Source organism: Gordoniibacillus kamchatkensis (assembly GCF_000829455.1).
Lineage (GTDB): Bacteria > Bacillota > Bacilli > Paenibacillales > NBRC-103111 > Gordoniibacillus > Gordoniibacillus kamchatkensis.
Genome location: NZ_JXAK01000053.1, coordinates 1 through 49,689 on the forward strand (window position 1 = coordinate 1; position 49,689 = coordinate 49,689).

Genomic DNA, 49,689 nt, shown 5'->3' on the forward strand with positions numbered 1-49,689 from the left:
CAGCCTGCGCGCCGGCACCGCCTACGCTCAGCCGGCGCGCGCTCCGCCAGCCTGCGCCCCGCGCCGCCAGCCCGCGCTCCGCCGCCGGCACCTGCGCCGCGCGCACCGCCGCTACGCGCGGCGGCACGCTCCGCTTCGAGCTCGGCCAGCTCCGTTTTCTTCTCCACGTAATCGTCGTAGTTGCCGAGATAAATGTCCAGCCCGTCAGACTTTAGCTCCAGCATCATTTCCGCCATTTTGTTCAAAAAATACCGGTCGTGCGAAATGAACAGCAGCGTACCTTCATAGTCGAGCAGAGCCGATTCCAGCACCTCTTTGCTGTACAGATCGAGATGGTTTGTCGGCTCGTCGAGCACGAGCACGTTTGCCTTTTGCAGCATGAGCTTGGCCAACGCCACGCGCGCCTTTTCCCCGCCGCTTAACGCCGACACTTTCTTGAATACGTCTTCGCCGCTGAACAGGAAGTTGCCGAGCACAGTCCGCACCCGCGCCTCTTCCAGATGCGGAAACGTGCCCCACACCTCTTCCAGCACCGTATTGGCCGGATTTAGACCCGACTGCTCCTGATCGTAATACCCGATGCGCACGCCCGCGCCCCATTCGACAGAGCCGCGCTCCGGCTTCTGTTGGCCGATGAGCGTTTTGAGCAGCGTCGATTTGCCGATTCCGTTCGGTCCGATGAGAGCGGCCGCCACGCCGCGCCGGAGCTCGAACGTGACGTTTTGCAGCAGCGGGTCCCCGGGCTTGTACGCCACCGCCAACCCCGCGGCTTTCAGCACTTCTTTGCCGGTCTGGTTCTCGATTTCGAACGAGAAGCTGGCCCTTTTCAGCTCGCCTGCCGGCTTGTCGAGACGTTCCATGCGCTCGAGCGCTTTGCGCCGGCTCTGGGCCCGCTTGGTCGTCGTCGCCCGGGCGATGTTGCGCTGCACAAAATCTTCCATGCGCGCGATTTCCTGCTGCTGCTGCTCGTAATGTTTCAGCTGGATGTCGTACTCGGCGGCTTTCAGCTCGATAAAGCGCGAATAATTGCCTGTGTAGCGTTTCGCCGTAGTTCTTTCCACTTCATAAATGGAAGTGACGAGCGCATCAAGGAAATAGCGATCGTGCGACACGACCAAAATCGCGCCGGGATAGCCGCGCAAATACCCTTCCAGCCAAGTCAGCGTCGGGATGTCGAGATGGTTGGTCGGCTCGTCCAGCAGCAGCAAATCCGGCGCTTCCAGCAGCAGCTTGACGAGCGCCAGGCGCGTCTTCTGCCCGCCGCTGAGCGAAGCGGTCGGCGTCTCGAGCGGCATGCCGCCGAAGCCCATGCCGTGCAGCACGCTGCGCATCGTCGATTCCATGGCGTAGCCGCCGCTTTTTTGAAACCATTCCTGCTTGGCCGCATACCGTTCGAGCGTATCTTCGTACCGCTTCTCGTCCGCATGCAGCGCCGGATCGGCCATCGCCTCCTCCAGGCGGCGCAGCTCGCGCTCCGCTTCCAGCAGCTCGGCAAAAACGGCGCGCACTTCCTCGCCGATCGTGCGATCGAGCCGCAGCCCGCTGTGCTGGCGCAAGTAGCCGATTTTCGTCTCCTTCGCCTTGAAAATGTCCCCGCCGTCCGCGGTTATTTCCCCCGCAATAATTTGCAGCAGCGTCGATTTGCCAGCGCCGTTCACGCCGACAAGCCCAATCCGTTCCTTATCCTCAATCTGCAAATGAATATTCGAAAGCACCGGAGCGGCGCCGTAATATTTCGATATACCGGAAACCTGAAGCAGCATGGTGAACCCCCGCTTTTGTCATACCGTCAACTTATAAGTATACACGATTCGGGAGAAGCCGGCATCGGGGACATGCAAAGCATCCGTTATATCGAACTCGATCTGTTTTTCGTTCTATAAGATTTAGTTAAATTTCGCCAAATTGTGCAACCGGATCCGCATATTTAACGTAGAACTACGTTAGCTTGTACAAAATAGTGTCGAATTATGGCATATTGTTGCCAAAAAAGGACGAGGGAAAACGGGGAAGCCGGATTCCCATCAAGGTGCAAGAAATGAAATTATCCATGTCGCACAAATACATAAGAATCGTAGAACGCCCCTTCGTTTTGCGAATGTTGTTTTTGTTTGTTTTCTGGCCACGGTTTATGTCGACAAGTTCGTTTTTCCGCAAAACAAAAGCATGCCGGGCTTGTACTTTTTATGCCTGGTCGTGGCGGGCATGGCCTTTTGGAGCAGCCGTGCCGTTTGCGCCGCCTTGGCGCTGCTTTTGACCGGCGTCTATTACTGGATCAATCCGCCGCTTTATGTCAACATTTATGAAATGAATGTCATCCTGTTGCAGCTTGTGGCGTTTCTGGCCCCTGTCGTCGTCATTCCGATGATGATTAAACAAATCGCGCTGCAAAAACAACAGACGCTCGAAACGATTTCCGCTTTGGTCAAAGCGCTCGATTCCCGCGACAGCTATACGGCCGCCCATTCCGAAAACGTGGCCGCCTATGCGCTGCTTCTTTCGCAAAAATTAAAGCTGACGAAAAAAGAATGCGAGACCATCTACATAGGCGGTTTGCTGCACGATATCGGAAAAATAGGCATCCCGGAAGCTGTGCTCAACAAGCGATCGCGCCTGACGCAGGAGGAATTCGAGAAAATTAAAGAGCATCCGGTCATCGGGCATAACACCTTGAAGCATATCGGCGCTTTTCAAAATACCGGCATTCTGGAAATGATTTTGCACCATCACGAGCGTTACGACGGCAACGGCTATCCGCACCGGCTGGCGGGCAAGGACATCCCGCTCTACGCCAGAATTATATGCGTGGCGGATTGCCTGGACGCCATGACTTCCCGCCGGGTATACCGGGAGCGGCTGGATTGCGATGACGTGCTCCGCGAATTTGAGCAGCATAAAGGAACGCAATTTGATCCCGACATTGTCGATGCGCTGCTGGACGAACCGAAAATTATGGCAATGCTGCGGGACCGCCACCGGCCCCAATCGATTCGCCGCGCAGGTCCGCCCCGCCCCGAGCCCATCGCCCCCAGGGCACCTCTTGCATAGGCTCGTTTCCTGTTCCCGCTTGCATTATGGTAAAATGGTCGTAATCGTAGTAGCGCGAATGAACGAACCGTACTTACCATACCACGCACGAAGCGAGGACGACCATGAACGTACGCGAACAAAAAATCGAGCTGAGGAGAGTGCTGGAAACGCAGCGCGGAGCTATTTCGGGAGCCGAGCGCGAAGGCAAAGAGCGGCGGATTGTCAGTGCGGTGATCGACGTCTGCCGGCAAAAATTAATGAGGCCCGAAACCGGCGCAGCGGGACGATCGCTTGCGGTCCAAGGCAGCAGCCATCCCGGCAAAACGCCTCCCATCCCCGGTACCGGGCTGAAGCCGACAGGCAAAGCGCTCTTTACCTATATGCCGATCCGCACCGAAGTCGACGTGACGCCCGTCATGCACTGGTGCTGGGAGCATGGCGTTCCGGTCGTCTTATCGCGCACGGACCGCGAAAGCAAAACGATGAGCTTGCATTTTGTCGACTCGCTCGCCGATCTGGCTGCCGATACCGGCCCATGGGGCATCCGTGAGCCGAAACCGTCGCAGCCTGAGCTGAAAGATCTCAGCGCCATCGGGCTCATCCTCGTGCCGGGGCTCGGCTTTGACCGCGATTTCGGCCGGCTCGGCTACGGCGGCGGGTTTTACGACCGCTTCATGCAGCGCTTCGAGCCGCTCGGGCTGAAGCCCCCGCATTGTCTGGCCGCCGCCTTCAACGCTCAGATCGTCGAGCAGGTGCCGCTCGGGTGGCATGATTTTCGCGTGGACGAGATTGTAACGGAATCGCAGCACGTGCGGCGAAAAGGTTGAATGGACGGCGGAGCCGAATACGCCGCCGCAAAGGGGGAGCTGGCTTGAGCGACAAGCAGGAGGCGGAGAGCGGCGCATTGCCGCTGACGCATTTTAACGAGCAGGGCCGGGCGCGCATGGTGGACGTTTCGGATAAGACAGATACGAAACGTTCCGCAACGGCTCGCACGACCGTCACAATGGAGCGTTCCACGCTCGAACTCATTAAGCAGGGCAAGCTGGCCAAAGGCGACGTGCTCGCCGTAGCGCAGGTAGCCGGCATTATGGCCGCGAAAAAAACGCCGGACTGGATTCCGATGTGCCATCCGATTCCGATTACCGGCGTGGACATCAGCTTCGCCGACGACGGAGAGCGTAGGCTTTATATCGAAGCGACCGTGAAAACGACCGGGCAGACGGGCGTCGAAATGGAGGCGCTCACGGCTGTGTCGGCCGCCGCCTTGACCGTATACGACATGTGCAAAGCCGTCGATAAGGCGATGGAGCTCGGCCCGACGGTGCTGGTGGCGAAAACCGGCGGCAAGAGCGGCGATTTTCACAGAAATGATACACTTTCATAAGCGAAATCTGGTACATTGAGGGTAGGAGAGGTGAGCCGATGTGCGATGGAAGGTTGCGATCCTGACTGCCAGCGACCGAGGCTCGCGGGGGAACGCGAGGATACGAGCGCCCAGGTCATCCGCGAGCTGGTGGAAGAAGAGATGGGCGGGGAAATTATCGAATACCGCGTCGTTCCCGATGAGAAGGACGAAATTATGGCTGCACTGATCGAAATGACCGATTACTACAATGCCGACCTGATTTTGACGACGGGAGGCACGGGGCTGGCTCCGCGTGACGTAACGCCGGAGGCGACTTTGTCTATAGTCGACCGCCTCGCTCCCGGCTTTGCCGAAGCGATGCGCCAAGGCGCTATGGCCAAAACGCCGCGCGCCATGCTGTCCCGCGCCGTATCCGGCATTCGCGGCCGCACGCTGATCATCAACCTGCCCGGCAGCCCGAAAGGCGTGCACGAAAATCTTGCCGTCATCATCGATCAGCTCCCTCATGCCCTAGCTATTCTGACCGGGCGGGAGGGCGATCACGGATGACGCGCGATGGGGACGAAGCTCTTCGCTACAAGGCCGACCCGGCCGCGGCCCAAATGCTGCGCGAGGTAGCGGTGGAAGACGCCGTCGGCCTCGTGCTGGCGCACGATTTGACGCAAATATTGCCCGGCGAGTTCAAGGGCCGGCTTTTCAAGAAAGGCCATGTTGTACGGGCTGAAGATATTCCGGCGCTGCTCAGCATCGGCAAGGAACATATTTATACGCTGGAGCTCGGCGCCGGGTACATGCACGAGGACGATGCCGCGAAGGCGATGGCAACTGCCGTCGCCGGCTCCGGCGTGGAGCTGACCGAGCCGCACGAAGGCAAAGTGACGCTGAAGGCGGCCATCCACGGTCTGGCCCAAATCGACCGCAGCTTCGTAGACGAAGTGAACGCAATCGAACAGATTGCGCTGTCCACCATTCGTTCCAACACAGTCGTGCAGCCGCGTAAATCGCTCGTCGGCACGCGCGTCATTCCGCTCGTTATCGCGCAGTCGCGCATCGCCGAGGTGCAGCGCCTGGCCGCCGCCTACCGGGACGGGCACGGCGGAGCCGCACCGGTCGAAGTGAAACCGTTCCGGAAGCTTCGCGTTGGCGTCGTCACGACCGGGAGCGAAGTGTTCAAAGGCCGCATCCAGGACAAATTCGGCCCGGCGGTGCGGGCTAAAGTGGAAGCGCTTGGCAGCGAAGTGGTCGAACAGCGGTTTACTCCGGACGAGAGCGAGACGATCGTGGCGGAAATCCGCGCCTTCCTGCAGCGCGGCGTCGATCTGATTCTTGTTACCGGCGGCATGTCCGTCGATCCGGACGACCGCACGCCCGGAGCCATTCGCATGTCCGGCGCGGACATCGTCAGCTACGGCACGCCGATGCTGCCCGGCTCGATGCTCATGATGGCTTATCACGGCGATACGCCGATCATGGGCTTGCCGGGCTGCGTCATGCACGACCCGTACACGTCGTTCGACGAGCTGCTGCCGCGCATATGCGCCGGCGAGCGCATCTCGCGCCGCGACATCGTGGAGCTCGGCTATGGCGGGCTGCTCGGCTGAAGCTTGAGTTGATAACGGAGGAGGGGGCAAGCAGCCATGCTGCAAAATATCGGCTTATCCGAATTTGTGCTGATCGCTTTGGCGGCGCTTGTGCTCTTCGGTCCAGACAAGCTGCCGGGCATCGGCCGCAAGGTGGGGCAAGCGGTGCGGCAGTTCCGCTCGACTGCGGCGGCGTTTATGGAGGAGCTGACTCGCCCTCCCGAGCAGCGTCCGTCTGTTTTACCGGGGCAGACAGAGGCAGGCCGCTCCGGGCAGCCACAGTCCGCCTTGCCGGCGCAGATCGCAGCCCGTACCGGCGCGACCGCGGGGGAGACTGAGGCTCAACGCTCCGGCGATGGCGCCGAGGCGGCACTGCCAGAGGAGGCTCGGCGCTTCAGCGAGAACGGCGGTATGGCGCAAGAGCAGGAGCAGGTGACTTCCTACGCCGTGAATTCTGACGCTTCCGGACTGCCGCGGGAGGCTTCCCGCGCCGGAAATGCAGGCGATTTCGTACTGCCGCGGGAGGCTGGCCACGCCGCCGGTGCCGGTGTGGCATCTGCGCTAGCCCATGCCGCTAATGCCGGCGGCTACGGGAACGCAGCCGGGTCCGCCGATCTTGCGGCTACCGCCGGCGGCGGCGAGCACCTTGCCGCGGGCGCAACCGGCGAACGCCCTACGGGCACCGGCCAGGCAGCCGCTCAGGCCGGCGTGAGGCCCCGCCGCGCGCCGGATCCGCGCCGGCTGCCGGAATAGAGAGGATCGATCTAATCATGAACCAAGATGAAATGACGCTTGTCGAGCACCTGCGGGAGCTTCGCAAGCGTTTGCTATGGGTGCTCGTCGCTTTGGTCGCCGGGATGGCGATCGGGCTTTTGTTTGCCAAGAAAACGATCTTGTTTTTGACGCAGCAGCCTCCGGCCCGGGGAATGGAGCTGAATGCGTTTTCGCCGTGGGAACCGATCCGCATCTATATGAACTTCGGCCTGCTCATCGGCCTGCTGCTGGTGCTGCCCGTGGCGCTCTACCATATATGGGCGTTCGTGAAGCCCGGCCTTCGCCCCGTCGAGCAGCGCGCCACCCTCGCTTACATCCCGTTTGCGACGCTGCTGTTTCTCGTCGGGCTGGGGTTCGGCTACTTCGTCGTTTTCCCGATGGCGTTCATGTTCGGCTCGAACATTTCGCACAGCATCGGCATCAAGGAAACTTACGGCATGGCGCAATATTTCGGCTTTATGTTCAACATTTTGCTGCCGGTAGCGCTCGTGTTCGAGCTGCCGATCATCGTCATGTTCCTGACCAGGCTGCGTCTGCTCAATCCGCAGCGGCTCAGCAAACTGCGCCGCTATGCGTATATGGCGCTCGTCATTATCGCCGCCGTCATAACGCCGCCCGACGCCTTGTCGGCCATTATCGTGTTCATTCCGATGGTGCTGCTGTACGAGTTCTCGGTGCTGCTCTCGCGCCTTGTGTACCGCAAGCAAGTCGCGCAGGATCTCGCATGGGAAGCGGAGTACGGCGCGAAGTAAACACCGCTGCAACCGTAAAAACAAACGCCGCTCACTTCTCGCCAGGCGAGGAGGAGCGGCGTTTTTGACGTTTGCGTTGTTCGTGTTTGTGGCTTTCTTTTGACAATCTCGCTCATGCTGTGAAGGAGAGCGCCTTGCCGTTCATCATCGCCTAACTCGAATTCCGCCTCGCTCATTCCGCGCTTGCGCGGGCGGTTATATGCGCAGCAGACGCGGGCCGCTGGTCACGCTTAGGAGAACGGGGCAGGGTGCGGAAGCGAAATTGAAGCAGCAAGTTCCTGTATTGGAATAATTGACCTGCGCTTGGGTACACTGATGAAGGTGTGTTGCCGGACGGGAAGCGTTCCGTATTCCATAAAAGAAGCTGCTTAGGGGCTAATTTCGATCTCGGTGCAGCAAAACTCGCTTCGTAAACAGGGAAGCTTTTATGCCGTTCAGGATGATTTTCGTTATGCTTTAACGCTTTAATGAACTTAAACAAACTGCATCGGTAAAAAATAAGTAAACCCTCTTGCATTCCCGCGCAAATCTGAGTATCATAAAAGTGTTGTTGTTAGCACTAACCGTGTTCGAGTGCTAACAAATCACCTTTACATTCCACCAATCTAAAGGAGGCTAATTTTCTCATGATCAAACCTTTGGGTGATCGCGTAGTCATTGAAGCCATTGCAAAAGAGGAGACCACAGCAAGCGGCATCGTGCTGCCGGACACGGCGAAAGAAAAGCCGCAAGAAGGCAAGGTCGTTGCTGTCGGCGCAGGCGCGCTGAAAGACGGCGTTCGCGTTCCGCTGGAAGTGAAGGAAGGCGACCGCATCATCTTCTCCAAATATGCAGGCACCGAAGTGAAGTACGAAGGACGCGAACTGCTCATCCTGCGTGAGAGCGACATCCTGGCGGTATTAGCCTAATTTAGCCGACCACATACACGGCTTCGCCGTACTTGCTGCAACAGCAACTACCCAATTACTTAAACGATTATTTCCGGGAGGTATAAACGAACATGGCTAAAGAGATCAAATTTAGCGAAGACGCTCGCCGCGCGATGCTGCGCGGTGTCGATGCCCTTGCCAATGCTGTAAAAGTAACCCTCGGCCCGAAAGGCCGCAACGTCGTGCTGGAGAAAAAATTCGGCTCCCCGCTCATCACGAACGACGGAGTAACGATCGCCAAAGAAATCGAACTGGAAGACGCATTCGAGAACATGGGCGCTCAGCTCGTTAAAGAAGTAGCAACGAAAACGAACGACGTCGCAGGCGACGGTACGACGACTGCTACCGTTTTGGCGCAAGCGATGATCCGCGAAGGCCTGAAAAACGTTACGGCAGGCGCTAATCCGATGGTCGTGCGCAAAGGTATCGACAAAGCCGTAAAAGCAGCCGTAGACGAGCTGAAAAACATCGCCAAGCCGATCGCTGGCAAGCAAAGCATTGCGCAAGTCGCTGCGATCTCCGCTGCTGACGACGAAGTCGGCCAACTCATCGCAGAAGCGATGGAGAAAGTCGGCAACGACGGCGTCATCACGGTAGAAGAGTCCAAAGGCTTCACTACCGAGCTGGAAGTTGTAGAAGGTATGCAGTTCGACCGCGGCTACATTTCGCCGTACATGATCACTGACACGGACAAAATGGAGCTGTGCTCGACAATCCGTACATCCTGATCACCGACAAGAAAATCTCCAACATCCAAGAGATTCTGCCGGTGCTGGAGAAAGTCGTTCAATCCGGCAAGCAGCTGCTGATCATCGCGGAAGACGTAGAAGGCGAAGCTCTGGCTACGCTCGTTGTGAACCGCCTGCGCGGTACGTTCACTTGCGTTGCCGTTAAAGCTCCTGGCTTCGGCGACCGCCGCAAAGCTATGCTGGGCGACATCGCTGCCTTGACTGGCGGCCAAGTGATTACGGAAGAGCTCGGCCTTGAGCTGAAGTCCACTCGTCCGGACCAACTCGGTTCCGCTCGCCAAGTTCGCGTGTCCAAAGAAAACACGATCATCGTGGACGGCGCCGGCGACAAGAAAGACATCGGCGTTCGCATTTCGCAAATTCGCGCGCAACTGGAAGAAACGACTTCCGATTTCGATAAAGAGAAGCTGCAAGAGCGTCTCGCCAAGCTGGCCGGCGGCGTTGCCGTCATCAAAGTCGGCGCTGCTACCGAGACCGAGCTGAAAGAGCGCAAGCTGCGCATAGAAGACGCCCTGAACGCTACCCGCGCTGCGGTAGAAGAAGGCATCGTCTCCGGCGGCGGCACGGCACTCGTGAACGTATACAACGCTGTAGCTGCAGTCTCCGCTGAAGGCGACGAGAAAACAGGAGTGAACATTGTGCTGCGCGCACTGGAAGAGCCGGTTCGCATCATCGCGGCTAACGCCGGCCAAGAAGGCTCCGTCGTCGTCGAGCGCCTGAAGAAAGAAGCTGTAGGCATCGGCTACAATGCTGCTACCGGCGAATGGGTCAACATGATCGACGCCGGTATCGTCGACCCCGCGAAAGTGACTCGCTCCGCACTGCAAAACGCTGCATCCGTAGCGGCTATGTTCCTGACGACTGAAGCAGTCGTCGCCGACAAGCCGGAGAAGGAAAAGGCTGCACCTGGCGGCATGGGCGGCATGGGCGGCATGGGTATGGACGGCATGATGTAATTCAAGCAGTTAAAGTAAAGAAGCCCTCCGATTCACTTCATGTGAATCGGAGGTTTTTTTGTGTACGTCCAGCATGGGCGCCATCTCTAGGGCGGAAGTTCCGAACAGGGGCAGGCGAGTGCCTACCGTAGCCAAGGATAAGGGTGTCCATTGACAAATGATGGATTTTTAGCTTCAATAGAGCTATAGCTAATTTAGCTAATTTGGATATATCGATTCGGGGAGGGTTGCCCATGATCGTGAACTCCACGGAATTGCAGAACAATTTTTGGGAAATATTTGATATAGCTTCACAAGAGGACATCATCATTACTCGCAACGGGAACGCCATCGCCAAATTGTCGGCGATCAAGGAGGCGGGTTCGGTTTCGGCACAACGACGGATGTTCAAAATGTCGTCAAGGAACAAGCAGAATCGTACGGTTACGGCATCAGGAAAGCATCTTATGAGGAGTTCTTGGAGCTGACCCGGGACAGCGAGGAGAGGTACGAATACATCGACGGCGAGATCTATTTGCTGGCATCGCCCAAAACAGCCCATCAGATTGCTCTAACCGAATTATTCGGCTTATTTTATATCTGGTTTCAGGGAAGCAAATGCACTCCAATTGTGGCTCCCTATGACATTACACTCTACCGGTCGGCGGAGAAAATCAATGTTGTGCAGCCGGATATTATGGTCATATGCGACCTCGAGGAACATTTGGGTGAAGATGACTACTATAAAGGAGTCCCGGCATTGGTGGTGGAGATCATATCCGAGGGAACGCGCAGCAAGGATATGATCAAGAAGCTTGACCTATATATGTCGTGCGGTGTAAAGGAATACTGGATCGTCAATCCGCTCAGCCGTGAAATTGCCGTTTATTACTTTGAAGACTGTGAATTCAGCAAGACCGCCACCTACAAAAAGAACGAATCCGCACAATCATTTCTCTTTGTTGGGCTAACTGCAGAGCTTGATCGTATATTCAAATAGCTTGGCCTGCGAAGTCGGTCGCGGTAGAGCAGTGCCCCGAATGACCGCCTAATATGGAATGTAATGGGAACCATCAGCGAATGGCCTCGCTCTGGAAACAGTTTTAAGAAGCAATACGCAAGGGGCTATACAAGGTGCTAGTGATGGATAGACGGCGGTTTCGAAGCATGCGCCGATTTAAGCAGCCCTTCGGTTCACACGCGCATATGTTGACCGAAGGGCGTTGTTTTTCCGAAGCGCCATTCATGTCCGAACGCTGTATGTCCGTTTTTTAAAAGGGCAACTCCGCATCCGAGATATCAACCGGGCTTCCGTTTTCCGACAATGGCACCTCCTTTTCATCGACTCGTTCCGATGGACCTTGTCCAGCACCGTTAAGGACGTTATTTCGGTCCTTATTTCGGCTTTCCAGGAAGCGTACATTATCGGAGACGACCTCCGTCATGAATACTTTTTTTCCTTCGTTATTATCATACGTACGAACTTGAACTCGACCTTCAACAGCGCATAGGCGTCCTTTCTTCAAATAATTGGCGCACGATTCGGCTAGCTGGCGCCACGTCACAATGTGGATAAAATCCGCTTCCTTCTGACCATTCGTCGCAAAAGGCCGATCAACCGCTAAAGTGAACTGCGTTACTGCAATCCCCGAGCTTGTATAGCGAAGCTCCGGATCCCGAGTGAGTCTTCCTATTAAAATTACATGATTCAACATGCTCTTCACACCTTTCAGCTATATGTAATAAATTAGTCCAACTGCCTTTTTGCCCGCTGCAAAATGTCCTTGATATTTACTTCTAACGCATAAATCGATTCCTTCAGATCGTTCCTTTGGCGTGAAATCGATACAGCTTCGGTTAAAGCGTTCATCGCGGCAGAAGCATCGGCCTTTTTCACGGCGGGAGAAAAGCCTTTCCAGGCTTCGGAAAAACGGCCGTTGAGCGAGGTGACCGATTTCTTCTTCGCTTTGATCTGATCTTGCAGCGGCTTTGTTTCGGCGAGGGTTTGTCTCACCCGTTTGACAGTGTCGGCTGTAGATTGTTTGGCCGCATTCCAGGCGTCCAATTTCGCTTTAATGTCTTCCCGGGCCAACTGTACCGGGATTTTCATAGCTTCTGCTTGTGCACGCAATGCGGCATTTACTTCTTTGCTTTTGAAAAACTTGGCGACCACAATCTGCTTATTTAGTGCCGAATACGAATTGAATAGCGGCTCGTATTTCTCCCTCGTTTGCTTGTACTCGAGCTCCAGCTTTTGGCGCTTTTCGGCGTCCAATTGTTTCATTTCCTTGCTAAACTGGGACAGCCGTTCCGAATTGTCTGCATGTATCGCCCCGTTGTTTCTATCCCATTCTTCATTTTGGGTCTGGAGGGTAGCCAGATCCTGATACGTGAGAGTCATTCTGGAAGCGAGTGAGGAGTCGGCGGATGCAACCATTTTATCGAACGCTGCCTTCACCGTCGGAGCCATTTCTACTGATGCCGCTCCAACGGGTGGTGCGGCTACCAGCAATCCTAATACGACAATCAACCATACCTTGTTCAACTTGCGCATATACATCCTCCTCGTTGATAACGTCCCCATCCGATTGAACACAACGCAAAAAGCACCCGCGAAAAGACTGCGAACAGCCTTTTCTTACGGGTGCTTCCTCGTAAGTGAATTGTATGGGAACCTTTGTTCCTATATTACCATCCGTTGCTTGTGTTGTCAAGCTAAATATTGGAAGGGCGTTTTATTTTGCTGCTGCCCGGTTTGTCTACACTTTCGCACAGGCAATCTCTGTTAGTCGGCCATAAACTGAATAACTAGAGATGCTATTTAGGGAAAGGAAGTTACACTAATGGGCAAAATGACTCAGCACCGGCGGCAGCCGCGGCAGACCGCGCACCTTCCTGCTGCCGTCACCCCGGAAGATTGCCGGCGTCTGCTTGGCGTACCGATCTGTGCGGTTTTAAAGGACGGAAGCGTCTACTGCGGCACTATCGCCGGCATTGAGAACGAAGAGATTGTGATGCATGGCGTTCGCAGCGGCATGCGAGTATCCCGCAATGCCAATCAAGCAAAGGCGCAAATTGCCGCGTTAGGCGGCTTAGGATCGTTATTCGGTGGCGCAGCGCCCGGAGCCGCTGCCGCCGCAGGTGCGTCAGGTGCGGGCGGCGGCCTACTCGGCGGCATGGGCAACGCTCTTGGCGGCCTTTTTGGAGGCGGGGGCGGCGGCTTTGGCGGCATCGGCAACTGGCTCCGCATCGGCATGGGCGTCGTACAGTTTATTTTTCCGCTGCTTAAGGGATTCGGGTTCTAGCCTTCCTGGTAAAAGGACACTCGATCATGAGCGATCGAGTGTCCTTTTCCTACATATAACTATGCTGCTCCAAATAAGCGACTAACTGCTCCACGCATTCCGCGATCGTATCGTTCTCCGTGTCGATGATCAGCTCCGCATGAAGCGGCTCTTCGTAAGGCGCTGAGATGCCCGTGAATTCGCGGATTTCATTATTGCGGGCTTTCTTGTAAAGACCTTTAGGGTCTCTGCGTTCGCATTCCGCTACCGTGCATTTCACATACACCTCTATAAACTGCCCTTCCGGAAGAAGTGCCCTAACGCTGTCCCGGTCCTCCCGATAAGGGGAGATGAAGGCCGTGATCGTAAACAAGCCGGCGTCAACCAGCAGCTTGGCCACCTCGCCGATACGGCGAATATTTTCTTTCCGATCGTCGGGGCTGAAACCAAGATCCTTGTTCAGTCCGTGTCGGATATTATCCCCGTCTAGCACATACGAGCGAATGCTGCGCTCAAACAATACTTTGTCCAGCTCGTTCGCCAAGGTGGACTTGCCTGATGCCGATAAGCCTGTCAGCCATATGACGCAGCTTTTGTGGCCGTTTAAGCGGTGCCGGTCTTCCGCCTGAATTTTCGCGGTATGCCAGAATACTTCGGTAGGCTTTGAGTTCATGTAGTCTCCTTCGTTCGCGAGTAATCAACTCTATTATAACCGCGAAGGGATACGAACGCCATTGAAACAAAAAAAGAGCCCGACACCATATCCCGGTATCGGACTCCTTAACCGTTTTAATTGATGAAACCGACCTTGCTCAAGAATCGCTTCAGCATCGTTGCGGATTGTGCGCGAGTCGCTTCCTGCAGCGAGCCTAGCGTCGTGTCCGTCATGCCGTCTACGATGCCTGCTTTTATTGCCGTAGCCAGTTCTTTTTGCCCCCAAACAATTTGGTCGGCGTCGTTGAACTTGGCCAGGTAGCTGGCTTGTTCGGAATCCGACATGCTCGTATCTTGACCGGCATATTTCATAGCTCTTACAACCATGGCAGCCAGCTCTTCCCGGGTGATCTGCCGATCCGGGCGGAACGTGCCGTCTTCGTAGCCGTCAATGATGCCCGCTTGCGAAGCGGCGGCGACTACGCCGGCATACCAATCGGATGGCTTCACATCGGAGAAGTAGGTAGTCGCGCTTGCATCGGTCTTCAAGCCGAGCGAACGAACGACAAGAGCAGCAAATTCGGCGCGGGTAATGCTGCGGTCCGGCTCGAACGTCGTATTGGTTACGCCGTCTACAACGAGCTTATTCGCCAGCAGTTCCACATACGACTGCGCCCAGTGGCCTTGAATGTCCGTGAATGTTTTGTTGAACTTAGCAACTGTGTAAATACTGCTGCTGTTGCGCCACAGTGTCGCTACCGTCGAGCCGTCGGTTTTGTCGAATGTGCTGGGGACGAAGCTGAGCTTCTTGGTCGACTCGTTCCATGTCAGCCCGGTAGCCGCTGCGGAATCCACATCGCTGCTCAATTTAAGCTGTCGAGCTACGTACGTTTTTCCGAAGTCAACCTCGATTGCTTTACCGTCTTGGCTTACAGCTGCTACCGAGAAATCGACCGGATCCGCGAGCGCCGTGCCGCCTAACGTTTGAAGCTCGCTGCTAACCGCAACTGCAGCATCTCCGGTTACTTTGGCAATCGACACTTTGATTTTCAGATCTTTGACGTCGATCCCGAGTGTTTTCGCCAGATCATCCAGCTTGAAAACAGAAAGCGGCAGCAAGTAAGCACCGTTGTCACCCACCACCTTCAGCATCGCACCGTCGATTTTAACGGCATCCAGCAAACCAGCGGCCGGGATAAGCGCGAAGTCGCCATTCAACTTCAGCACGACGGACTTCGAAGATTGAAAAGCTTTGGCGAGCTCATCTGCATCAACAGTACCGTCGGCCGGAACGGTAATCGTGCCGTCATTCGGAGAAGGCCATCCGAAGCCGCCGCCCCCAGTTGTGCAGCAGGAACCGGGGCTGCCGTAATCATGCGAATCGGGTACGTACACATCGCTCGAAACAGTGCCCTGATAGGAGCCGTTCATATACACGGCAGCGTAAACGCCCGACGGAACCGTGTAGGAAAAGTTGAAGTAGGTTGCGTGCGTAACGCTGTCAGTCCAGGAGTAGGTGGCATACGTCGCGCTGCCGACCGTTTTCCACGGAGAATGGTCGTCGCCGTACACGTTAAGGAACACCTCGTCAGGACCTGTTGTATTGTAGGTATCGGTATATACAGTTGCTGTGACTTTGCCAGTAACCTTATCATATGTAGCGCCGGTAATGCCTGTAGCTGCATACGACAGGGCTGGAACTAATACGGATAAAAGCATAATGAGTGCCAGCATTTGGGACGTTTTGTACCACAGTCTGTGCCTCAAGACATATTCTCCTCTCCGATGAGCTAGTAGGATTAGCATGGTGCCATTACGTTATGTCATCGAAAATCACCACCTTAAATTAATAATAATTAGCATATATAGAAAAATATGGACCAAATGGGTGAGGAAAAGGCGCCACAGCACTGTGGCACCTTTTCTACGATCGAATCTATGCTGCTTTCACCACTAGCTACTTCGTCTGAAAGTTCGTTGCGAGGATCGAGGCAATATTCGTTTGCTCATTGGCATCCTTCGCTATTAACTTGTCATAGAGAGCTTGATCGTTCTGGCCTTGCTTTTGCAGCGACGCGAGGTACCAGCGTACGAGCGTCCGATTCAGCTGATCGTTCATATTGTCTGTAACGTGCGGCTTCATAAGGGCGGATGCAGTCACGTAATCGCCACGCATATAATATATTTCCCCGATGTTCACCGCGATGCTCGGAGTGACATCGAACGGACGGCCCTGCTCTTGCCCCTTAGGCAAGTTTTTGAGTGAATCGATACGTTGAAGAATCGTATTATACGTTTCGAGCGCTTGGGTAAAATATGAGTCCGTAGCTTGAACATTTTTTTCCGTACGCGCCCGATTGCCAAGCTCGACGCTCAGAGAGATTTTGCTCTCATACATGTCGATGTACCAAGGATAATTCGGCAGCTGCTTATTCGCCCAATCGAGTGCCTCTTGGAGCTTGCCGCTCGATTGCAGGAAATTGAGCTGCTGGAGCGCAACGATACGATTGTGAGGCTCAGCCTTCTCAAGAGTGTTCAGTTCGTTTTGCGCATCATCGAAAAACTGCTTGTATTTGTTTGGATCTTGTCTGTAAATTTGCACCTGCATACCTATTTTGCTTAGCGGACCGGTAAGCAAATAGTCCGGATGGTTCGGATGGAGCTTGAGCGCTTGATCGATCGGAGCGACAATTTCGTTATAATTTTGGCTGGTCTTCGACAAGTCGAGAGCGTGCAAATAGGAGTTATTGGCGCTAAGCAACCTGGTGGAGATGATAAACATAACAACGGACAGCACCAACAGCGCTCCAGGGAACGCTTTGTGCAGAACAAGCGAGTCCGATTTTACGCGAATCGGCACCGAGTCCGAGCTGCTCAGCATGGCACCGAGACACAAGAACAAAACAGCGCCCAGATATACGTAGCTGAGGTCAAAGTCAATCATACTATGAACCAGAAGCGCGACCGTAAGAATGAAGAACAAAAAGTACCGGTCCCGACTCTCGGGAGAGCTTTTCGTATAGCTGCGTATATAAAAATACAAAATCGCCAGTACAAAAGCGACAAAAACAAGAAACCCGAGCGCACCGGCTTCGACCAAATACTGCAGCGCAAAGTTATGCGCCTGCCGGCTCGTATAAGGGTTGTTTTGATACTTCTCGTACAGCGATGCCCATGCACCGCCGCCTGCCCCGATAATCGGGTAATCTTTCCAGAGCTTAATCGCATCCATGTAGAATGTTCCCCGCTCGAGGACGGAATGTTGCTGGAAGTTGATGTTCTCCAAACGAATCTTCACGTTGGCGGGAAGAATATTTTTCAACCCCGTATCCCCAAACAGCAAAATGGCACCGATCACACCTACGATGATCGCCACCACCGGCAATACGAAGGTTGCAAATCTGCGCCCATTAAACCGCTCCGTTGCTCGGTCCAACAGCGGCGAAACGAAGATCTGAATGGCAATGGCCAGCACAGCGAAAATTACAGAAGCAAGAAGCAGCGTCGACCAGCCTTGCCATGATATAGCGGCACTGGTTTGCTTTTGCAATTGCGTGCCGACAGTTGTGATTTTATTCAAGATAATAAGCGAAGCTGCAAATGCCAAAGCGAGCTGAATGATGGATACGATTTGGCGCCGAATCGAGAGGAAGAACAGCATAATAAGGAACACGACCGGCACAATCACGATCGCGCCGCGGGACAACGTCAGCCAGAACGAGACGATAATCGGAACGAGCATGAGTGCGTGCGGCAGCGCCTGATACCATTTGTTCGATTTTACAATGAAAAACACCGCAGCAAGCATGAGGGCAATCAGGTAAGCTGCGTAGGAGTTGGCATATTGGAACACGGAAGTCAGGCGCAGCCCGTTCGAGTCCGTCATGACGGCATTAAGGTAAGTATTTTTGACCGAATCCATCGTGGCGAACCAACCGACGAGCGCATCGCCAAGCTTGCCGTTGCCAAGCCAATACAGCAATCCGAACAATACGACTACATAACCGGAAATCATCAATGTTCCGGCAGCAATCGACGTTCCCAGCTTGTTTTTTGTCAGAAAAACGCCTAAGATGAAAAAGGCGGCATATATCAGTTGGATATATATCATATTGGTCGCCAGATAGTGCGACGCGGCCGTCACTAGCGAAATCGTATAGGTAAACGGCATCAGAAATACGGCGGCTGTAAGAATGTCTTTTTGATCCCTCAGTCTATAAACGTAGAAGGAGAAAATAGCTGTCAGGAACAAAATAATTGCCGACCATACGAATCCGCTGTAAATCGGGCGTTCAAAGTCAACGTTCCCGCCGTTGAACAATCCCCGCTGGAACGGCGCCCAAAACAAGAAGGCAACTACGAAGATGTTTAGTATCCAGAAAATGATCGAGCTTTTCTCGACTGCAGCAGGGCTCTGCGCCTTGCGTCCAGCCGCATACGCATTGGCTTTTGCACTCATTTCAGCATAGTCTCCCTCTCATCTAAAATACGACATAATTCTATCATATGGCAGAGGGGAAGGCTAATCATGTTTGTTCCATTTGTGGTGAAATGCATAAGTAGCGTATATTGACTATACTCTGATAAAATTGAGTAGTAATTTGAGAAAATTCGTTATTCAATATAGGTTTAACTGTGGTAAGGAGTTTTAGAATGAAGCTTATTTGGAATCCTTTCATTAATTTATGGAACCATAGATCTTTAATAAAGCAATTTACTGTTCGTGACGTGTCGTTAAGATATAAAGGGTCATTATTAGGTATTGTATGGTCTTTTATTACTCCTTTGTTGATGTTAATTATATACACATATGTATATAGCGAGATTTTTAAAGCTAAATGGAATGTTGGGAATGAATCGAAACTAGATTTTGCTCTTATTATTTTTTGTGGTATAGCCACTTACAACTTATTCGGAGAGACAATAAGCAGAGCGCCACATCTTATCATTGGACACTCTAATTATGTAAAAAAAGTTGTCTTTCCTTTGGAAATATTGCCAATTAGCATTCTATTCTCTTCTTTTATCAATTTTCTAATCAGTTTTTGCATATTATTTCTTGGGATAATTCTTTTCTCTCACTTGCATCTTGCTTCTTTTTTATTTCTTATAATTTTATTTCCTTATCTCCTGATGATCTCAGGATTAAGTTTGTTTTTATCCGCTTTGGGTGTGTATTTAAGAGATATTGGGCAACTGATAGGGGTTATTGTACAAGCGCTTATGCTTTTAAGTCCAATTTTTTATCCCAAATCGGTAATTCCGCAATCGTTTCAATTTTTATACAATTTAAATCCTATAAGTTATGTAATAGAAGAAATGCGAAACATAACCATTTTTGGTTTCAGCCCAAATTGGGGCGAATTATTGATGCAATCTTTGTTTGGTCTAATCATTTTTATATTGGGGCATTATTTTTTTGAACGATCGAGAAAAGGTTTTGCAGATGTTCTTTAAACTGAAAGGAGTGGGACTATGTCCCAATCAGCGGCAATTAGTATTAAAAACGTTAGTAAAACCTTTAAAATATACGACAAACCGCAGGACCGGTTAAAGCAGGTATTAACAAATAAGTCAAACTATCATAGAGAGTTTCAAGCACTCAAAAATATTAATTTAGAAATTCTAAAAGGTGAAACCTTTGGAATTATTGGGCAAAATGGGTCGGGAAAGAGTACATTGCTGCAAATTATTGCCGGAACTTTAAATCCAACAGTGGGAGAAGTTCACGTTAATGGTAAAGTGGCTGCTCTTCTTGAACTTGGCAGCGGATTTAATCCGGAATTTACCGGAAAAGAAAATGTTTTTATGAATGGAACGATACTTGGTTTATCAAAAAAAGAGATAGAACAATTATATGATCAAATAGTAGACTTTGCCGATATCGGCGATTTTATTAATCAACCTGTTAAGACATATTCTAGTGGTATGTCAGTACGATTAGCATTTGCTGTCCAAGCATTAGTACCAAAAGAAATTCTCATTGTTGATGAAGCGCTTGCGGTCGGAGATGAATTATTTCAAAGAAAATGTTTTGCAAAAATAGAAGAATTTAAAGCAAACGGTGGAACCATACTATTCGTATCCCATTCGGGCTCAACAATCATTGAGCTTTGTGATCGGGCTGCTCTTTTAGATGCCGGAGAACTCCTACTAGTTGAAGGCAGTAGTAAAGTGGTTAATTTATATCAAAAACTTATTTATGCTCCGTATGATAAAAAATTTCAAATAAGAGAGGATATAAAGAATTTAAAGTGCCTTAATCAAGCTGTTGAAGAGAACGAAGAATTACCAACGAAATTCGTGCAGAGCGGAACGAAATCAAAAATTGATATTGAAGCTGACTTCGACCCAAATCTTATACCTCTGGAAACGATGAAATATGAAAAGCGAGGCGCTGAAATTTTCGATCCCGAAATTACTACACTAAGCGGTAAAAGAGTGAACTTACTCTTACCTAACGAATCATATGTGTGGAGATATTTTGTTAAATTTTATGAGACTTGCCATAATGTCCGTTTTGGTATGTTAATAAAGACCGGTTCGGGATTGGAGCTCGGTGGAGCAGCAACTACACTTGCAGGAAATGGCATTCCAAAAGTAACTGCCAACACGATAATGCAGGTAGAATTTACGTTTACCCCGCGGCTTAATGCTGGTATTTACTTTTTGAACGGTGGGGTATTAGGTATAGCGGAAGATGGAGAGGTTTATTTAGATCGACATATTGATCTCGGAGTTTTTAGGGTGCTTCATTTTGAAGAATCCCTCATGACATCCCTGGTTGACTTCTCAGTATCGTCAATAGTTTCTAAATCCAATCGCTAGGGGCGGAATTCATGGATAAAGTCATATGCATTCTTGGCATGCACCGTAGTGGGACATCGCTAATAGCAAATGCAATCCATTCAATGGGTGTTTATTTCGGTGAAGAGTCGACACTGTTGAATGCAAGAAGCGATAATCCGGAAGGGTTTTGGGAATTGGCGGAGGTTGTAACACTTCAAGAAGAATTATTGGCAGATTTAAAAACATATTGGAGCAACCCGGCGCCATTGCCTGAGAATTGGTGGCTGCATCCGCATTTAGCACCGTACAAAAGTCGTTTAAAAGAAATAATTGTTAAAAACTTCAACAACTCACCTATATGGGCTTGGAAAGATCCAAGAACGTGCTTATTATTGCCGATGTGGCAGCAAATATTGGGTGAAATGGATGTTGAAATTCAGTATTTAATTGTTTTTCGTAATCCTATTGATGTAGCGAAGTCCTTAGGGAAAAGGGATAACTTCCCTTATACGCAATCAATAGGATTATGGCTTTTATATAATTTGCATGCTCTTCACTATACAATTGGCTGTAATCGATTTTTTGTGCAATATGACGCTTTTATAACTAGCTGGGAAGAAACTATTCCTGCGCTTGTTTCTTGGTTAGGATTAAATGGGACTGAGCAAGTATTATTTCGCAATAAATTATCAGAAATTATCAAACCGTCACTTCAACGAAACAAAACGGATATAACCCAGTACATCGATAAAATCCCAAAGCATGTATTTAATCTTTATGAAATGCTTCAAAATGCTGCAAGCAACATTGAGATATCGAATAGTGTTGAATTTAAAGAAAAAATTGAGCATGAATTTAACCAATTTATGATGTTATCATCGATGTTTTGTGAAGAATCATATCTTAGAATGCAATTATATTGGTTAGATTCTGAAGGAATCTATACGGAAAAATGCTCCGATTACGTAACTATAAAAGCTGATTTTGAAGATAGGGAATACGAAATCATGCTTCCTCCTTGTATAAAAGGAACCTTAAGGTTAGACCCAACAAATAATCCTGCACGATGTGATGTGGAATTTATAAAAATCTACGAAAAATCGGACGAATGTTGGAAATTAATTGCTGAAATTAGCGAAAAAAATAATTTTAAAGGTATTATAAAAACGGCGAATATTAATATTATTGAAAATAAAAAAGATTTCTGTTTTCTCTCCATAAACGACGATCCTCAGCTGTATCTGGATCTTCTTCCTTTAGATAATTATCATAGTCAATTAAAACTAACTGTAAAAATAAGATGTGAACCTATATCCGATAGCATTACAGATTCAATTATTCGATGCTTAAATGCGCATTCGGAAAATTCTAGAGACTATTTTACACATGCTATAAATCATTTAAAACAAGAAATGGAATCCAAAATCGATGGTTTTTACCAAAATGTGTTTAAGGAAATTAACAAAACTCATGAAGAATATCATCAAATAAATTCATATTTTGTTGAAATTTCAAAGCAAATGCTTTTGGAATTAACAGAAATGCAAAAGCAAAATCAAAAGTATTTTTTGGAATTTTATGAAACGCAAGAAAAATTATTTGATGAGTCGAAACTAAAGCAATATGAAATAGAACAACAAATACAAACCATTCAGAACTTACTCGAGAATAAACAGAGTTTTTTAAAGGTGATTGTCAAAAAATGGATAAAGCGGCAGTAGATATTTTACTTTCTACTTTTAATGGCGAAAAATATCTGCCTGATTTATTGCAGTCTCTTGAAGCGCAAACATTTAGAGAATGGAAATTGATTATTAGAGACGATGGCTCAACTGATGAAACGATATCGATACTTCAAAAATTTAAAAACAATTCTGGAAGATCTGTTGAAATTATCGAATCTGATGCAAATTTGGGACCATGCAAAAGTTTTCTAACTTTATTGAAATATTCTGAAGCAAACTATGTGATGTTCTGCGACCAAGACGATGTTTGGTTGCCTCATAAAATACAATTTCTATTAAACATCGCTAAGAATGAGGAGTTAAAATACAATAATAAACCATTGTTAGTTCATAGTGATTTGATTGTAACTGATAGAAATAATTCGATTATTAGCCAATCTTTTTGGAAATATCAAAATATTAACCCAAAACGAAAAAAACTGAATGAGCTTCTTGTTCAAAATAATGTTACCGGATGCTCCTTAATAATAAACAGAAAATTAGCTGATTTAGTTTGCACTAGCGATATAGGAATTATAATGCATGATTGGTGGATAGCAATAATCGCTGCTGCTTTAGGAGAAATTATCTATACAAATAACAAAACAATAATGTATAGACAACATAGCAATAACGATACCGGTGCTCATTTGTTTTTCTCAATAAAACATATGAAAACAAAATTAATTAATCGTAGTTTAATTTCTTCTGTAATCCGTACAATAGAGCAAGCCCAAATTTTCCTCCATCTTTATTCTGGTTTTTTAAATAAACAACAAGTTGAATTGATATCGCAATATGCTAAATTGCCGAAAGTAAATATTTTTAAAAGAATTCTTTTCTTATTTTCTCGTAAATTTTATAAAGATGGTCTGATACGAAATATTGGTTTTTTGTTAGCTGTCATTTTTATAAATTCCCCAAGAAGGAGGATACAAAGTGAAGCAAAACCGAGATGAAACTTCTAATCATATAGAACTTCGAGAATTAGTATCTGAAATTCAAAATATTAGCACTAGCTTAGAAAAATTAAAAATAGATGTTGAAAATTTAAAAAATAAACCTTCAATATCAAAAAGAATATGGAACATGTTTGGATTTCAGAACCTTCCAATAGTTTCTTACTCTGATGATCTTAAATTTTCAGTTGATTCACTTAAGGTCAGCAATGGAAAAATTTATAGTTATGGATGGGTTTTTCATCGTAAGAAAATAATAAAACAAATTAGAATGTTAGTATACAAAAGAGGAACAACAGAGGTATTTTCAGTTCAATATGGAAATCAACGTATAGATGTGGCTCAAGATTTTCAATATGCACAGGCCGAATTTTCCGGATTTATTATTTCTGGTAGAATCCCGAAAGGTAAATGCAAACTATTTTTGGAACTAAAATTTAATGATGATAGTGATCAAGTAATTGATTTGAATTATGTTAGCAGTAATCTTCAAACAAAATTATCAATTTCTAAGAGAAGAATAAAAAAAGCATTTTCTTATCTCTTTCGGGGGAAAATCGCCGAGTTAATTTGGAAGAGTAAGCAAATAATAATGAGCGATCGAAAGTTCAATCAATCTCTGCATCTTAATAAATTTAAAGAAATTATTAATAGTTACAAAAAATTACCCTTCATATTAGTGATTGATCACAAAATGGGTGGAGGGGCTAACCTATATCGTCAAAGATTAATTGAAAAAAATAGTAGAGAAACACCAGTTCTTCTTTTGGTTTACGATATACCACACTTAGAATATGGACTTACTTATTATTATAAATCTGAAAATATTACTTTTAAACTCGATTCTATTGAATCGTTACAAAATTTGTTTGAATCAAATTATATTAATGTTTCGGAAATTTTTGTTAATAATCTTGTGTCTTTTGAATTTCCGATTTCGGTTATAAAATTTATTGTTAACTTGAAAGTAAATTTTAAAGCTCAATTGATTGTTCCTATACATGATTATTTTTGTATATGTCCTTCCTTTACGCTTCAGGATTATAATGGCAATTTTTGTGGAATACCAGATATTCAACAATGTCGAATATGTCTCCCTAAAAATAAAGGGGATTTCCAACAAATTGTTAATTATAGCGATATTGATTCTTGGAGAAGTACATGGCATCTTTTATTAACAAAGGCCGATAAAATTCTTTGTTTTTCTGAATCGTCTTACAAATATATCGCAAAAGCTTATCCTGATTTAATGGTCAACAATATTCAGATTGAACCTCATTCCGTTGATTATTTACCTGTTGAAAAACCTGAAATATCTAAAAAATTTCCGATGAATATTGGTATATTGGGGAATATATCAGATATTAAAGGTGCTAATGTAATCCGGAAAATTATAGAAATTATTGAGGAGCATAAATATCCTATTAAAGTGACTGTTATAGGTAATATGGATTTCGTACCAAAGGCTCAGTGTCTTACTGTAACTGGATCGTATAAACATAGTCAATTGCCAAAATTAATTGAGGATATGGGTATTAATATCGGATTTGTACCATCTATTGTACCAGAAACTTTTTGTTATGTTGTTAATGAATTGATGTACTATGACTTACCTATTGCAACATTCTCATTAGGAGCCCAGGCAGAAAGAGTTTCTACATATTCTAAAGGGGTGATTATTCCCGAAATAGATCCGAGTGTTGCGTTAGAGGAATTAATGAAGCTATACCATGAATATTATTCTAACAATATTGAAGAGGAGATTATAAAATGATTCACTTTTTTACTAGTGCCGCTTCCAATTATTTACCTAAAGTTAGATTGCTTTGTAACTCTATAAAAAAATATCACCCTGAAGTAACGGTACATTTAGCTCTTCCTGACCGAAAGCCTAATTGGCTTGATTTAAATAATGAACCCTTCGATAATATTATTACAGTAGAAGAATTAGATATTCCGAATTTAAAGCCATGGATGTTTGGACATACACTAGTCGAATTAAGTACTGCAATAAAGCCGTTTGTCGTCAGAAAACTTCTTTCTTTTGAAAATAGTGAAGCTGTGTTGTATTTTGATCCGGATATGGTCTTATTTTCGAGATTGGATGATTTGCTCGATATATTTAAAACCCATAGTATCGGATTAACTCCTCACCAAACTAAACCAGAAAAAAGCATAGAAGCAATTATGGATAACGAAATAAGCAGTCTTCGATATGGTGTCTACAATCTTGGGTTTGTTGCAGTCAAGAATGATTTGAATGGAAATGCGTTTGCAAAATGGTGGTCAGAACGATTGTATGAATTTTGTAGGGAAGGATTAAATCAGGGACTTTGGACAGACCAAAAATGGATCGATCTTGCGCCCGCCTTTTTTGAAGGTGTTAAAGTTCTCAAGTCTTCTCGCTTTAACGTTGCTGCCTGGAATATAACTACGCGAAAAATGGAAGGATCGCTTGAGAATGGCTTGATTATTGACGGGGAACCATTAGGATTCTACCATTTCAGTGGCTGGGATAGTGGTGCTCATAAGGTAATGGCTTCGAAATACCAGGGCACTAATCGAGCTTTGATGTCTCTTCTAGAGTGGTATGAAAAAGCCGAGACACAAGATCCTATTACTTCAAGTACACCGTGGGCATTTGGTTTTTTTGATAATAATGAAAAAATTACGAAACAGCATCGACTTATTTATCGTCTTAGACCGGATTTACAAAAAGCATATCAGAATCCTTATCAAGTTAGTGAGGGACAATGTTATTTTAATTGGTTTAATTGGCAAGCTCACTTAGAACATCCAGAATTGGTTGGTAATATAGAAAACCAAGGCATTTCGACTGAGAATTTAATATCATCATATAGACAAGGTGCAATAGATTGGAATTTAATTAAAAGATATCTAAAAAGAGCAATTTTCGATTATAAATACGGGTATAAATTATCAATTAAAACAATTGACATCATAAAAAAATCAGGAATTAAAGGGTTAAGTGGGAAAGTTCGAAAAATGTCAAAGTAGCATTTTTGATAAGGGGCGGTTTGTTTGAAAATAGAAATAAGAGTAATATACCTTATATTGTTATTAGCATTTTTTTCGAGAATTTTTTATATACACATGACTAATTTCCCCCCTCTTGAAGGGGATGCCTTTTTTTACGATAAAGAGGCGAAGCAAATTTTAGATAATTTTGTGATAGGTTATAATTCAACTTCACCAAATTCTTTTGTTACCCCAGGTTTTCCGATATTTCTTGCTATAATATATAAGGTTTTTGGTGTTCATTTAACTTTTGTTAGAGATATTCAAGTCATTTTGAGTGTAATAACGATTTATATCTGTTACTGCATTTCAGGACGTTATTTAAAAAGTCCTTATACAGAATTGGTAGCAGCTCTTATGACTTTCTACCCAAGTTTTATATATGCAAATGGATTAATTTTAACAGAAGTATTATTTACTTTTCTATTTTTACTTTTTGTATTTATTTTTATTAAAGCAATGGAAAATATTGAAAAAATCCTTTTTTATTTTGGCTGGAATTATATATGCTTTTTCAATTTTAGTTCGTCCTACTTTAGCACTGCTGTGTATTGTATTTTTTATTTTTTATATAATTATTGTTGAAAAAAAGAAATTATTACTAAAAAATTTAGTTTGGTTTGCCGGTTCTACTATATTATTTATGTTACCTTGGTGGATAAGAAATTTGTTGCTGTTTAAACAGATTGTATTATTTTCGACTTCCGGAAATAATCCGCTATTATGGGGTGTGCATCCTTATTTTTTATAATGTTTTTGAAACTTTTGATAAAATTTACGCTTTAAAACCAAATGAAATACAACGAAGCATTCTTTGGAAAAAAGAAGCGATCAAAATTTTCGTGGAAAACTTCCAAAACCCAACATTTATTAAATGGATTATATTTGGCAAAATTAATTATTTTTGGAGAATACCTTGGGTTGAAAACGGTTCGATAGCACATTTCTTTGAAAAAATAAGGAATCCGATGCATATTATTTTAGTTATAGTTGGATGGTCCGGAATAATTGTTTCGATTATTAAACGCAAAAAAGTACAATTAATTTCTTTAATAATTTTATACTATTTCTTCTTGCATCAAGTATTTTTAGCAATTCCTCGATATGCATTTCCAATAATGCCTTTTATTATTTTAATGAGTTCATTTACAATTAAGGAGGTTGTAGAAGGGGGGAAGGCAATTTGGTCAAAATATTATATAAAAGCTACTCAATCCTGATAATTTTGTTATTTATAATAGTAATGTATAGTATTTTGTTTTTTAACATAAACAATGAAGATATTAAATGGCAATTAAAAGATGCAACTATTGTAGCAGAAAGTCAATTCGATACCTTTCAAGAATGGAAAAAAAGTAATATAAAAAATGAAAATGAAGAGCTTATTTCAACGAATAACGATCCTTTTATAATAAGTCCAAGTATTAAAAATTATAAGACAAAAAAAGCACTTATAGAGTTAGATGTTAAAACCGATAGTTCAACTGTACAAATTTTTTACAAAAAAGCAAACGAGCCGCAATTTACTGAAGAAAAAAGTAAAGTTTTAAAAACTAATTCGCTAAAAGCTATTATCGATGGAGATTTCGATCAAATTCGAATTGATCCAACTGAAAAAAAGGGTAGTCATTTCAAGATAATACACGTCGATATTAAATGGTTTAATTAGGGAGGTATTATCTTGAAAGTCTTGGTTATAGTTCCAGCTTTTAATGAAAGAGATAATTTACCTAGTTTATTTAAAAAATTTGATGAATTAAAAAAATATATAGATTTCGACGTTATTGTTATAAACGATAAGTCTACTGATGAAACTTCAGCTATTTGTAGAAAAAAAAATATTGATATCATCGATTTGCCGTGTAATTTGGGTATTGGAGGAGCAGTACAAACTGGATACAAATATGCTAATCTTTATTCTTATGATATTGCTATCCAAATTGATGGTGATGGTCAGCATAATCCAGAATATATAAATAAGATGATTGACATTATTTCATTAAATAAAGCTGACATAGTAATTGGATCTAGATTTATCGAAAAAGAAGGATTTCAATCAACCAAATTGAGAAGAGTTGGAATTAAGTATTTTAGTAAACTGATTAATATCATTGTTGGACTTCATATTACTGACCTACATCGGGTTTTAGGGCTTGCAATCAAAAAATTATCAAATTATTTGCAGAAAGATACCCCCAAGATTTTCCAGAGCCCGAATCAGTGATTTATTTGAAAAGATATAATTTTAAAATCGTCGAGATTCCAGTAATCATGAACGAGAGATTAGAAGGGAAATCATCAATCAATTTTGCAAAATCTATTTACTATATGATTAAAGTAACTTTGGCAATCATAATAGACTATTTTCGCAAACAGCAATTAAACTCGTGAAAGGACCAATTTAGTGATACCATTTAAACTTCAATTGATTCTGATTTTAGTATCATTTTTAGGAATATTTTTCATAGTGAATATGGTTAAGAAATATAAAATTGAATTGAAATATTCTTTATTATGGATTTTTTGTGGATTATTAATTACAGTTCTGGCAATTTTCCCATCAATATTAATTTTTATTGCGAAAGTAGTAGGAATTGAGACTCCTAGTAATGCATTATTTCTATTTGGAATGCTATCGTTATTTATATTAGTTTTTAATTTAACTATGGCAGCTTCAAGTTTTACAGATAAAATAAGAGAACTAACTCAGGACTTAGGCATTTTAAAAAAGAGAATCGAAGAATTAGAAAATAACAGGAAGAGTGATTGAAACAAATGTTAGCGACAATGAATTGTATATGCGGTGCTGAAGCAGCCTTAAAATATTCATTAAAAAACGATGTGTATTATTGCAAAAATTGCGAACTTTTCTTTGCACCAGATACTAAATTTAATTTATCTTTTAAATCAACTCTTGATGAGAGGTTGAGGATCGAAGCTTTAAAATCACTCCGTGAATTAAATTTTCATAAAATACTAGACGAATTAAGAATAATAATACCCTCTGATTCAATTGGACTTGAGGTGGGAAGTTCATATGGTTGGTTTCTTAAATTGGCAACTGCGCGGGGAATTAATTGTATCGGCGTGGAACCTGAACGAAAAATTTGGGAAATTTCGAAAGAAGAAGGGTTTGAAGTAATTAACGGCTTTTTTCCTGATGATCTACCAGCAGAATATCATTCTTTTGACTTCATTATTTTTAACGACGTACTTGAACATATACCAAACGTAAATTATATCTTAACAAAATGTTACGAGTTATTAAAACCAAATGGTATTTTGGTAATTAATATACCACAAAGTACAGGCTTTTTTTACAGAACAGCTCATTTTTTATATAAAATTGGTGTGAAAACTTATATGAATCGATTGTGGCAATTTGACTTTCACAGCCCACATTTGTATTACTTTAACTCAAAAAATCTAACATCTCTTTTAACATGCAATCACTTCGACGTGTTCAAGTATCACAAATTAGATACACTTGATATAGATTCAATAGACCAAAGAATAAAATATGATAGTTTAAATAAAGGAAAAAGCTCCTTTATAACTGGTGTCATTAAGTTGTTGCTTCCATTTGTTAATCATTTGAATGAAGATATTGGTTGTTATTACGCTAGAAAGAATAATTAAAAAAGTGGAATATGAAGTATTTAACTATTATCATAACAATATTAGCAACGATATTAAGCCAATTGTTATTGAAAAAAGGAATGTCAAGTCAGAGTGCGCTCCCTTCTACCTTTTCAAGTCAACTAATTTTTTTAATTAGAATGGTTTTTACAAATATATATATACTTTCCGGTATTATTATGTCGGTAATAACAACTTTAAGCTGGATGGCTACATTGGCAAAGGTACCATTAAGTTTTGCCTACCCCTTTATAAGCCTTGCATTACCGCTAGTGCTGATATTTTCTTCTCTTTTATTCGGAGATCATGTTTCACTCGCTAGATGGTGTGGAGTATTTTTGATCATTATTGGATTGATTGTTGTTGTGAATAGTTGATGGAAGGACACCAAGTAAATGATACTCATTTTGAAATCCGTATTATTTATTTTCGTTTTTTTTATGTTAATGTACTTATTAGGTAGATTGGTAGCCATACTATTTTCAGCACATAAAAATAGTGGCAGCAGCCTATTATTGGGATTTATTGTATTAATTTTTTCATCTCATATAGTTGCAATTCCATTGGTATTCACACATAATTCCTTTAAAATTTATGTAATTTCCATTCTAGCATTCTTGTTATTTATATCGATTTTTTCCATCATAAAACTAAAATCTCAGAATCAGCTCGCTTTAAATATAGGTATTATAAAATATCGAAAATATTATTTGCTCTGTTTCACTTGCATAATTTTTCAAGTCTTGTGGTCCTCAATTACTTATAAACTAGATTATGACGATTCGTTTTATTTAAGCTTGATTAATCAAAATATTAACTCTAATTCCCTTTACTTATCGGATCCATCAACTGGAAATCCCCATTTCAGTCTTCAGCCTTATTATAGTGTTCAAACATGGGAATTGTTTCTTTCGTTATTATCCTATTTATTCAGAATTCCTCCAGCAATTATGGCTCACTTATTGATACCAATAATAGTAATACCACTTTCTTATTTATCCTATTACTGTCTCTTTAAGAGACTGATGCCGAATAAGTTTGTACCAGTTGCTCTTATTTTTTTTATCGATTTATAACATTTTTGGGGCATACTCTCATTTTTCATCTGGAAATTTCCTGTTGACTAGAAGTTGGCAAGGAAAGTCCGTGCTATTAAATATTGTTATTCCATTGTTAGAATGTTACTTGGTAAAATATATCAATACGCGCAAGAAAAAATTTTTAGTTATTGTGGCAGTTATAAATATAGCTGGAATTAGTCTAAGCCCGACAGCAATCTATATTTGTACTTTTTTAATTATCTCTTTTATCGTTATATCTTATATTAAACATAGAGAAAAAAAAGATATATGTGCATTGTTTTTTTCTTTAATTCCTGTTTTTGTTTTTGCATTACTTATTTATCGTGCGTCCTTGCTATATACTGCGGGATGGATTGTAGAAGAAAAAAATCCATTCAATTTTTATACGGACCTTAAATTGTTTGTAGGTAGTGGAGTATTATTCTATCTTTTTTTATTCTCGCTACCAATGTTCTTGCTAATTTCGAAATTCAAAACAGCAAAATATTTTATTTCATACTATTCCTTCATCCTCTTTCTTTTATTTATAAACCCAATAACCGCAAAATATATTGCAAAGTATTTTTCCTCTGGTCAAACGTATTGGAGAATTTTTTGGTTACTGCCTATTGGGGCAGCTTTAAGTTACCTTGGCATACTTGGATTAGTTTTTACTATGAAAAAGCTTCAAATTCCGTTCAATAAACAAATTATTTTTATAGTGCTTTATTCAATAATTATTGGGATCAGCGGGAAATATGTTTATTCGAATAATAATAATGTACTGTTGATAAATACACCGTATAAAATACCAAAAGATATCGTAGAGGTTGGATCTCAAATTAAGACAACAAAAGTAATTAGGATAGCATCTGGTGAAGAAGGGGCAATGTATTTAAGAAGTATCAATAATCAGATCGAATTAGTATATACTAGATACTCTTATATGGCAGGGTTTTTAGACCCGAATTCTCAAGAGTTTAAAGAAAGAGTTTTATTATATGAAATAGTTGATGGGGAAGTAGATAACTATAACGATCTTGGATATTTATTAAAAAAATATGATGTTAACTACTTACTAGTAAAGAAAGAAAACAAAAAGTTATTGAATTATTTATCAGCTATAAAGAATAATAGTATAGAAATAGAAACAGAAAAATATTTCTTAATAAAAAATAATCTGATTAATTTATAATATTTGAAACGAGGTAATGATTCTTATGAAGCATTACAGTTATCTGATAGTTGGTGGGGGTATAATAGGTTTAACTATTGCTAGAGAATTAAAAAGAAAAGTGTCCGATAAAACAATTGTTATCCTTGAGAAAGAAGCAGACATTGCGCAACATTCAAGTGGCCGAAACAGTGGTGTTTTGCACGCTGGATTTTATTATAGCGCTGATAGCCTTAAGGCAAAATTTACACGCGATGGCAATAGAGCAATGCGGGAGTACTGCGAAACCAATGGTCTGCGTATCAATTATTGTGGCAAGGTTATTGTTGCCAATGATGAGTACGAACTAAAAGGGCTCGAAGAATTGAAGCGGCGTGGTGACCGTAACGGAGTAGAACTTTATTGGAAAACTGAAGAGGAACTGATGGAGATAGACCCCAATGTTAAAACGCATAAGATGGCGCTATATTCTCCAAATACCGCTTCAGTTGATCCTATTGAAGTATGCAATGCTTTTAAGCAAGAAGTTACGGCTAAAGGTGTCGAGATACGATATAATACTCAATTTAAAAACCATGATGGTAACACCATTCATACAAACAACGGTTCCATAACGTGTGATTATCTTATAAACGCTGCCGGCCTCTACGCGGATCATATCGCACATCAATACGGTTTCGGTCGGAAATATACCATTATTCCATTCAAAGGTATTTACCTTAAATATGCAGAAAACAAAACTGATATAGCTACTAACATTTACCCCGTTCCGAACTTGAAAAATCCGTTTCTGGGTGTCCACTTCACGAAGACGGTTGATAATAGCATCAAAATCGGGCCGACAGCAATTCCGGCTTTTTGGCGCGAAAATTATAAAGGTTTCGAGCGTTTTCGACTCGGCGAGTTTCTCCAAATACTTTATTACGAAGCGAAACTATTTCTTAAAAACTCATTCAATTTCCGCAGCCTGGCCTTCGAGGAAATGAAAAAGTATAGCAAGTCCGTCTTTATTGGGTTATCATTGAAAATGGTAAAAAAACTCGATAAGGATGGATTTGGTCACTTTTTGCGGCCTGGCATTCGAGCTCAACTTCTCAACAAGGAGACGTTGGAGCTCGTACAGGACTTCGTCCTCGAAGGCGACGAGCGGTCGATGCACGTGTTAAACGCAGTTTCCCCCGCGTTTACATGTTCTATTCCCTTCGCGAAATATGTCGTTGACCAAATCGAACAAAAACGAGGAGGACTGTAACATTGAAGCTGGTTGAAACAAAGCTCAAAGACGTCTACATTATTGAACCACAAGCGTTTGGGGATCATCGCGGGTTCTTCATGGAGAGCTACAATAAAAAGAAATTCGAACAAATCGGCTTGAATTTTGATTTAATTCAAGATAACCATTCGCTATCAGTGGAAGCAGGCACAATTCGCGGACTTCATTATCAGCTTAACCCTAAAGCGCAAACGAAAATTGTGCGGGCGCTGACCGGTGCCATATATGATGTTGTAGTCGACATCCGCAAGAGCTCGCCTACCTTCGGCCAATGGATCGGTGTTATCCTGAGCGATGATAACAAGCGCCAGATCGTGGTGCCCAAGGGCTTCGCACACGGAATTTGTACTCTCGTGCCGAATACGCAAATTTTGTATAAAGTTGACGAATATTACTCGCCTGAGAACGATCGTGGCATTTTGTGGAACGACCCGGATCTCGGAATCGACTGGCCGACGACGAGTCCGATTTTGTCGGACAAGGACATGAAACAACCGAGATTCAAAGAGGCAGAAATCAACTTCGAATAGAGGGGATACCATCTATGACAACTGTACTTGTAACTGGCGCCGGCGGCTATATCGGCAGCGTACTTGTTCCGAAGCTTCTCAACCAAGGGTATAAGGTAAAGGCGCTGGATCGTTTCTACTTCGGAGAGGACAAGCTACCTCATCATGAAAATCTGAAGCTGATTAAGGACGACTCCCGCCGTATCCGGGAAGAGTATTTTGCTGATGTTGACGCGGTTATTGATCTTGTGGCCATTTCCAATGACCCGAGCGGGGAATTGTTCCAAGACGCGACGTACCAGATCAATCATATTTCCCGGGTAGCGACGGCTCATATGGCCAAAAAGCTTGGTGTGAAACGCTACATTCTACCCTCCTCATGCAGTATTTACGGTTTCGTCGACAAAAATATTACGGTGAACGAAACATCGCCAACAAACCCGTTGACTACGTACGCGAAAGCCAACGAGAAAGCTGAACAGGGCATTCTCCCGCTTGCAGACGATAATTTTACCGTTGTAGTGATGCGCCAAGCGACGATCTACGGCTATTCGCCAAGAATGCGTTTTGACCTGGCGATCAACGGTATGACTCTCGGAGCTTGGAAGAATGGCGTCATTCCGCTGATGCGAGATGGTACGCAGTGGCGTCCGATGCTCCACGTACAGGATACGACGGACGTCATGATTTTGTTACTTACGGCGGATCACGACAAAATCAACGGTCAAATTTTCAACGTCGGTTCAGATAAAAACAACTACCAACTTGGGCCTTTGGCTGAAGAAATCGCAGCCGCACTACCGATCGACGTCAAAATCGATTGGTACGGCGATCCAGATCACCGCTCGTATCGCGTCAGCTTTGACAAAATAGAGAATACCCTCGGCTGGAAAGCAAAATGGACCGCGGCCGAAGGTGCGAAAGAAATTTATGATGCGCTGATCACCGGCAAGCTGGATCAAATGGAGCAATCCATCACATTAAAATGGTACAACGAACTGATCAAGTGGCATCAGATTATCAAAAACGTGGAGATGTACGGCGGCATTATAGAAATTTAAAAGGATGATAACGTTGCTGAAAATTTTGTTGCTTGGTGCAAACGGACAGTTGGGGACGGATCTGCAAGAAGTGCTGAAGGACGCATCCCGTTACCAAGTGCAAACGGTGCGGCGCAGCGATTTGGATATGGAGCAGCCTACGTCGGTTGCTCCTTATCTTGATCAACAAGATTTCGATGTTCTGATCAACTGCACGTCATATCATAAGACAGACGAATGTGAAGATCATCCGCTGAAGACTTACACGATTAACAGTATCGCTGTGGCGGAGCTGGCGAAATGGTGCAATAAGCAAGGCAAGCTGCTGGTTCATATCAGTACGGACTATGTTTTCTCGGGGGAAAACGACCGTCCTTACATCGAGCAAGACACCACGGGAGCCGTGAACGTCTACGGCATATCCAAGGTAGCAGGCGAGCAAGCTATCGCGGCGTATCATGACCGGTATTTTATTTTCCGTGTCTCTTCATTATTTGGGCAAGCGGGGGCAAGCGGAAAAGGCGGAAATTTCGTTGAAACGATGATTCGGCTGGCGCGAGAGGGTAAACCTTTGAAGGTTGTATCGGACCAATACATGTCTCCTACGCATACACTCGATATTGCCAGAGCGATCAAAACTTTCCTCGATAATGACGTCCAAGCGTACGGCGTCTATCACTGTTCCGGGGAAGGATCCTGCAGCTGGTATGACTTCGCATCGGAAATTTTCCGGCAGTTGGGGATTAAAGCGGATTTGGCTCCAGTTCTCTCTTCCGATTATGTGACAAAGGCGAAACGGCCTGCTTATAGTGTACTGTCCAACAATAAGATTAATTCGATTCATCAAATGCCGGCTTGGACTTCAGGCCTCACCGAGTATTTAACCCGCAAACAATATCTCTACACCTGAAGGGGGACAAGAACGTGAAGGGAATTATTCTCGCTGGGGGTACCGGTTCCAGGCTGTATCCGCTCACCAAAGTCACGAATAAGCATCTACTTCCTGTCGGCAAGTATCCCATGATCTTTCATGCGATTCACAAGCTGTTACAGGCGGACATACAAGATATCCTGATCGTCACAGGCAAGGAGCATATGGGGGACGTAGTGAACTTGCTCGGCAGCGGGTATGAGTTTGGGGCCACGTTTACGTACAAAGTGCAGGATCAGGCCGGCGGCATCGCTCAGGCGCTCGGGCTGGCGGAGCATTTTGTAGGAGAAGATTATTGTATCGTCATTCTTGGGGATAACGTGTTCGAGGATGAGATAGGGGATTATGTCCGAAACTTCAAGGAACAGCGCAAAGGGGCCAAAATCTTAATTAAGGATGTTCACGACCCGGAGCGTTACGGTGTTCCAGAGCTAGTCGGGGATCGAATCGTATCGATTGAGGAGAAACCGAAACAGCCAAAGAGCGGTTATGCGGTGACAGGAATCTACATGTTCGATTCGACTGTCTTCGATATCGTGAAAACGTTGAAACCGTCGGCCCGAGGTGAACTTGAAATTACTGACGTCAACAATGAATATATAGATCGTGGGGAACTAAGCTTCGACAAGCTACAGGGCTGGTGGACTGATGCAGGTACACATGCCTCATTCCTACGCGCTAACGAGCTGGCCAAAGATTTATATTTCGGCGAAAAGTTCGGAAAACTGAAGCTGTAAAGTATGGTGATTGAGAAAGTGGATCTCAGCATCCTGATTGTCAACTACAACACACGGGAATTAACGCTGCAGGCGCTGCGATCGGTGTATGCCTCTAAGACTGCCTATACGTACGAAGTAATTCTGATCGATAATGCTTCTAGGGACGACTCGGTGGCCGCAATTGCCGCCGAGTTTCCGCAAGTTCGCCTGATTGCGAATAGCGAGAATGTCGGTTTCGCCAAAGCAAACAATCAAGGAATGCGCATGGCGCAGGGACGCTACATGTTGCTGCTGAACTCCGATACGGAAATACAACCGGATACACTTAAGATTATGGTGACTTTCATGGAAACTCACCCAGAAGTAGGAGCAAGCGGATGTAAGGTCGTATTGCCGGATGGCTCGCTCGATAAGGCATGCAAACGGGGATTCCCGACACCTTCCGCGTCTTTCTTCTATGCATTTGGCTTCTCTAAGCTGTTCCCGAAGATTCCTGCGTTTAATCAGTACCAACTCGGCTATTTGAATCCGGACGATGAATATCCGGTCGATTGCCTGGTTGGGGCGTTCATGCTGGTTAGAGCTGAGACTATCCGCCAGGTGGGCATGCTGGATGAGCAATTTTTTATGTATGGAGACGATGTGGATTGGTGCTATCGTATCAAGCAGGCTGGGTGGGTCAATTATTATTATCCGCGTACTTCTATTCTGCACCATAAGCGAGCAAGTTGGCGGAAAAAACCGACAAGGATGATATACGAGTTTCATCGAGCGATGTATCTATTTCATCGAAAACACTATTGGAAGAAGTACTCTTTTCTTGTGAACGGCGCCGTTGTGGCGGGAATTGGCGTGAAATTTTTGTTGGAATGGCTGAGAGCCAGACTATTGCAGTCCTAGATTTCATGTTATTTTAATAAATGATTGTTATGATCTAATTTAAGGGGTCATAGCTTCGTTCAAGTGGGGGATAAGAATGATACGGCAAAGCCAAAGTTTCTTGTCTCAGCTATATGCGTTTCTCGATTTTATCTGTATTGAAATTGCCTTCCTGTTTTCTTGGTGGTTAAAGTTTCAGAGCGGCTGGATTGCTTTTGAGAGTACGCTTCCATTCAAGCATTATTTATTATGGAGCGTTATGTATGGCGTTATTTGCATCTTTTTCGGCTATTCCATCAATTTTTATCAAGCCAAACGAAAAAAAGGCTTCAGTTACGAAATCGCCCGTCTAGTTCAGATTCACGTCATTTCGCTGCTGCTGTTGCTAAGTGTATTGTTTGTTTTTAAGGAGGTTCACGTCTCTCGGTCTTATTTGATTTTATTTCTGGTCAATGGTTTGCTGCTCACTAGCTTTTACAGGTATGTGCTGAAGACAACATTGCGGCGGCTGAGGGAAAAAGGATATAACAAACAGTTCGTTCTCATCCTCGGGGCGGGATCGCTAGGGCAGAGATTTGCCCGGAATTTGCAGCTACATCCGGATCTGGGATTCGAAATTGTGGGATTTCTGGATGACGCCGACATTGATGACGTAGACTTGCAGTGGAACAGGAAAAAGGTCTTGGGCAAGATTGACGAGTTGGAAGACATTATCGAGCGTCTCATTATCGATGAGGTTATTATTGCACTACCGTTGGAGGCTCATAATAAATACGGCAAGATTGTCAATGTTTGCGAAAAGGCCGGTGTCAAAACGCTGATCATACCGGATTTCTTCGATTATTTACCATCGCGGCCGTACTTCGATAATTTTGCCGGCATGCCGCTTATTAATGTGAGAGACATCCCCCTCGATGAATTCCGAAATCGATTTTTTAAGCGGCTATTTGACATAACGTTCTCGCTCGCCGCGATAGTAGTCACATTGCCTGTTATGGCTCTTGTAGCCGCTGCGATCAAATTGACGTCGCCGGGTCCGATAATTTTCAAACAAGAGCGTGTCGGGTTAAACCGACGGAAATTCATGATGTATAAATTCCGCACCATGAAAGTGATGCCGGAGGGAATGTCCGATACCCAATGGACGGTGGAAAATGACCCGCGGCGAACGAAGCTCGGGGCATTCCTGCGGCGTACGAGCTTGGACGAACTGCCACAATTCTTTAACGTGCTGTTCGGGCATATGAGCGTCGTGGGGCCGCGGCCGGAGCGTCCGTTCTTCGTTGAGCAGTTCAAAGAGGAAGTTCCGAAATACATGGTTAAGCACCATATCCGGCCGGGGATTACAGGGTGGGCGCAGAGCAACGGGCTGCGCGGCGATACGTCCATTGAGGAGCGGATTCGACACGACCTGTATTATATCGAAAATTGGAGTTTTTTGCTGGATATCAAGATTATTTGGAAGACGATTGTGAACGGGTTTGTAAATAAGAATGCTTACTAAAAATGAGGCAGTCGGGCGGTTCGCGCTCGCTGCCTCATTTTTAATTATATGTTTTGTGTCTTCCTTACAACATGAGGATTCGGCAGCAGAAGCTTCCGCAAACCGGATACAAGCGGGCGTTCCACAGTGCGGTAGATGAGGACGCATATCAGCAATGTAAGAATGATAATCGTTAAATCAATACTCAAGAAACTCATATGTTTCTGAATAGCCAAGACTTTGCTCAGCTTCAAAAGAACGGAGATGGATAACAAATGCGTAAGCAGTATGGTATACGAGGCATCGCCGAGTCGGCATAACCCGGCCAGCCAGCGAGGGACCATACTAGAAACATGAACCGAGAGCAACCCGATCAATACCATTGACGAGGGGACTGCATAGAGCAAAAAGTCGTGATAGGGCATCCAATTGTATTTGGTGGACAGCCAAATGGCGGGAAAACCGAGCATGCCGACGCCCAGCCACCAAGCACCGTTATTCATGCGATGGGACATGGCCCAATGGGCAATTACGCAGCCTACAGCCAGTTCCAGATTCGTCTCGCCGAACAGGAAGTTCAAGTAGAAGTGCCGGGAAATATCCGGACCAATAACTGGAACATGCAGCACGTTGCATAGGGTCAGCGCGCCCCAAATGGAAAGCAGCAAGTAAGCAGGCTTGCGATCCATGCGCATCAGGAGCGCGAATATGCCATAAAACAAGACAAAGTAGCTGAGCGACCAGGCAACGCCCAAAATCGGACCATGGCTTTGCGGTATGAGCAGCAAGGACTTGATGATCGCATCCTTTTGCGTTTCGAAGCCGAGTCCGAAGCTGGGCACCAGGAAATAGACGGGAAGCACGAGCAAAGTGACTAGCCAATATAGCGGATAAATGCGAATAAAACGATTGGTCAAGTATTTGCCGACCTTTTGCCTCGTTCCGATGCGCTTCCCGTAGATCGAGTAGATCAGGAAGCCGGTAAGAACGAAAAAGTAATCGACGCCGCCGGAACGGGCGAGCCCGTTCAAGCCGAACAAATTATAGTGAAAGTATTTGTAGGACATGGAAGCCATATGAAACAAAAGCACGAAGCAAGCTGCTACTCCGCGGGACGCTTGGAGGAGCAGTTTTTGTTTATCGGACACGGAACGATCTCCTTTGCATGCGAGTGATACAACTTTCTCCTACTATTGCATATAAATATGAAAAAACTATGACGTGTCGGTTGAAATATTTCTGACAACAGCTGAATAAGTTGTTTATCCTTCACCCATAATGTGGATATGAGGCAATGAAGGAGGTAGTGCCGGTGCAGGATAACGAAGATGCTTATCATGACGATCATTTGGCTATTGGCCGCGGAGTCGTGTTCGGTGTCGTGTTCGGCACTGTGTTGTGGGGGATTATCATTGCGGCAATTGTATATATGCTGAAGTAGAAAATGAGGCAGCCGGGCGTTCGCGTTCGCTGCCTCATTTTTTTGCGTCCGTAATCTTTCGCCCAAGCCCAACCTTGTCTGCATAATCGGCCAAGTCCCCTCATATGGTGGTATCAGTTGATACTAATTTGGGTGAGGGGATGAGGGAATGCGCCGGATCAGCTTAGTGCTCGCCGCTATGTTGGTGGTGACGATGCTGCTCGCTGCATGCGGCGGCAAGAAGGATGCCGCTGCGGTGGTCAAGGATTTGGATCAAGTGGTTGGGAAGATGAACAGCTATCAAGGGACAGGCCGTATGACGCTTCATACGGGGCAGCAGCCGCAGGAATATCAGGTGGAGGTCTGGTACCAGCAGCCGAGCTTTTACCGGATCAAGCTGACGAACGAGAAGCAGGACATCACGCAAATCGTGCTGCGTAATAACGACGGGGTGTTCGTGCTGACGCCTCATTTGAATAAAAGCTTCCGCTTCCAAAGCAACTGGCCGGAAAATCAAGGGCAAGTATATTTGTACCAATCGCTGGCGCAAAGCATCATCGCGGATAACGATCGGCAGTTTACAACGGACAAGGGCGCGTATGTGTTCGACGTGGCGGCGAACTATCAGAACAGCGCGCTTGCACGGCAAAAAATCTGGCTTGACCAGAAGAGTCTCGCACCGAAGCATGTGCAGGTGTCGGATGCCCAATCAAACGTTATGGTGGAGGTAGACTTCACGAAGTTCGAGTTCGGAGCCAAGTTCGACAAAGACTCATTCGATATGCAGCGAAACATGACAAGCATGACTCTGCCGAAAACGCAGCCAGCGGCGCAGCAGGATGGCCAAGGAGCGGCGAAGGCCGGCGACAACGGCAAAACGGCGGCCGCGGGCGATGCCGGCAAGGGCGGGGCACAAGGGGCCGCGACAGGGACTCAAGGGAACGCGGCGAACGGCACTGCTCAGAGCGCTGGTAAAGGTACTACGGGACAAGGCAGCACAGCGCAAGGCAATGCGGGTAACGCGGGTCAAGGAGCAGCAGCACAAGGCAACTCAGGCAACGCAGGGCAAGGAACCATGGCGCAAGGGGCAACAGCACAAGGCAACGCAGGCAATGCGGGACAAGGTGCGGGAGCGCAAGGCACCGCGGCAAAAGGCGCAGCAAATCAAGGCAAGGCCACTCAAGATGCAGCGGGACAGAATGCAACCAAGGGGACAACCGCGCAGGGCACAACAACGCAAGGCGCAGCCGCACAAGGCAACGCAGGCGCCGCGTCGCAAGGAACGTCTAAAGGCACGAACAGCCAGGCAGCCTCTGCCCAAGGCGCAAACGGTACAACAGGAACTACTGGCAAAACCAGCACCAACGGTTCAACTGCAACTACCGGCACAAATGGCGCAACCGGTAATACCAACAAAGCCGACGCTACCAACACAAACGGTGCCAAAGCCACAACCGGGACCAGCTCGGCAACGCCGAACTCCGCCAGCAACGGCACGTCTTCCAGTGGCGCAGGCAAACAAACGGCTTCCGCCGCTCTCGACTTTGGCATCATCACGCCGGGATATACGCCGAAGGGCGTTAAGCAGCAAGATGAAGCGCAGATCACGCTCGGCGACGAGAAAGCGATTCTGCTTCGCTACAGCGGCACGTACGATTACAACATTATCGAGCTGAAGCCTGAGGCGCGCGAAACTTACCTTGTTCCCGGCGACATCGTCGATCTGGCTATACGATCGCCGTACTTGCGGGTGACGAAAAGAAAACGCTCATTTGGACGAACGACGGCATCGAATACCGTCTGTCCACCGCCAACTTGCCGTTGGATGAAATGATTCATGTCGCGCAGTCGGTCCAAGGGCAGCTCGGCAAGTAAAGGAAGCATCAAAAAAGCAGGAGTCGCTTCATATACAACTAAGCGACTCCGCAATAAACGATAACTTCAATAGCACACCGAAATACTTTAAGCAACGCAGTACCTTGGCTGCACCTCATAATAACAAAGCAAAGCCTCGAAGTCAGAAAAAATCTGCATAAAGCGAAATTCGAACGAAAATTCCAAGTTCCAAGCTTACCTTAACAAATCCAGCCTTCATCCCAACGCCATACAGCAACGCCTCCCAAAACGGCGCTGCCCGCCGGCGAGTGAGCTTCCTTCAAATACGGAAGCTCGCTCCCAAGGCGGGCGGAGCCGTTTTGGCTATTGGATATAACGATGCATTGACAGCATGGCGCAACGCCGTTACCATGAGAAAAGTGGATTCGCAGAAGTGGCCGTATACGGCATAATCTAAGCCATACTGCAGGAAGGTGAGCGTCTTGGATCCGTTTTATCGGCCGACTTATGCAGAGGTTTCTCTGGATGCGCTGCAACACAACATTGCGGCATTCCGGCACGCGTTGCCCAAGGAGATTGCGATCATGGCGGTCGTAAAGGCGGATGCTTACGGGCACGGTGCCGTGGAAGTGGCGAAGCAGGCCATGCAATCGGGGGCGGATTATCTCGCCGTGGCGTTCCTGGACGAAGCGCTCGAGCTGCGGCAGGCCGGCATTGACGCGCCGATTTTGGCGCTTGGCTATACGCCTCCGGAGGGGCTGGAGCCGGCGCGTAAACAGCGTATTACCGTAACCGCCTACAGTCAAGAAATTATGGACGCGATGGAACGCATCAGCGCTTCCGCAGCAGGGCAACCCGACGAGCCCAAGCTGCACGTTCACGTCAAAATCGACACCGGCATGGGCCGCATCGGACTGCATCGGGAAGAAGAGGCGATCCGCTACATTGAGCGCGCCTTGAGCTTGCCGGGCATACAAGTCGAGGGCGTCTTCACGCATTACGCCAATGCCGATGAGGAAGACAAGTCTTATACGCTGGAGCAGCACCGGAAGTTTATGCGGGTGGTGCGCCATTTTACGGAGCGGGGCAGCGCCATACGCTTCTTTCATGCCGGCAACAGCGCTACGGCCATCGATACTCCGGAGCTGGCGTGCAATATGGTGCGGCTTGGCATCAGCATGTACGGCCTGTATCCGTCGGCGGAAGTGAACCGTAATACTATCGAGTTGCAGCCGGTAATGAGCTTGAAGACGGGCATCGTCCATCTGAAGACGCTCCCGCCGAATTCGGGCATCAGCTACGGCACCATTTATTATACGAGCAAGGATGAAGCGATCGCGACGCTGCCTATCGGGTATGCCGACGGCTTCTCCAGAATGCTGACGGGCAAAGCCGAGGCGCTCGTGCGCGGCAGGCGTGTGCCGATCGTCGGACGCATTTGCATGGATCAATGTATGGCTAACGTCAGCTCCGTACCCGATGCTTCGATGGGTGACGAGGTGGTGTTGATCGGCCGCCAAGGAGCCGAGGAGATTTCGGCGGATGAAGTAGCCGCATGGCTCGGTACCATTAACTACGAGGTTACCTGTATGGTCTCGCACCGCGTTCCCCGCGTTTATATCCGGGAGGGGAAGCCCGTACGGACCATTAACCCGCTGCTGCGGCATCGGTTTCATACATTTACCATGTAGAAGCTGCAACCTTGCGGCAGGACTTTGCCCTTTTTTAGCGAATAGAACGTATTACGGAAAAGCTAGGCACTCAGTTACATATGTGATCTATCAGTCGCATATATATCATATTGTATAATCTTGTTTCAACAACGCCATACTGGTAATGCCGGTTTTTCATGTTTGACGGGGGTGCGAGAAGCGGTGAGCAATGTGCAGAACACGAAGAGGATCATGATCAGTCTACCGGATCACTTGCTGCAGGAAGTGGACGGCATCGTCGAGAAGGAGAATTCCAACCGCAGCGAATTTATCCGGCAGGCGATGAAGCTCTACCTTATGGAGCGGAAAAAACGATACTTGCGCGAGTCGATGCAGCGCGGTTATATGGAGATGGCCAAAATCAATCTCCACATGGCAACGGAAGCCTTCGTCGCGGAGGAAGAGGCGGACTCTACGCTGGATCGCTTAGTTAGCGGGGTGTGATCGTTGATTGTCAAACGAGGCGATGTATATTTCGCGGACCTGTCCCCCGTGGTCGGTTCGGAGCAGGGCGGCGTTCGTCCGGTTCTCGTCATTCAGAACGATATCGGCAACCGGTTCAGCCCGACGGTCATCGTCGCGGCGATCACGGCGCAGATCCAGAAGGCGAAGCTGCCGACGCATGTGGAGATCGATGCGGAAAATCACGGCTTCGACCGGGATTCCGTCATTTTGCTGGAGCAGATCCGGACGATCGACAAGCAAAGACTGACCGACAAAATCACGCATCTGGACGAAGACACGATGCACAAAGTCGATGAGGCTTTGCAAATTAGCGTGGGTCTGATAGAATTTTGAATAGGTTCGGGAACGGGCGAGGGTCGTTGATCCTCGTTTTTTGGTTTTACCGATTCGGAATGGGTAAATTCATGAAAGCGTTGCAGCGAGAAAAGCATTCTGAACGGCGATAAAAGCTTCCGCTAAACGCGGTCGCCCATCTTCGGGAAAACTCGATAGGAGTTTTTCTCATTATAGGCAAACCGGAGAGGAGCAACACAATTATGGCGGGTAACGAAACTGCTGCGGATCCTAAGCTCAGCAAGGACGAGCTGCGCGCGGTCAAAATGGAGCTGTCGGACGAGCAGGCGGCCCAAATCCGCGAACGCATCATGAAGCAGCTCGCCGCGGAGCTCGGCATCGGGCAGTCCCGCGTCAAGACGGCGGTGGAGCTGCTTGACGAAGGCAATACGGTGCCGTTCATCGCGCGCTACCGCAAGGAAATGACGGGGGAGCTCGATGAGACGCAGCTGCGCGACATTGAGGAGCGGCTGCAATATTTGCGCAACTTGGAAGACCGCAAGCTGGAAGTGATCCGGCTCATCGGCGAGCAAGGCAAGCTGACCGGCGAGCTGCGGACGGCTATCGAGCAATCGGCGAAGCTGCAGGAGGTCGAGGATCTGTATCGGCCGTACCGGCAAAAGCGCAAGACGCGGGCCAGCGTCGCCAAGGAAAAAGGCCTCGAGCCGCTCGCCGAGTGGATCGTCTCGCAGCCTCGCAGAGGATCGCTGCAAGAAGAGGCCGCGCGTTACGTAAACGCCGACAAAGGCGTGGCAACCGCCGACGAGGCGGTGCAAGGGGCGATGGACATTATCGCCGAGCAGATCGCCGACGACGCCAAAGTACGGGCGTGGGTGCGCCGCTATACGCACGACCACGGCGTGCTGCAGACGGAGGCGAAAGACAAGTCGGCGGAGTCGGTATACGAAATGTACTACGAGTACCAGGAGCCTGTTCGCAGGCTGCCGCCGCACCGTGTGCTGGCCATCAATCGCGGGGAACGGGAAGAGGTGCTTAAAGTTCGCCTCGAAGTGCCGGAAGAGCGCATTCATGAATACATAACGAAGCAGTACGTGCGTCCCGAATCCGTTGTCAGGGAGACGCTGCTGGCAGTGGTGGAAGACGCGTATAAACGCCTCATTGCCCCGTCCATCGAGCGCGAAGTGCGCGCGCGAGTGACGGAGCGGGCGGAGGAGCATGCGATTCAAATTTTTGCCGAGAACTTGCGCTAATTTGCTGCTCCAGGCGCCGGTCAAGGGCAAGGTCGTGCTCGGCGTCGACCCGGCGTACCGGACAGGCTGCAAGCTGGCCGTCGTAGACGCGACCGGCAAAATGCTGGAAATTGCCGTCACATACCCGACGCCGCCGAACAACAAGGTGGAGGAAGCGAAAGCGAAAATCAAAGCGTTGATCGCCAAATACGGCGTTGATCTGATCGTCATCGGCAATGGTACGGCATCCCGCGAGACCGAGCAGTTTATCGCCGGATTGATTGCCGAGGTGAAAGAGCGCAAGCTGCAGTACCTGATCGTCAGCGAAGCGGGCGCGTCCGTCTATTCGGCGTCGAAGCTCGCGCAGCAGGAATTCCCGGACCTCGACGTCGCCGAGCGCAGCGCGATTTCGATCGCGCGCCGGCTTCAGGATCCGCTCGCCGAGCTCGTCAAAATCGAGCCGAAGGCGGTCGGCGTCGGCCAATACCAGCACGACGTGGCGCAGAAGCGTCTCGAAGAAAGCCTTAAGGTTGTCGTCGAATCGGCGGTCAACCATGTCGGCGTCGATCTCAATACGGCGTCGCCGTCGCTCTTGTCCTATGTATCCGGGGTGAACGCGACGACCGCAAAAAACATCGTCAAATACCGCGAGGAAAACGGCGCCTTCGCCGACCGCCAGCAGCTGCAGAAAGTGCCGCGCCTCGGTGCCAAAACGTTCGAGCAGTGCGTCGGCTTCCTGCGCATCCCCGGCAGCCGCAATCCGCTCGACAACACGCCGATCCACCCGGAATCGTACGGCGTCGTCGACCGGCTGTTCCGCGAGCTGGGGCTTGAGCTGAGCCAGCTCGGCACGCCGGAGCTGAAGGAGAAGCTGCAGCGCCTGGGGCCCGAGCAGCTGGCGCCGAAGCTCGGCGTCGGCGTGCCGACGCTGCGCGACATTTTGGACAGCCTGCAGCGGCCGGGTCGCGACCCGCGGGAGGAGCTGGAGGGGCCGATTTTCCGCTCGGACGTGCTGCAGCTCGAAGATTTGACGCCGGGCATGGAGCTCAAAGGCACGGTCCGCAACGTCATCGATTTCGGCGCTTTCGTCGACATCGGCATTAAGAACGACGGGCTCGTCCACATCTCGCAGCTGAGCGACAAGTTCGTCAAACACCCGATGGACGTCGTTTCCGTCGGCGATACGGTCACCGTCTGGGTGCTCGGCGTCGATCCGAAGAAAGGGCGCGTCAGTCTGACGATGAAGCGTCCGAACTAACGGCGGAGCCCGTAACGAATAAAGCAGATGGAGCATGACCGGCGCGCTTGTCGCCGGCCGTCGCTTCATCTGCTTTTCGCATGCTATCGAATTAGTGCAACTGCGGATTGGGGCTGAGTTCCGAGGACTCCTCCGACTCAGGCGCAAACCGGGTGCGGTAAAAAAACCAGCTGTCGTTCAAGAGCTGAATTTGCCGGCGGTTCTTGTTGTAGACGCCCGCATGAGCTGATTGCACAGCCATTGCGGCATGGCGGCCATCCCCTTTTCTGCCTGACTGATAACAGCATATGGGGCAGCCGGGCTCCGTGTGCATGGCTGGCGCAACAATTTAACGGCGGACGTTTTCAGAAATCTTTCAGCGTCCTTTCATGAGCAATTCAGATGGAGGAGATAGTATAGAGACAAACATAGCAGGGGAGAACCATCTATGAAAATCAATCGTTCCGTTCTCATTCCGGCCTTTGTGCTCGTGCTCGCGAGCGTATTGCTGGCGGCCTATTCCTTTTATGCCCGGTCCCACGGCCAGCATCCGTTACCGCCGCAGGGCGGCCGGCATCCTCTGCCTGCGGCTGGCGGCCAGCTTCCGCGGCGGAAGGAAGAGTTCGAACCGTTCAAGCTGTCGGCACGCTGGCTATTGTTTGCGGTGCGGTCAGCTTCTCCTGGTTTGCGTTCAAGAAAAAGCTGGCTTCCCCGCTAAAGTGGGTCAAGCTGCTAAGCAAGTCGCTGTACAAAATCCACACGTTCACCGGCTGGGCCGCGCTCGTTCTGATCGTCGTTCACGGAGGCTATTATCTCTTTACGAAGCTTAACGACGACAAGATCTTTACGGGGCTAGCATCCTTTCTTATTTTGGGCGGCTTGGCTTTGTACGGCTGGCTGCTCAAGCGTTCGCGCCATAAACTCATCCGCAAAATTCATTTCGTGTTAAGCTTGATCTGGATTCCCGTTCTCCTGCTGCATGCAGGCGGGTCTGTCATCGGAACAGCCGTAGCGACCGTTCTGATCTGGGCGCGATACGGATCGCGGAGAAAATGATCGTACGCAAAGCCCAAGCCCAAAACGAGTGACGGGAAAAGGCCCGCATTCCGCCGGATTGAGGCGGATGCAAGCCTTTATTGTGCCGATGCTTAACCTATTCGAGTTCTTCTTCGTACCACTGCTCAAGCTGCGCTTGCAGGGCGCGAATTTCCGTCAGCAGCGAGATGAGCGGGTACGACCGCTCTTCGATGGCGGAGAACGAGCGCTCGAGCTCGTTCATGTAGTCCAGGCCGGGCACGACGCGCAGCGCCGTGCGACCGGCTCGAGCCCCTCGCATTCGGCGACGACTTCGGCGAGCGGCGGCACGCTCTTGGCGGTCAGCTTCGTCAGCTCTTTGTGCAGGCGCTGGTGCAAAGCGGTCAGCTGGTACAGATGCGTCGCCGGGAATTCGACCGCGGCCGGCGCGGCATTTTGCAGATGCAAGATGGCGTATTTGAATTTGGACATAAGGACATGTCTCCTCCGCGAGATCAACTACTTGACAGTGTAGCCCATTGCGGTGGCATAATTCAAGTAGATTGCCGCGTGGGACAGCGGTTAAGGGGGCACAGCATACATGGATGACAAGGAGCTGCAAGCTTGGGTGGAGCGCGTCTCGCTCGCTTCGTTCGGGCTGCCGTTCCGGCACAAGGCGCGCTTCAACCGGCGGCTGCGGTCGACGGGAGGGCGCTATTTTACCCATTCCCATGACATCGAGATCAGCCCCGCCCAGCTCGAGGCGTTCGGCGCGGACGAGGTCGAGAAAATCATCAAGCACGAATTATGCCATTATCATCTGCACATTCTAAAACGGGGCTACAGGCATCGCGACGCCGATTTCAAGCAATGGCTGAAACGGGTGGGCGGCTCCCGCTACTGCCGCACGCTGCCGGACCGCGCTGTCCCGAAGCGCCTGCCATACCGGTACAAGCTCGTCTGCGGGCGCTGCGGGACCGAGTATTTGCGGAAAAGGAAGCTGGACGTGCGGAAGTACGTCTGTGGCAAATGTCGGGGAAAGCTGCAATCGTATACACTTGACTTAAGGTCTGAAACTGAATAAAATTAAAACTGTTCTTCTCCGATAGCTCAGTCGGTAGAGCACTCGACTGTTAATCGAGTTGTCACAGGTTCGAGTCCTGTTCGGGGAGCCATTTTCTATGGAGAGATACCCAAGTGGCTCAAG

Annotated in this window: 45 protein-coding genes, 1 tRNA gene and 5 pseudogenes; 42 read left to right on the forward strand and 9 right to left on the reverse strand. The window is 47.2% G+C overall.

What is annotated here, in order from left to right; genetic code table 11:
* Window positions 1–1,763, reverse strand: a 1,763-nt coding sequence (locus tag SD70_RS24540) for an ABC-F family ATP-binding cassette domain-containing protein (RefSeq protein ID WP_041050580.1), incomplete at its 3' end; no start/stop codon positions are given.
* A 403-nt stretch (window positions 1,764–2,166) separates the two neighbouring features.
* On the opposite strand from SD70_RS24540, the gene SD70_RS33920 reads away from it, so the two are divergent.
* From SD70_RS33920 to SD70_RS24590, 11 genes and pseudogenes are all read left to right on the forward strand, one after another.
* Window positions 2,167–3,048 carry an HD-GYP domain-containing protein gene (locus tag SD70_RS33920; RefSeq protein WP_052487846.1) on the forward strand — a complete coding sequence of 294 codons (882 nt, stop codon included), beginning with the start codon at window positions 2,167–2,169 and terminating at the stop codon, window positions 3,046–3,048.
* Between the two features lie 104 nt (window positions 3,049–3,152).
* On the forward strand, window positions 3,153–3,857 hold the full coding sequence (locus tag SD70_RS24550; RefSeq protein WP_041050581.1) for a 5-formyltetrahydrofolate cyclo-ligase: 705 nt from the start codon (window positions 3,153–3,155) through the stop codon (window positions 3,855–3,857).
* A 44-nt stretch (window positions 3,858–3,901) separates the two neighbouring features.
* Window positions 3,902–4,417: a cyclic pyranopterin monophosphate synthase MoaC gene (gene moaC, locus SD70_RS24555; protein ID WP_052487847.1), complete on the forward strand. Its 516-nt coding sequence runs from the start codon at window positions 3,902–3,904 to the stop codon at window positions 4,415–4,417.
* A 40-nt stretch (window positions 4,418–4,457) separates the two neighbouring features.
* A pseudogene (locus SD70_RS24560) lies at window positions 4,458–4,948 on the forward strand (MogA/MoaB family molybdenum cofactor biosynthesis protein).
* The gene (locus SD70_RS24565) at window positions 4,945–6,000 is read left to right on the forward strand and encodes a molybdopterin-binding protein (RefSeq protein WP_231571504.1); all 1,056 of its coding nucleotides are present in this window, start codon (window positions 4,945–4,947) and stop codon (window positions 5,998–6,000) included. The pseudogene SD70_RS24560 and the gene SD70_RS24565 overlap by 4 nt, the downstream one beginning before the upstream one ends.
* A 36-nt stretch (window positions 6,001–6,036) precedes the next feature.
* The gene (locus SD70_RS24570; RefSeq protein WP_041050582.1) at window positions 6,037–6,732 is read left to right on the forward strand and encodes a Sec-independent protein translocase subunit TatA/TatB; all 696 of its coding nucleotides are present in this window, start codon (window positions 6,037–6,039) and stop codon (window positions 6,730–6,732) included.
* A gap of 17 nt (window positions 6,733–6,749) precedes the next feature.
* Entirely contained in the window at window positions 6,750–7,505 is a 756-nt protein-coding gene (gene tatC / locus SD70_RS24575; RefSeq protein WP_041050584.1) for a twin-arginine translocase subunit TatC, read from the forward strand.
* Between the two features lie 626 nt (window positions 7,506–8,131).
* Window positions 8,132–8,413, forward strand: coding sequence for a co-chaperone GroES (groES, locus tag SD70_RS24580; RefSeq protein WP_041050586.1), 282 nt, complete (start codon window positions 8,132–8,134; stop codon window positions 8,411–8,413).
* 92 nt (window positions 8,414–8,505) lie between these two features.
* Window positions 8,506–10,139: pseudogene (gene groL / locus SD70_RS24585) on the forward strand (chaperonin GroEL).
* Between the two features lie 233 nt (window positions 10,140–10,372).
* Window positions 10,373–10,606 carry a type II toxin-antitoxin system Phd/YefM family antitoxin gene (locus SD70_RS37155; protein ID WP_197081160.1) on the forward strand — a complete coding sequence of 78 codons (234 nt, stop codon included), beginning with the start codon at window positions 10,373–10,375 and terminating at the stop codon, window positions 10,604–10,606.
* On the forward strand, window positions 10,597–11,118 hold the full coding sequence (locus SD70_RS24590) for a Uma2 family endonuclease (RefSeq protein ID WP_197081162.1): 522 nt from the start codon (window positions 10,597–10,599) through the stop codon (window positions 11,116–11,118). The genes SD70_RS37155 and SD70_RS24590 overlap by 10 nt, the downstream gene beginning before the upstream one ends.
* A 271-nt stretch (window positions 11,119–11,389) precedes the next feature.
* Here SD70_RS24590 and ssb read toward each other — a convergent pair whose 3' ends face one another.
* Both ssb and SD70_RS24600 read right to left on the reverse strand, forming a co-directional pair.
* Window positions 11,390–11,833 carry a single-stranded DNA-binding protein gene (ssb, locus tag SD70_RS24595; RefSeq protein ID WP_041050588.1) on the reverse strand — a complete coding sequence of 148 codons (444 nt, stop codon included), beginning with the start codon at window positions 11,831–11,833 and terminating at the stop codon, window positions 11,390–11,392.
* Window positions 11,834–11,865: 32 nt separating this feature from the next.
* Window positions 11,866–12,672: a hypothetical protein gene (locus tag SD70_RS24600; RefSeq protein WP_082053632.1), complete on the reverse strand. Its 807-nt coding sequence runs from the start codon at window positions 12,670–12,672 to the stop codon at window positions 11,866–11,868.
* Between the two features lie 289 nt (window positions 12,673–12,961).
* Between SD70_RS24600 and SD70_RS37160 the strand changes: the two genes are divergently transcribed.
* Window positions 12,962–13,423: a hypothetical protein gene (locus SD70_RS37160; RefSeq protein WP_041050591.1), complete on the forward strand. Its 462-nt coding sequence runs from the start codon at window positions 12,962–12,964 to the stop codon at window positions 13,421–13,423.
* A gap of 49 nt (window positions 13,424–13,472) precedes the next feature.
* Here the strand turns inward: SD70_RS37160 and cysC are convergent, their stop codons facing one another.
* The 3 genes from cysC to SD70_RS24620 all read right to left on the reverse strand — a co-directional run bounded on the left by cysC (window position 13,473) and on the right by SD70_RS24620 (window position 18,515).
* Window positions 13,473–14,075 carry an adenylyl-sulfate kinase gene (cysC, locus tag SD70_RS24610; RefSeq protein ID WP_041050593.1) on the reverse strand — a complete coding sequence of 201 codons (603 nt, stop codon included), beginning with the start codon at window positions 14,073–14,075 and terminating at the stop codon, window positions 13,473–13,475.
* A gap of 116 nt (window positions 14,076–14,191) precedes the next feature.
* Window positions 14,192–15,823: an S-layer homology domain-containing protein gene (locus SD70_RS24615; RefSeq protein ID WP_041050595.1), complete on the reverse strand. Its 1,632-nt coding sequence runs from the start codon at window positions 15,821–15,823 to the stop codon at window positions 14,192–14,194.
* Between the two features lie 190 nt (window positions 15,824–16,013).
* A complete protein-coding gene (locus tag SD70_RS24620; protein WP_041050596.1) occupies window positions 16,014–18,515 on the reverse strand; it encodes an O-antigen ligase family protein in 2,502 nt (833 codons plus the stop codon).
* Window positions 18,516–18,709: 194 nt separating this feature from the next.
* Between SD70_RS24620 and SD70_RS24625 the strand changes: the two genes are divergently transcribed.
* The 21 genes from SD70_RS24625 to SD70_RS24700 all read left to right on the forward strand — a co-directional run bounded on the left by SD70_RS24625 (window position 18,710) and on the right by SD70_RS24700 (window position 39,296).
* The gene (locus tag SD70_RS24625) at window positions 18,710–19,513 is read left to right on the forward strand and encodes an ABC transporter permease (RefSeq protein ID WP_041050598.1); all 804 of its coding nucleotides are present in this window, start codon (window positions 18,710–18,712) and stop codon (window positions 19,511–19,513) included.
* 18 nt (window positions 19,514–19,531) lie between these two features.
* Window positions 19,532–20,884 carry an ABC transporter ATP-binding protein gene (locus tag SD70_RS24630; RefSeq protein ID WP_041050600.1) on the forward strand — a complete coding sequence of 451 codons (1,353 nt, stop codon included), beginning with the start codon at window positions 19,532–19,534 and terminating at the stop codon, window positions 20,882–20,884.
* An 11-nt stretch (window positions 20,885–20,895) separates the two neighbouring features.
* Window positions 20,896–22,566: a sulfotransferase family protein gene (locus SD70_RS24635; RefSeq protein WP_041050601.1), complete on the forward strand. Its 1,671-nt coding sequence runs from the start codon at window positions 20,896–20,898 to the stop codon at window positions 22,564–22,566.
* The gene (locus tag SD70_RS24640; protein ID WP_041050602.1) at window positions 22,548–23,528 is read left to right on the forward strand and encodes a glycosyltransferase family 2 protein; all 981 of its coding nucleotides are present in this window, start codon (window positions 22,548–22,550) and stop codon (window positions 23,526–23,528) included. The genes SD70_RS24635 and SD70_RS24640 overlap by 19 nt, the downstream gene beginning before the upstream one ends.
* A complete protein-coding gene (locus SD70_RS24645; protein WP_041050603.1) occupies window positions 23,509–25,302 on the forward strand; it encodes a glycosyltransferase in 1,794 nt (597 codons plus the stop codon). The genes SD70_RS24640 and SD70_RS24645 overlap by 20 nt, the downstream gene beginning before the upstream one ends.
* Entirely contained in the window at window positions 25,299–26,546 is a 1,248-nt protein-coding gene (locus SD70_RS24650) for a hypothetical protein (protein ID WP_041050604.1), read from the forward strand. The genes SD70_RS24645 and SD70_RS24650 overlap by 4 nt, the downstream gene beginning before the upstream one ends.
* A 24-nt stretch (window positions 26,547–26,570) precedes the next feature.
* On the forward strand, window positions 26,571–27,152 hold the full coding sequence (locus tag SD70_RS35270; RefSeq protein WP_082053634.1) for a glycosyltransferase family 39 protein: 582 nt from the start codon (window positions 26,571–26,573) through the stop codon (window positions 27,150–27,152).
* 257 nt (window positions 27,153–27,409) lie between these two features.
* Window positions 27,410–27,787, forward strand: a complete 378-nt coding sequence (locus SD70_RS36325) for a hypothetical protein (protein WP_156158173.1) — start codon at window positions 27,410–27,412, stop codon at window positions 27,785–27,787.
* A complete protein-coding gene (locus SD70_RS24655) occupies window positions 27,751–28,236 on the forward strand; it encodes a hypothetical protein (RefSeq protein ID WP_041050606.1) in 486 nt (161 codons plus the stop codon). The genes SD70_RS36325 and SD70_RS24655 overlap by 37 nt, the downstream gene beginning before the upstream one ends.
* A gap of 12 nt (window positions 28,237–28,248) precedes the next feature.
* Entirely contained in the window at window positions 28,249–28,791 is a 543-nt protein-coding gene (locus SD70_RS24660) for a glycosyltransferase family 2 protein (RefSeq protein ID WP_331436836.1), read from the forward strand.
* A 180-nt stretch (window positions 28,792–28,971) separates the two neighbouring features.
* Window positions 28,972–29,337 (forward strand): DUF2304 domain-containing protein, encoded by a 366-nt coding sequence (locus tag SD70_RS35275; protein ID WP_082053635.1) that lies wholly within the window; start codon window positions 28,972–28,974, stop codon window positions 29,335–29,337.
* A 5-nt stretch (window positions 29,338–29,342) separates the two neighbouring features.
* Window positions 29,343–30,206 carry a class I SAM-dependent methyltransferase gene (locus tag SD70_RS35280; protein ID WP_231571509.1) on the forward strand — a complete coding sequence of 288 codons (864 nt, stop codon included), beginning with the start codon at window positions 29,343–29,345 and terminating at the stop codon, window positions 30,204–30,206.
* 395 nt (window positions 30,207–30,601) lie between these two features.
* A complete protein-coding gene (locus SD70_RS40495; RefSeq protein ID WP_394298013.1) occupies window positions 30,602–31,282 on the forward strand; it encodes a DUF6077 domain-containing protein in 681 nt (226 codons plus the stop codon).
* Window positions 31,254–32,462: a DUF6077 domain-containing protein gene (locus tag SD70_RS38575; protein WP_269432528.1), complete on the forward strand. Its 1,209-nt coding sequence runs from the start codon at window positions 31,254–31,256 to the stop codon at window positions 32,460–32,462. Before SD70_RS40495 ends, SD70_RS38575 begins: the two co-directional genes overlap by 29 nt.
* Before the next feature lie 25 nt (window positions 32,463–32,487).
* Entirely contained in the window at window positions 32,488–33,693 is a 1,206-nt protein-coding gene (gene lhgO, locus SD70_RS24670) for an L-2-hydroxyglutarate oxidase (protein WP_156158175.1), read from the forward strand.
* 2 nt (window positions 33,694–33,695) lie between these two features.
* Window positions 33,696–34,244 carry a dTDP-4-dehydrorhamnose 3,5-epimerase gene (rfbC, locus tag SD70_RS24675; RefSeq protein ID WP_041050612.1) on the forward strand — a complete coding sequence of 183 codons (549 nt, stop codon included), beginning with the start codon at window positions 33,696–33,698 and terminating at the stop codon, window positions 34,242–34,244.
* Between the two features lie 14 nt (window positions 34,245–34,258).
* On the forward strand, window positions 34,259–35,284 hold the full coding sequence (locus SD70_RS24680) for an NAD-dependent epimerase/dehydratase family protein (protein WP_041050614.1): 1,026 nt from the start codon (window positions 34,259–34,261) through the stop codon (window positions 35,282–35,284).
* 13 nt (window positions 35,285–35,297) lie between these two features.
* Window positions 35,298–36,173 carry a dTDP-4-dehydrorhamnose reductase gene (gene rfbD / locus SD70_RS24685; protein ID WP_197081164.1) on the forward strand — a complete coding sequence of 292 codons (876 nt, stop codon included), beginning with the start codon at window positions 35,298–35,300 and terminating at the stop codon, window positions 36,171–36,173.
* Window positions 36,174–36,187: 14 nt separating this feature from the next.
* Complete coding sequence (locus SD70_RS24690; protein WP_041050616.1) at window positions 36,188–36,931, forward strand: sugar phosphate nucleotidyltransferase; 744 nt, start codon at window positions 36,188–36,190, stop codon at window positions 36,929–36,931.
* A gap of 18 nt (window positions 36,932–36,949) precedes the next feature.
* Window positions 36,950–37,813: a glycosyltransferase family 2 protein gene (locus SD70_RS24695; RefSeq protein ID WP_041050633.1), complete on the forward strand. Its 864-nt coding sequence runs from the start codon at window positions 36,950–36,952 to the stop codon at window positions 37,811–37,813.
* A 76-nt stretch (window positions 37,814–37,889) separates the two neighbouring features.
* A complete protein-coding gene (locus SD70_RS24700; protein WP_041050618.1) occupies window positions 37,890–39,296 on the forward strand; it encodes an undecaprenyl-phosphate glucose phosphotransferase in 1,407 nt (468 codons plus the stop codon).
* Window positions 39,297–39,340: 44 nt separating this feature from the next.
* On the opposite strand, the gene SD70_RS24705 is transcribed toward SD70_RS24700, so the two are convergent.
* Window positions 39,341–40,423, reverse strand: coding sequence for an acyltransferase family protein (locus SD70_RS24705; protein WP_041050619.1), 1,083 nt, complete (start codon window positions 40,421–40,423; stop codon window positions 39,341–39,343).
* A 164-nt stretch (window positions 40,424–40,587) separates the two neighbouring features.
* On the opposite strand from SD70_RS24705, the gene SD70_RS39440 reads away from it, so the two are divergent.
* From SD70_RS39440 to SD70_RS24730, 6 genes and pseudogenes are all read left to right on the forward strand, one after another.
* Window positions 40,588–40,716: a hypothetical protein gene (locus tag SD70_RS39440; RefSeq protein ID WP_269432527.1), complete on the forward strand. Its 129-nt coding sequence runs from the start codon at window positions 40,588–40,590 to the stop codon at window positions 40,714–40,716.
* 1,767 nt (window positions 40,717–42,483) lie between these two features.
* Window positions 42,484–42,570 carry a hypothetical protein gene (locus tag SD70_RS38585; protein ID WP_231571511.1) on the forward strand — a complete coding sequence of 29 codons (87 nt, stop codon included), beginning with the start codon at window positions 42,484–42,486 and terminating at the stop codon, window positions 42,568–42,570.
* Window positions 42,571–43,013: 443 nt separating this feature from the next.
* Window positions 43,014–44,222 (forward strand): alanine racemase, encoded by a 1,209-nt coding sequence (gene alr, locus SD70_RS24715; protein WP_041050621.1) that lies wholly within the window; start codon window positions 43,014–43,016, stop codon window positions 44,220–44,222.
* A gap of 213 nt (window positions 44,223–44,435) precedes the next feature.
* Window positions 44,436–44,687, forward strand: coding sequence for a CopG family ribbon-helix-helix protein (locus tag SD70_RS24720; RefSeq protein WP_197081167.1), 252 nt, complete (start codon window positions 44,436–44,438; stop codon window positions 44,685–44,687).
* A 3-nt stretch (window positions 44,688–44,690) separates the two neighbouring features.
* Window positions 44,691–45,041, forward strand: coding sequence for a type II toxin-antitoxin system PemK/MazF family toxin (locus SD70_RS24725; protein WP_041050623.1), 351 nt, complete (start codon window positions 44,691–44,693; stop codon window positions 45,039–45,041).
* A gap of 266 nt (window positions 45,042–45,307) precedes the next feature.
* Window positions 45,308–47,489: pseudogene (locus SD70_RS24730) on the forward strand (Tex family protein).
* Between the two features lie 91 nt (window positions 47,490–47,580).
* Here SD70_RS24730 and cmpA read toward each other — a convergent pair.
* Window positions 47,581–47,738 (reverse strand): annotated as a pseudogene (gene cmpA, locus SD70_RS38590) (cortex morphogenetic protein CmpA).
* Window positions 47,739–47,916: 178 nt separating this feature from the next.
* Between cmpA and SD70_RS24735 the strand changes: the two are divergent.
* Window positions 47,917–48,186 carry a hypothetical protein gene (locus tag SD70_RS24735; protein WP_041050624.1) on the forward strand — a complete coding sequence of 90 codons (270 nt, stop codon included), beginning with the start codon at window positions 47,917–47,919 and terminating at the stop codon, window positions 48,184–48,186.
* A 435-nt stretch (window positions 48,187–48,621) separates the two neighbouring features.
* On the opposite strand, the pseudogene SD70_RS24745 reads toward SD70_RS24735, so the two are convergent.
* Window positions 48,622–48,974, reverse strand: a pseudogene (locus SD70_RS24745) (hydrolase/acyltransferase).
* Between the two features lie 109 nt (window positions 48,975–49,083).
* On the opposite strand from SD70_RS24745, the gene SD70_RS24750 reads away from it, so the two are divergent.
* The gene (locus SD70_RS24750; protein WP_041050626.1) at window positions 49,084–49,566 is read left to right on the forward strand and encodes a SprT family protein; all 483 of its coding nucleotides are present in this window, start codon (window positions 49,084–49,086) and stop codon (window positions 49,564–49,566) included.
* A gap of 15 nt (window positions 49,567–49,581) precedes the next feature.
* Window positions 49,582–49,657, forward strand: a tRNA-Asn gene (locus tag SD70_RS24755).
* The last annotated feature ends 32 nt before the right edge of the window (window positions 49,658–49,689 follow it).

Excerpts from the sequence above, each read along its gene's own strand:
- lhgO (WP_156158175.1), top strand. The coding sequence starts at position 32,488 with ATGAAGCATTACAGTTATCTGATAGTTGGTGGGGGTATAATAGGTTTA.
- SD70_RS24680 (WP_041050614.1), top strand. The coding sequence starts at position 34,259 with ATGACAACTGTACTTGTAACTGGCGCCGGCGGCTATATCGGCAGCGTA.
- SD70_RS24720 (WP_197081167.1), top strand. The coding sequence starts at position 44,436 with ATGATCAGTCTACCGGATCACTTGCTGCAGGAAGTGGACGGCATCGTC.
- SD70_RS24620 (WP_041050596.1), bottom strand. The coding sequence starts at position 18,515 with ATGAGTGCAAAAGCCAATGCGTATGCGGCTGGACGCAAGGCGCAGAGC.
- groES (WP_041050586.1), top strand. The coding sequence starts at position 8,132 with ATGATCAAACCTTTGGGTGATCGCGTAGTCATTGAAGCCATTGCAAAA.
- SD70_RS24635 (WP_041050601.1), top strand. The coding sequence starts at position 20,896 with ATGGATAAAGTCATATGCATTCTTGGCATGCACCGTAGTGGGACATCG.
- SD70_RS37160 (WP_041050591.1), top strand. The coding sequence starts at position 12,962 with ATGGGCAAAATGACTCAGCACCGGCGGCAGCCGCGGCAGACCGCGCAC.
- SD70_RS24630 (WP_041050600.1), top strand. The coding sequence starts at position 19,532 with ATGTCCCAATCAGCGGCAATTAGTATTAAAAACGTTAGTAAAACCTTT.
- SD70_RS24735 (WP_041050624.1), top strand. The coding sequence starts at position 47,917 with ATGAAAATCAATCGTTCCGTTCTCATTCCGGCCTTTGTGCTCGTGCTC.
- SD70_RS37155 (WP_197081160.1), top strand. The coding sequence starts at position 10,373 with ATGATCGTGAACTCCACGGAATTGCAGAACAATTTTTGGGAAATATTT.
- SD70_RS35280 (WP_231571509.1), top strand. The coding sequence starts at position 29,343 with ATGTTAGCGACAATGAATTGTATATGCGGTGCTGAAGCAGCCTTAAAA.
- SD70_RS40495 (WP_394298013.1), top strand. The coding sequence starts at position 30,602 with ATGATACTCATTTTGAAATCCGTATTATTTATTTTCGTTTTTTTTATG.
- SD70_RS24640 (WP_041050602.1), top strand. The coding sequence starts at position 22,548 with ATGGATAAAGCGGCAGTAGATATTTTACTTTCTACTTTTAATGGCGAA.
- SD70_RS24550 (WP_041050581.1), top strand. The coding sequence starts at position 3,153 with ATGAACGTACGCGAACAAAAAATCGAGCTGAGGAGAGTGCTGGAAACG.
- SD70_RS24625 (WP_041050598.1), top strand. The coding sequence starts at position 18,710 with ATGAAGCTTATTTGGAATCCTTTCATTAATTTATGGAACCATAGATCT.
- SD70_RS24700 (WP_041050618.1), top strand. The coding sequence starts at position 37,890 with ATGATACGGCAAAGCCAAAGTTTCTTGTCTCAGCTATATGCGTTTCTC.
- tatC (WP_041050584.1), top strand. The coding sequence starts at position 6,750 with ATGAACCAAGATGAAATGACGCTTGTCGAGCACCTGCGGGAGCTTCGC.
- ssb (WP_041050588.1), bottom strand. The coding sequence starts at position 11,833 with ATGTTGAATCATGTAATTTTAATAGGAAGACTCACTCGGGATCCGGAG.
- SD70_RS24570 (WP_041050582.1), top strand. The coding sequence starts at position 6,037 with ATGCTGCAAAATATCGGCTTATCCGAATTTGTGCTGATCGCTTTGGCG.
- SD70_RS24750 (WP_041050626.1), top strand. The coding sequence starts at position 49,084 with ATGGATGACAAGGAGCTGCAAGCTTGGGTGGAGCGCGTCTCGCTCGCT.
- cysC (WP_041050593.1), bottom strand. The coding sequence starts at position 14,075 with ATGAACTCAAAGCCTACCGAAGTATTCTGGCATACCGCGAAAATTCAG.
- SD70_RS33920 (WP_052487846.1), top strand. The coding sequence starts at position 2,167 with ATGCCGGGCTTGTACTTTTTATGCCTGGTCGTGGCGGGCATGGCCTTT.
- SD70_RS24600 (WP_082053632.1), bottom strand. The coding sequence starts at position 12,672 with ATGCGCAAGTTGAACAAGGTATGGTTGATTGTCGTATTAGGATTGCTG.
- SD70_RS24565 (WP_231571504.1), top strand. The coding sequence starts at position 4,945 with ATGACGCGCGATGGGGACGAAGCTCTTCGCTACAAGGCCGACCCGGCC.
- SD70_RS24650 (WP_041050604.1), top strand. The coding sequence starts at position 25,299 with ATGATTCACTTTTTTACTAGTGCCGCTTCCAATTATTTACCTAAAGTT.